The organism is Streptomyces sp. DI166, assembly GCF_900091315.1.
Taxonomy (GTDB): Bacteria; Actinomycetota; Actinomycetes; order Streptomycetales; family Streptomycetaceae; genus Streptomyces; species Streptomyces fuscus.
On sequence record NZ_FLSP01000038.1, the window covers coordinates 1 to 55170 of the forward strand.

55 protein-coding genes and 1 riboswitch (1 of these 56 only partly in view) are annotated in these 55170 nt (G+C 72.0%); of the genes, 25 read left to right on the plus strand and 30 right to left on the minus strand.

Annotated elements, in window-relative coordinates; all coding sequences use genetic code 11:
* Positions 1-151 precede the first annotated feature (151 nt).
* The 3 genes from GA0115233_RS19595 to GA0115233_RS19605 form a co-directional block, all read right to left on the minus strand.
* Complete coding sequence (locus tag GA0115233_RS19595; RefSeq protein ID WP_093721550.1) at positions 152-1927, minus strand: HEXXH motif domain-containing protein; 1776 nt, start codon at positions 1925-1927, stop codon at positions 152-154.
* A gap of 17 nt (positions 1928-1944) precedes the next feature.
* On the minus strand, positions 1945-2127 hold the full coding sequence (locus GA0115233_RS19600) for a hypothetical protein (RefSeq protein ID WP_141689542.1): 183 nt from the start codon (positions 2125-2127) through the stop codon (positions 1945-1947).
* Positions 2128-2246: 119 nt separating this feature from the next.
* Positions 2247-3236: an effector-associated domain 2-containing protein gene (locus GA0115233_RS19605; protein WP_176711866.1), complete on the minus strand. Its 990-nt coding sequence runs from the start codon at positions 3234-3236 to the stop codon at positions 2247-2249.
* 153 nt (positions 3237-3389) lie between these two features.
* Here GA0115233_RS19605 and GA0115233_RS41105 point away from each other — a divergent pair, with 153 nt between their 5' ends.
* Both GA0115233_RS41105 and GA0115233_RS19610 read left to right on the plus strand, forming a co-directional pair.
* On the plus strand, positions 3390-3563 hold the full coding sequence (locus GA0115233_RS41105) for a hypothetical protein (protein WP_176711867.1): 174 nt from the start codon (positions 3390-3392) through the stop codon (positions 3561-3563).
* A complete protein-coding gene (locus tag GA0115233_RS19610; protein ID WP_093721553.1) occupies positions 3560-5245 on the plus strand; it encodes an HEXXH motif domain-containing protein in 1686 nt (561 codons plus the stop codon). The genes GA0115233_RS41105 and GA0115233_RS19610 overlap by 4 nt, the downstream gene beginning before the upstream one ends.
* On the opposite strand, the gene GA0115233_RS19615 is transcribed toward GA0115233_RS19610, so the two are convergent.
* Positions 5211-5684, minus strand: a complete 474-nt coding sequence (locus GA0115233_RS19615; protein ID WP_093721554.1) for a GNAT family N-acetyltransferase — start codon at positions 5682-5684, stop codon at positions 5211-5213. The two genes, GA0115233_RS19610 and GA0115233_RS19615, sit on opposite strands and share 35 nt — an antisense overlap.
* A gap of 9 nt (positions 5685-5693) precedes the next feature.
* Entirely contained in the window at positions 5694-6536 is an 843-nt protein-coding gene (locus GA0115233_RS19620) for an aminoglycoside phosphotransferase family protein (RefSeq protein WP_250742415.1), read from the minus strand.
* Between the two features lie 96 nt (positions 6537-6632).
* On the opposite strand from GA0115233_RS19620, the gene GA0115233_RS19625 reads away from it, so the two are divergent.
* Positions 6633-8036, plus strand: a complete 1404-nt coding sequence (locus GA0115233_RS19625; RefSeq protein WP_176711868.1) for an NAD(P)/FAD-dependent oxidoreductase — start codon at positions 6633-6635, stop codon at positions 8034-8036.
* 137 nt (positions 8037-8173) lie between these two features.
* Here GA0115233_RS19625 and GA0115233_RS19630 read toward each other — a convergent pair whose 3' ends face one another.
* Together GA0115233_RS19630 and GA0115233_RS19635 are read right to left on the minus strand one after the other, a co-directional pair.
* Entirely contained in the window at positions 8174-9154 is a 981-nt protein-coding gene (locus GA0115233_RS19630; RefSeq protein WP_093721555.1) for a zinc-binding dehydrogenase, read from the minus strand.
* A 62-nt stretch (positions 9155-9216) separates the two neighbouring features.
* Positions 9217-10377: an NAD(P)-binding protein gene (locus GA0115233_RS19635; protein WP_093721556.1), complete on the minus strand. Its 1161-nt coding sequence runs from the start codon at positions 10375-10377 to the stop codon at positions 9217-9219.
* 136 nt (positions 10378-10513) lie between these two features.
* Between GA0115233_RS19635 and GA0115233_RS19640 the strand changes: the two genes are divergently transcribed.
* On the plus strand, positions 10514-11224 hold the full coding sequence (locus GA0115233_RS19640; protein WP_093721557.1) for a pentapeptide repeat-containing protein: 711 nt from the start codon (positions 10514-10516) through the stop codon (positions 11222-11224).
* 40 nt (positions 11225-11264) lie between these two features.
* Here the strand turns inward: GA0115233_RS19640 and GA0115233_RS19645 are convergent, their stop codons facing one another.
* A complete protein-coding gene (locus GA0115233_RS19645; RefSeq protein ID WP_093721558.1) occupies positions 11265-11765 on the minus strand; it encodes a hypothetical protein in 501 nt (166 codons plus the stop codon).
* A 38-nt stretch (positions 11766-11803) separates the two neighbouring features.
* Between GA0115233_RS19645 and GA0115233_RS19650 the strand changes: the two genes are divergently transcribed.
* Positions 11804-13177 carry a M1 family metallopeptidase gene (locus tag GA0115233_RS19650; protein WP_093721559.1) on the plus strand — a complete coding sequence of 458 codons (1374 nt, stop codon included), beginning with the start codon at positions 11804-11806 and terminating at the stop codon, positions 13175-13177.
* A 123-nt stretch (positions 13178-13300) separates the two neighbouring features.
* Here the strand turns inward: GA0115233_RS19650 and GA0115233_RS19655 are convergent, their stop codons facing one another.
* Both GA0115233_RS19655 and GA0115233_RS19660 read right to left on the minus strand, forming a co-directional pair.
* Positions 13301-13843: a GNAT family N-acetyltransferase gene (locus tag GA0115233_RS19655; RefSeq protein WP_093721560.1), complete on the minus strand. Its 543-nt coding sequence runs from the start codon at positions 13841-13843 to the stop codon at positions 13301-13303.
* Between the two features lie 87 nt (positions 13844-13930).
* Positions 13931-14506, minus strand: coding sequence for a TerD family protein (locus tag GA0115233_RS19660; RefSeq protein WP_093721561.1), 576 nt, complete (start codon positions 14504-14506; stop codon positions 13931-13933).
* A 203-nt stretch (positions 14507-14709) separates the two neighbouring features.
* Between GA0115233_RS19660 and arfB the strand changes: the two genes are divergently transcribed.
* Positions 14710-15147, plus strand: coding sequence for an alternative ribosome rescue aminoacyl-tRNA hydrolase ArfB (arfB, locus tag GA0115233_RS19665; RefSeq protein WP_093721562.1), 438 nt, complete (start codon positions 14710-14712; stop codon positions 15145-15147).
* Positions 15148-15158: 11 nt separating this feature from the next.
* Here the strand turns inward: arfB and GA0115233_RS19670 are convergent, their stop codons facing one another.
* Together GA0115233_RS19670 and GA0115233_RS19675 are read right to left on the minus strand one after the other, a co-directional pair.
* A complete protein-coding gene (locus tag GA0115233_RS19670; protein WP_093721563.1) occupies positions 15159-15632 on the minus strand; it encodes a GNAT family N-acetyltransferase in 474 nt (157 codons plus the stop codon).
* A gap of 47 nt (positions 15633-15679) precedes the next feature.
* Complete coding sequence (locus GA0115233_RS19675; protein WP_313895846.1) at positions 15680-16189, minus strand: flavin reductase family protein; 510 nt, start codon at positions 16187-16189, stop codon at positions 15680-15682.
* A 394-nt stretch (positions 16190-16583) separates the two neighbouring features.
* Here GA0115233_RS19675 and cdgB point away from each other — a divergent pair, with 394 nt between their 5' ends.
* Positions 16584-18236 carry a diguanylate cyclase CdgB gene (cdgB, locus tag GA0115233_RS19680; RefSeq protein WP_093721565.1) on the plus strand — a complete coding sequence of 551 codons (1653 nt, stop codon included), beginning with the start codon at positions 16584-16586 and terminating at the stop codon, positions 18234-18236.
* Positions 18237-18353: 117 nt separating this feature from the next.
* The gene (locus tag GA0115233_RS19685; protein ID WP_093721566.1) at positions 18354-19292 is read left to right on the plus strand and encodes a carbohydrate-binding protein; all 939 of its coding nucleotides are present in this window, start codon (positions 18354-18356) and stop codon (positions 19290-19292) included.
* On the opposite strand, the gene GA0115233_RS19690 is transcribed toward GA0115233_RS19685, so the two are convergent.
* The 3 genes from GA0115233_RS19690 to GA0115233_RS19700 all read right to left on the minus strand — a co-directional run bounded on the left by GA0115233_RS19690 (position 19289) and on the right by GA0115233_RS19700 (position 22472).
* Complete coding sequence (locus GA0115233_RS19690; RefSeq protein ID WP_093721567.1) at positions 19289-20221, minus strand: 1-phosphofructokinase family hexose kinase; 933 nt, start codon at positions 20219-20221, stop codon at positions 19289-19291. The genes GA0115233_RS19685 and GA0115233_RS19690 overlap by 4 nt on opposite strands.
* A 116-nt stretch (positions 20222-20337) precedes the next feature.
* Positions 20338-21468, minus strand: a complete 1131-nt coding sequence (gene nagA / locus GA0115233_RS19695) for an N-acetylglucosamine-6-phosphate deacetylase (RefSeq protein ID WP_093721613.1) — start codon at positions 21466-21468, stop codon at positions 20338-20340.
* A gap of 62 nt (positions 21469-21530) precedes the next feature.
* Complete coding sequence (locus GA0115233_RS19700; RefSeq protein ID WP_093721568.1) at positions 21531-22472, minus strand: ROK family protein; 942 nt, start codon at positions 22470-22472, stop codon at positions 21531-21533.
* Between the two features lie 134 nt (positions 22473-22606).
* On the opposite strand from GA0115233_RS19700, the gene GA0115233_RS19705 reads away from it, so the two are divergent.
* Genes GA0115233_RS19705 through otsB form a run of 3 tightly spaced genes read left to right on the plus strand, consistent with a single transcriptional unit; the run spans position 22607 to position 25019 of the window.
* A complete protein-coding gene (locus tag GA0115233_RS19705) occupies positions 22607-23854 on the plus strand; it encodes an extracellular solute-binding protein (RefSeq protein WP_250742424.1) in 1248 nt (415 codons plus the stop codon).
* A gap of 49 nt (positions 23855-23903) precedes the next feature.
* Positions 23904-24137, plus strand: coding sequence for a DUF3263 domain-containing protein (locus GA0115233_RS19710; RefSeq protein WP_093721570.1), 234 nt, complete (start codon positions 23904-23906; stop codon positions 24135-24137).
* Positions 24138-24170: 33 nt separating this feature from the next.
* A complete protein-coding gene (gene otsB / locus GA0115233_RS19715; RefSeq protein ID WP_093721571.1) occupies positions 24171-25019 on the plus strand; it encodes a trehalose-phosphatase in 849 nt (282 codons plus the stop codon).
* A gap of 328 nt (positions 25020-25347) precedes the next feature.
* Here otsB and GA0115233_RS19720 read toward each other — a convergent pair whose 3' ends face one another.
* Positions 25348-26766: an alpha,alpha-trehalose-phosphate synthase (UDP-forming) gene (locus GA0115233_RS19720; protein WP_176711869.1), complete on the minus strand. Its 1419-nt coding sequence runs from the start codon at positions 26764-26766 to the stop codon at positions 25348-25350.
* Between the two features lie 73 nt (positions 26767-26839).
* On the minus strand, positions 26840-27784 hold the full coding sequence (locus GA0115233_RS19725) for a glucosyl-3-phosphoglycerate synthase (protein ID WP_093721573.1): 945 nt from the start codon (positions 27782-27784) through the stop codon (positions 26840-26842).
* A 173-nt stretch (positions 27785-27957) separates the two neighbouring features.
* Positions 27958-28097: riboswitch (SAM riboswitch) on the plus strand.
* Positions 28098-28115: 18 nt separating this feature from the next.
* Here GA0115233_RS19725 and thrC point away from each other — a divergent pair.
* From thrC to GA0115233_RS19755, 6 genes are all read left to right on the plus strand, one after another.
* On the plus strand, positions 28116-29402 hold the full coding sequence (thrC, locus tag GA0115233_RS19730) for a threonine synthase (RefSeq protein ID WP_093721574.1): 1287 nt from the start codon (positions 28116-28118) through the stop codon (positions 29400-29402).
* Positions 29399-29674: a MoaD/ThiS family protein gene (locus tag GA0115233_RS19735; protein ID WP_093721575.1), complete on the plus strand. Its 276-nt coding sequence runs from the start codon at positions 29399-29401 to the stop codon at positions 29672-29674. Before thrC ends, GA0115233_RS19735 begins: the two co-directional genes overlap by 4 nt.
* 430 nt (positions 29675-30104) lie before the next feature.
* Positions 30105-30308, plus strand: coding sequence for a cold-shock protein (locus tag GA0115233_RS19740; protein ID WP_004986573.1), 204 nt, complete (start codon positions 30105-30107; stop codon positions 30306-30308).
* 332 nt (positions 30309-30640) lie between these two features.
* Positions 30641-32263, plus strand: coding sequence for a chaperonin GroEL (gene groL / locus GA0115233_RS19745; RefSeq protein ID WP_093721576.1), 1623 nt, complete (start codon positions 30641-30643; stop codon positions 32261-32263).
* 201 nt (positions 32264-32464) lie between these two features.
* Entirely contained in the window at positions 32465-33595 is a 1131-nt protein-coding gene (locus tag GA0115233_RS19750) for an NADH:flavin oxidoreductase (protein WP_093721577.1), read from the plus strand.
* Positions 33596-33738: 143 nt separating this feature from the next.
* Complete coding sequence (locus GA0115233_RS19755) at positions 33739-35184, plus strand: MFS transporter (protein WP_093721578.1); 1446 nt, start codon at positions 33739-33741, stop codon at positions 35182-35184.
* Positions 35185-35207: 23 nt separating this feature from the next.
* Here GA0115233_RS19755 and GA0115233_RS19760 read toward each other — a convergent pair whose 3' ends face one another.
* Genes GA0115233_RS19760 through GA0115233_RS19770 form a run of 3 tightly spaced genes read right to left on the minus strand, consistent with a single transcriptional unit; the run spans position 35208 to position 38500 of the window.
* Positions 35208-36593, minus strand: coding sequence for a PTS transporter subunit EIIC (locus GA0115233_RS19760; RefSeq protein ID WP_093721579.1), 1386 nt, complete (start codon positions 36591-36593; stop codon positions 35208-35210).
* A 16-nt stretch (positions 36594-36609) separates the two neighbouring features.
* On the minus strand, positions 36610-37545 hold the full coding sequence (gene murQ, locus GA0115233_RS19765; protein ID WP_093721580.1) for an N-acetylmuramic acid 6-phosphate etherase: 936 nt from the start codon (positions 37543-37545) through the stop codon (positions 36610-36612).
* A 40-nt stretch (positions 37546-37585) separates the two neighbouring features.
* Positions 37586-38500, minus strand: coding sequence for a MurR/RpiR family transcriptional regulator (locus tag GA0115233_RS19770; RefSeq protein WP_093721581.1), 915 nt, complete (start codon positions 38498-38500; stop codon positions 37586-37588).
* Positions 38501-38557: 57 nt separating this feature from the next.
* Here GA0115233_RS19770 and GA0115233_RS19775 point away from each other — a divergent pair, with 57 nt between their 5' ends.
* Positions 38558-38986 (plus strand): hypothetical protein, encoded by a 429-nt coding sequence (locus tag GA0115233_RS19775; RefSeq protein WP_093721582.1) that lies wholly within the window; start codon positions 38558-38560, stop codon positions 38984-38986.
* A 73-nt stretch (positions 38987-39059) separates the two neighbouring features.
* The gene (locus GA0115233_RS19780; RefSeq protein WP_093721583.1) at positions 39060-39323 is read left to right on the plus strand and encodes a DUF4031 domain-containing protein; all 264 of its coding nucleotides are present in this window, start codon (positions 39060-39062) and stop codon (positions 39321-39323) included.
* 21 nt (positions 39324-39344) lie between these two features.
* On the opposite strand, the gene GA0115233_RS19785 is transcribed toward GA0115233_RS19780, so the two are convergent.
* Together GA0115233_RS19785 and GA0115233_RS19790 are read right to left on the minus strand one after the other, a co-directional pair.
* Positions 39345-40445: a GNAT family N-acetyltransferase gene (locus GA0115233_RS19785; RefSeq protein WP_093721584.1), complete on the minus strand. Its 1101-nt coding sequence runs from the start codon at positions 40443-40445 to the stop codon at positions 39345-39347.
* Between the two features lie 9 nt (positions 40446-40454).
* A complete protein-coding gene (locus GA0115233_RS19790) occupies positions 40455-41117 on the minus strand; it encodes an HD domain-containing protein (protein WP_093721614.1) in 663 nt (220 codons plus the stop codon).
* A gap of 54 nt (positions 41118-41171) precedes the next feature.
* Between GA0115233_RS19790 and GA0115233_RS19795 the strand changes: the two genes are divergently transcribed.
* Both GA0115233_RS19795 and GA0115233_RS19800 read left to right on the plus strand, forming a co-directional pair.
* Positions 41172-41834 carry a maleylpyruvate isomerase family mycothiol-dependent enzyme gene (locus tag GA0115233_RS19795; RefSeq protein ID WP_093721585.1) on the plus strand — a complete coding sequence of 221 codons (663 nt, stop codon included), beginning with the start codon at positions 41172-41174 and terminating at the stop codon, positions 41832-41834.
* A gap of 123 nt (positions 41835-41957) precedes the next feature.
* Positions 41958-42653 (plus strand): copper homeostasis protein CutC, encoded by a 696-nt coding sequence (locus tag GA0115233_RS19800; RefSeq protein WP_093721586.1) that lies wholly within the window; start codon positions 41958-41960, stop codon positions 42651-42653.
* A 20-nt stretch (positions 42654-42673) separates the two neighbouring features.
* On the opposite strand, the gene GA0115233_RS19805 is transcribed toward GA0115233_RS19800, so the two are convergent.
* Complete coding sequence (locus GA0115233_RS19805; protein WP_255310269.1) at positions 42674-44641, minus strand: HelD family protein; 1968 nt, start codon at positions 44639-44641, stop codon at positions 42674-42676.
* Positions 44642-45016: 375 nt separating this feature from the next.
* Between GA0115233_RS19805 and GA0115233_RS19810 the strand changes: the two genes are divergently transcribed.
* Positions 45017-45202 (plus strand): hypothetical protein, encoded by a 186-nt coding sequence (locus GA0115233_RS19810; protein ID WP_093721588.1) that lies wholly within the window; start codon positions 45017-45019, stop codon positions 45200-45202.
* Positions 45203-45224: 22 nt separating this feature from the next.
* On the opposite strand, the gene GA0115233_RS19815 is transcribed toward GA0115233_RS19810, so the two are convergent.
* The 5 genes from GA0115233_RS19815 to GA0115233_RS19835 form a co-directional block, all read right to left on the minus strand.
* Positions 45225-45509 (minus strand): hypothetical protein, encoded by a 285-nt coding sequence (locus GA0115233_RS19815; RefSeq protein ID WP_093721589.1) that lies wholly within the window; start codon positions 45507-45509, stop codon positions 45225-45227.
* A gap of 75 nt (positions 45510-45584) precedes the next feature.
* Positions 45585-47228: a DNA repair helicase XPB gene (locus GA0115233_RS19820; RefSeq protein WP_093721590.1), complete on the minus strand. Its 1644-nt coding sequence runs from the start codon at positions 47226-47228 to the stop codon at positions 45585-45587.
* A 60-nt stretch (positions 47229-47288) separates the two neighbouring features.
* Entirely contained in the window at positions 47289-49817 is a 2529-nt protein-coding gene (locus GA0115233_RS19825; protein WP_093721591.1) for a helicase C-terminal domain-containing protein, read from the minus strand.
* Between the two features lie 213 nt (positions 49818-50030).
* A complete protein-coding gene (locus GA0115233_RS19830; RefSeq protein WP_176711870.1) occupies positions 50031-51164 on the minus strand; it encodes an IS630 family transposase in 1134 nt (377 codons plus the stop codon).
* Positions 51165-51331: 167 nt separating this feature from the next.
* On the minus strand, positions 51332-51934 hold the full coding sequence (locus GA0115233_RS19835) for a hypothetical protein (RefSeq protein ID WP_141689544.1): 603 nt from the start codon (positions 51932-51934) through the stop codon (positions 51332-51334).
* Between the two features lie 804 nt (positions 51935-52738).
* On the opposite strand from GA0115233_RS19835, the gene GA0115233_RS41805 reads away from it, so the two are divergent.
* A complete protein-coding gene (locus GA0115233_RS41805) occupies positions 52739-53083 on the plus strand; it encodes a hypothetical protein (protein ID WP_255310268.1) in 345 nt (114 codons plus the stop codon).
* Positions 53084-53124: 41 nt separating this feature from the next.
* Positions 53125-53763, plus strand: coding sequence for an HAD family hydrolase (locus GA0115233_RS19845; RefSeq protein ID WP_093721594.1), 639 nt, complete (start codon positions 53125-53127; stop codon positions 53761-53763).
* Here the strand turns inward: GA0115233_RS19845 and GA0115233_RS19850 are convergent.
* Positions 53742-53990, minus strand: coding sequence for a hypothetical protein (locus tag GA0115233_RS19850; RefSeq protein ID WP_093721595.1), 249 nt, complete (start codon positions 53988-53990; stop codon positions 53742-53744). The two genes, GA0115233_RS19845 and GA0115233_RS19850, sit on opposite strands and share 22 nt — an antisense overlap.
* A 268-nt stretch (positions 53991-54258) precedes the next feature.
* Here GA0115233_RS19850 and GA0115233_RS42225 point away from each other — a divergent pair, with 268 nt between their 5' ends.
* Positions 54259-54642: a cold-shock protein gene (locus GA0115233_RS42225; RefSeq protein ID WP_093721596.1), complete on the plus strand. Its 384-nt coding sequence runs from the start codon at positions 54259-54261 to the stop codon at positions 54640-54642.
* Between the two features lie 12 nt (positions 54643-54654).
* Here GA0115233_RS42225 and GA0115233_RS19860 read toward each other — a convergent pair whose 3' ends face one another.
* Positions 54655-55170, minus strand: partial view of a 1,4-dihydroxy-6-naphthoate synthase gene (locus tag GA0115233_RS19860; protein ID WP_093721597.1) — the 3' portion only. 324 nt of this gene lie beyond the right edge of the window; only the last 516 of its 840 coding nucleotides appear in the window; its start codon lies off the right edge, out of view; it ends in the stop codon at positions 54655-54657.

The window sequence follows — 55170 nt, forward strand, 5'->3', positions numbered from 1 at the left end:
TTTCGCTTGCCCGCGCTTGCGGGTGCCGCCGCGCCCACCCGTGCCGCCCTGCGGCACGACTGCCCGCAGCTAGGCGGGTACAGCGGCTTCGACTGCCCGCAGCTAGGCGGGTACAGCGGCTTCGACTGCCCGCAGCTGCGGAGCTGGGCTCCTAGTTCGCCAGCCACGTCGCCAGGGCTATGGGGTCCGGTGGGGTTCCCGTCGCCTCGGCTATCGCGGTGTGGACCGCTCGTGCCCGTTCCGGGTGGTGACGCAGGAAGTGGGCCGCCGTGGGGGCCGTCCGGGTCTGGGCGAGGCAGTGGGACAGGCCCGACCAGGCCGTGGGGTGGTCCGGGGTGGTCGACAGGTGGGTGAGGTAGGCCGCCTGTGCCGCCTCCGCCTCGCCGGACGCCAGGAGCACGTCCGCCGGGGTCGCCCCGGTCACTGCCGCCTTCTCCGGGTCCTCGCCCGAGAGCCGGTGGCGGGTCAGGACCGCCAGGGTGTCCAGCCAGCGGGCCGAGTCGTCGGTGACCACGTCGGGGGGTGCCGCGAGGGAGCGGGGCGGGGCCGGGGTGTTCGCCAGCCAGGCCCGGGCCGCCTCCTCCACGGCCCCGCGCGGCGGGCGCAGATGGTGGGCGCGCCAGCGGGTGGTGTGGTCGGCGGCGCAGGCGCGGGCCAGGGCCAGCGGGGTCTCGGGCACCGGTTCGTCCAGCCAGCGGGTGCACAGGGCGTACAGGCGGTCCAGGAGCTGGGCGCCGACGGGGGTGAGGCGTTCGTGGCGGTGCACCTGGCGCAGGGCCGTGGTGACGTGGGTCCGCCACAGGGCGAACTCGAAGTGGGCGGTGGGTGTCGCGGCACCGGATGCCAGGCGGTGGGTGCGCCAGAAGCGGGCGATGCCGACGAAGGCGTAGATGCCCTGCAGCAGGCCGTCCAGCGGGCGTGGGTCGTCCCGCCAGGGGGCGTACCAGAGTTCGGGTGTCTCGGAGGTCTCCTCGGTCAGCAGCGGCGTCAGGTGCAGCAGGCCGCCCAGCTTGGTGTGCTGGAACTCGTGCACCAGGGTCACCGCCAGTTGCACCGCGTCGTCCGGCTCCGAGGACTCGATACCGCCGAAGGCGTCCCCCGCGGTCACACTGCGTGGCCGAAACCTTTCCCTCGCCGGGCCCGGGGTCAGTGACAACAGCCCCCGGCGCATCGCCTCGGCGGTACGAGGCTGTTCGTCCAGCAGGACCGTCCAGGCCCGCTCCAGCAACCGCCGCCACTGCTCGGCCGCCTCCTCGGAGAGCGGGTCCGGCTCGGTGGGCGTGGGGTAGGTCCGGTACGGGTCGATGTCGTCCAGGGCCAGGGTGAGGCGGTGGGTCGCGGGGCCCAGCGACAGCAGCCGCAGGGGGCGCCAGCCCGGTGCCGGGGTGTCCGGCGGGCTCGGCACGGTGACCGTGGCACCCGGTGCCGTGAGGGTCGTACGGCCCGCCTGCGCGCGTAGCGTCGCCGTGGACCACGGCTCTGTCGTGGGGAGTTCGGCGCAGCCCAGGGTCGGCAGGGGCACCCGACCGTGCCGCACCGGGACCTCGATGGCGAAGTCCAGCTCCGCGCGCAGCGCGGCGACGGCGGCCAGACAGGAGAGGTGGCCCAGCACCACCGACAGCGGTGGCTCGTCCTGCGGGAGGCTGCCGCGCAGTCGGCGCAGCGCCGTGGCCAGCCACATCCCGGTCTGCGGATACATCAGCAGCTCGTCGACGACGTCCGGTGCGCGCAGTTGTGCCGCGCTCAGCAGGTCCCAGGCGGGGCCGAGATCGGTGGCGTCGTCGAGCATCCGTAACAGCAGCAGCCGTCTGCTGCGTTCGGCCGCGAGCAGCAGGTCGACGGTGGCCGGACCGCCCTCGCCGCAGCTCAGTTCCTCCAGGCCGGACGACGGCAGACGGTGATGGGGGAGCGTGTGCTCAGCACGCATGGGCGGCCCCGGCCCCCTCAGTCGAACCGCTCCGCGCTGGGGTTGAAGTCGCTGACGCTCGCCTGCGCGAGGTCGATGCGCTGCCGCAGCTCTTCCAGGGAACCGGCGAGAACCCGACCGTCCATGGAGCGCAGCGTTTCAAGAGACACCCCCGCGAGATCGACTAGGTTGGACTCGACGGCGGCCACAGACGGCTCCATGACGCCCAAACCCCTTCCCCCCGGCTGTCGTTGCAAGGCGGGTTGCTCACATCCCCCTGATAGATGGCCCGCCCTTCAGGGGATGAAACACCGCACCCGTGCCGCGCCGCGATATCAGGTCAGCAATGGCGCCGGGACAACTCCACCGCCTCCTGGTCCATTCGGGCGACCCCGACGGATTCGCCCTCCACCAACCGTATCGCGTCCAGGAGTTGGTCCAAGGTCCCCGGATAACGCAGGCAGGTGCGCACGATTCCGAAGATGTCCGGGCGCAGGGCGGGGGAGCGGGGGCTCATGGCGGCGACCACCGGATCGACGCCTTCCAGGATCAGGGTCAGGCTGTTGCGGTCGCTGACGGAGGGGATGGCGGTCAGGGCGGTGACCAGGCCGTCGAGTTCGCGGGGCGGGAGGTTGGCGGGGAGGCGGGCCAGGCCGGTGGGGCCCGTGGCCGTCGGCGGGGACGGGGCCGGGCGGGTCAGACCGGCGGGGGTGGCCGGGAATCCGGCGTGTTCGTGCAGCAGGGCCAGTTGGGGGCCGGTCAGCAGGTCGTGCCAGCGGTCGGCGCGGGCCGCGGTCAGGCGGGACGGGTCCGAGACCCGCTCCTGGCCGCCGACCAGACCGACCAGCGCGCCCTCGCACCAGACCGCGGCGCCGGACATGCCCTCCCAGGGGGAGTGGGTCGCGGCGGGTGGGGAGACGGTGAGTTCGAGGGCGGTGCGGCGCGGGCGGAGCCGTCCCGCGCGAACGACCGCGCCGGGGGCGGCCAGCGGGAACCCCGCCGTCGTGAACGGCACACCGGCGTCCGTCTCCGGGACGGTCCCGTAGACCGGCAGCGGCGCCTCCCCGGACGGCTCCAGCAGCTCCAGCAGGGCGGCACCGGCGGCCTCGGAGCAGAACAGCACCCGTGCCGCCCGGCGCGTACCGCCGTCCAGCACGCCCGCGTGGAGGGCGCCGCGCACCGGATGCGCGGCCGTGAGGACGTACCGCTCGCCCACCCGGTAGCCCGAGCCCCGGCGCTCGCCGGAGTCCGACGGTGCCCACACCTCCGTCACCCGCGCAGGGTCCGGTCCGCCGTGCAACTCCTCGACCGATTCCCCGAGTTCCCTCACGACCCGGTCTCTACCCGTACGCCCACTTTTCACTCGACCGGGCTTAATTCCGGGGCGTGAATCTGTGAGGTGCCTGTGAGGGGTGCGGCGATGCACTAGGGTCGCCGCTGGAAAACCCGTAAAACACCTGAAATAGCAGAAATGGACGGGGTCATGGACAAGTCCGGAGTCGAGTCCGAGCTGATTGACCTCAGCGGTGTTCCGCTGGACGCCTGGCCCTCCCATCCGCTTCCTTCCGCGGACGGCTCCATGCGGCGGCTGCTCAGCCGCATCGACGACCCGGCGGGCAGCCTCGGCGGCTACAACCCGCAGCGCGACGAAGCGTGAGCGGGGCGCACGTCCTTCCGGCCGAGGCCTTCGACCAACTGCTCGGCGGCGGGGGCGATCCCGCCGCCGTCGCCGGACTGCGGGCCAGTGAGCGCAGCTGGCGGCTGCTGGTCGTACGGGCCCTGCTGGACGCCTCCGACGAAGTCCCCGAGGACGCCTGGCGGCTGCTGATGCGGGCCCGTGCCGCGGACGGGGCCGCCTTCGAGGAACTGCTCGCCTATCCGGCGGTCGGTGTGTGGGCGGCGCACACCCTGCGGCGGCTGCGCGGTTCCGTCGCCGGGGACACCCCTCCCGACACCGGCTATCTGCACGCCGTCGCGGCGAGCGCGGCGATCCGCGCCGGGCTGGACTTTTGGATCGGCATCCCCGTACGCGAGGGATGGGCCGTACTGCCCGCCCTCGGGGCCATGCGGGTCGCCGCCGGGCAGGAGACCGTGGAGGTGTCCGCCTGCGCCGGGCGGGTCGAGGTCGGCGGGCGGGCGCTCGACGGGCCCGACTGGCATCCGCTGGCCCGGCTGCGCGCAGACGGGTGCGGGCTGCTCCTGGACGACACCGACCCCTACCGCACCCTGCGCACCCCCACCCGCACCGAGCCGGTCGCCGCCGAGGACTGGCAGGAGCTGTTCACCGAGGCCTGGGACATCCTGCGCGGTCTCGACGAGGACGCGGCCCGCGCGCTCGCCGACGGACTGGTCACCCTCGTACCCCGGCCGCGCGCCGAGCGGTTCCGGCCGCACAGCGCCTCCTCCGGGGACGCCTTCGGCGCGGCCCTCGCCTCCCTCCCGGACGACGGCGAACAACTCGCCTCGACACTGGTGCACGAGTTCCAGCACAACAAACTCAGCGCCTTCATGCACCTGTTCACGCTCTACGAGGACCAGAGCGGCTCCCGAAGGCTGCACTACGCGCCCTGGCGGGACGACCCGAGGCCGCTCGGCGGGCTGTTGCAGGGCGTGTACGCCTTCTTCGGGGTCACCGGGTTCTGGCGGCGGCGCCAACACCCGCTCGGGCGCTTCGAGTTCGCGCTGTGGCGGGAGCAGACGGCGTACGCCCTGCGCGGGATCGGTGACCCCGAGGGGCTGACCGATCTGGGGCGGCGGCTCGTGGCCGAACTTCAGGGGCGGCTCGCGCCGTGGCTCGCGGAACCGGTGGCGGAACCCGCCCGGACCGCCGCGGAGCTGGCCGTGGCGGATCACCGGGCGACCTGGCGTGCGTATCACCTGCGCCCCGACCCGCGGGTGGTACGCGCACACGCGGAGGGACGGCCGGGGGAGACCGGCGAGCCGGAACTCGTCCCCGGCACCCCGGCGCGCGGCTTCGACACCCGGGCGGTGCTGCTGCGCTGGCTGCTGGCCGACCCGGCGGGCTTCGACGCCCTGCGCGCGGACCCCGGCGCCACCGTGGAGGGCGCCAGGCCCGAGGACGTCGCCCTGGTCACGGGGGATGCGAAGACCGCGCTCGGGCTGTGCCGGGAGCGGATCGTGCGCGGGGACGGCGACCCGGAGAGCTGGGTCGGCCTCGGACTCGCCGCCCGCGCCGCCGGGGACCCGGCGGGCGAGGCCCTGCTCGCCCGGCCCGAGCTGGTGATGGCCGTGCACACCGAACGCGGCGGCGCCGCCGACCCCCTGGACGTGGCGCGGTCCCTGCTCAGCTGCCCAGCTCGACCAGCGCCTCGTCGGTGAGCCGGTACACCGTCCACTCGTCCTGCGGGCGGGCGCCCAGCGACTCGTAGAACGCGATGGACGGGGTGTTCCAGTTCAGCACGGACCACTCCAGGCGCTGGTAGCCGCGCTCCACGCAGATCCGGGCCAACTCGGTGAGCAGGGCCTTGCCGTGGCCGGCGCCGCGGGCGGTGGGGCGGACGTAGAGGTCCTCCAGGTAGATGCCGTGGACGCCGCGCCAGGTGGAGAAGTTCAGGAACCACAGCGCGAAGCCGACCGGTGCGCCGGTGGTGTCGTCGACGGCGAGATGGGCGTAGGCGGCGGGACGCTCACCGAAGAGCGCCTCGCGCAACTGCTCCTCGGTGGCCTTCGCCTCCTCCAGGGCCTTCTCGTACTCGGCCAGCTCCCGGACGAGGGCGTGGATGACGGGGATGTCGGCGGGGGTCGCGGTGCGGATCATGCGGGGAGGCTAACCGCTGCGGGCGAGGAGCCGCGCCGCGATTTCCAGGTGCTCGGGCAGGGGCGGGTGGCCGTCCTCGATCCGCCACAGCGAGCCTCCCAGGACCCGGGCCAGGGTCCAGGCGCGGGCCCGGTCCCGGTCGAGGCCCATCACGTCCGTCATCGCGTCGAAGCGCCACCGGACCTCGTCGGCGTCGAAGCGATTCCACAGGGCGGGGAAGAGTTCGAAGCCGGGGTCGCCCGCCAGGGGTTTGGGGTCGATGGCCAGCCAGGGGGCGCGGTCGGCGGCCAGGACGTTCTCGAAGTGCAGGTCCCAGTGCAGGAGGCGGTCGCCCGGGTCGGCCACGACCTCACGGACGGCTGCGGCGCAGTTCTTCAGGAGGGTGGGGTCGTCGAGCCGGGGGAGGAGGGTCGCGGCCTCGTCGAGGAGGCGGGGGGCGAGGTCGGCCAGGCGGCGCAGGGCTGGTGGGGCGGGGGTGGCGGTGAGGTGGGCCAGGAGACCGGCCACGACGAGGGTGGCCTGTCGGGTGTCGGGGAGGTGGTGCAGGGTGCGGGTGGGGTCGAGGCGTTCGAGGAGGAGGGTGCCGGTGCCGTCCTCCGCTTCGGCCAGGAGGCGTACGGCGCCGTCGCCGTTCCAGGTGCGCAGGGCGAGCGGTTCGCCGACCGTTTCGTCGTCGACGTCCTGGAGCTTCAGCACCGCGGGGGTGCCGTCCGCGCGGCGGACGGGGAGGACCAGGGCACACCGGCCGCTCATGGGCGGGCCGTCACGGCGGAGGTCCCACGTCCGGAGGAAAGTCTCGGCGCGCTGGGCGAGGTCGGCGCGGTCGGCCGGATCTGCCGGGGGGTCGGTCACAGGGTGACGGTAGCCGGGGCGCTGGGGCTCTCACCACGCGATATCGACGGAATCCGAAGGAGACAGCGGTCGGCGGGGCGGGTTAACGTCCCGGCCATGAGCAGCTCGGTCAGTGATGTCGTGAACGGCGGCATCTCCTACTGGTACGCGGACGACGGTCTCCCTGCGGTGCGGGAGCCGCTGCCCGGGGACGCCTCGGCCGACGTGGTGATCGTCGGCGGCGGATACACGGGACTGTGGACGGCGTACTACCTGAAGAAGGCGGCGCCCTTCCTGCGTATTACCGTCCTTGAGCAGAAGTTCTGCGGCTACGGCGCCTCCGGGCGCAACGGCGGCTGGCTGTACAACGGCATCGCGGGCCGCGACCGGTACGCGAAGCTGCACGGCCAGGAGGCCGCGGTCCGGTTGCAGCGGGCCATGAACGACACCGTCGACGAGGTCGTCGCCGTCGCGGCGGCGGAGGGCATCGAGGCGGACGTGCACAAGGGCGGGGTGCTCGAAGTCGCGCGTACGCCCGCGCAGTTGGCCCGGTTGAAGGCCTTCCACGAGGCCGAGGCCGCGTTCGGGGAGAAGGACCGGGAACTGTACGGGGCCCGGGAGACCGCCGAGCGGATCCGGATCGCGGACGCGGTGGGGGCCTCCTGGACGCCGCACGGGGCGCGGGTGCACCCGGTGAAGCTGGTGAAGGGGCTGGCGGCGGCGGTCGAGGCGCTGGGCGTGGTCATTCACGAGCAGACGCCCGTCACTGAGATCCGGCCCAAGCACGCGGTGACGCCGTACGGGACGGTGCGGGCGCCCTATGTGCTGCGGTGCACGGAGGGGTTCACGGCGGCGTTGAAGGGTGAGCGGCGGACGTGGCTGCCTATGAACTCCTCGATGATCGTCACCGAGCCGCTGAGCGACGAGCAGTGGGAGTCCGTCGGGTGGGACGGACGGGAGACGCTCGGGGACATGGCGCACGCCTATATGTACGCCCAGCGGACCGCGGACGGGCGGATCGCGCTGGGCGGGCGCGGGGTGCCGTACCGCTTCGGGTCGGCGACGGACAACGACGGGCGGACGCAGGAGGCTACGGTCGCGGCGCTGCGGGAGATTCTGCTCGCGTTCTTCCCGCAGTTGGCGGGGGTGCGGGTGGCGCATGCCTGGTCGGGGGTGCTGGGGGTGCCTCGGGACTGGTGCGCGACGGTGACGCTGGATCGGTCGACCGGGCTGGGCTGGGCCGGGGGGTATGTGGGGTCCGGTGTGGCTACGGCGAATCTGGCGGCGCGTACCTTGCGGGATCTTGTGCAGGTGGACTCCGGGCAGGGTGGGCGGACCGAGCTGACGGAGTTGCCTTGGGTGGGGCACGAGGTGCGGAAGTGGGAGCCGGAGCCGTTGCGGTGGATCGGGGTGCGGGGGATGTACGCGGTGTATCGGGCTGCGGATCGGCGGGAGGCGGTGACGGGGGCGGCGGTGTCCTCGCCGCTGGCTCGGGTGGCGGATTGGGTGGCTGGGCGGTAGTGGGGTAGGCGGGGCTGTGGGTTGCGGTGGGGGCGGGTGCGCTCGCCCGCGCTTGCGGGGTGCCTCCCCCAGAGGGGGACCCCCGCCCACCCGTGCCGCCCCAGCGGCACGACTGCCCGCAGCTACGTAGATATGGCTTACGGCTCCAGTACCACCTTTCCCACCGTCCCCCTCGTTTCCAAGGCGTGGTGGGCCTTGGGGGCCTGGGGCAGGGGGTAGCGCTGGACTGCGGGTTTCAGGTGGCCTGCTGCGGCTTCTGTCAGGGCCCGGAGTTCCAGGGTGCGGACAGGGTTGGGGCCGCCGGCCTTCTGCATCATCGCCGGGCCCAGGACCTGTTCCGAGACGCCCTCCACCACGTACGGCTCGCCTCCCTGGATGCCCTCCGCCGACCAGCCGAAGACGACGTGCTTGCCGCCCGGGCCGAGAAGGGAGACGGCGTGGCGGGCCGCGTCGCCGCCGACGCCGTCGAAGACGACCGTGGCCGTGCGGCCGCCCAGCCAGGCGCGGACCTTCTCCGGCCAGTCGGGCTCCTTGTAGTCGACGGCGAGGTCCGCGCCGTTGGCCTGGACGCGGGCGACCTTCTCCGGACCGCCGGCCAGCCCGATGACGGTGGCGCCGGCGTTCTTGGCGTACTGGACGAGCAGGGTGCCGATGCCGCCCGCCGCCGCGGGGATCACGGCCACGGAGTCGGGGCCCAGCTCGGCGAACTGGAGGATCCCCATCGCCGTACGCCCCGTGCCGATCATGGCGACCGCCTCGGCGAAGTCCAGGTTCTCCGGGATCTCGTGCAGCCGTTCGACCTCGGTGACGGCGAGTTCCGCGTACCCGCCGGGCGCGAAGCCGATGTGGGCCACCACGCGCCTGCCGAGCCAGATGCCGGACACGCCCTCGCCCAGTGACTCGACCACGCCCGCGATCTCCCGGCCCGGGATCGTCGGCAACTGCGTCGGGGCCGGGGCGGGGCCCTGCCGGCCCTCGCGCAGCGCGGTGTCGAGGAGGTGGACCCCGGCCGCCCGGACGGCGACCCGGACCTGGCCGGGGCCGGGAACGGGGTCCTCCACCTCCTCGTACGTGAGGTTCTCGGCAGGGCCGAACGCGTGCAGGCGGATGGCGTGCATGAGGTCCCCCAGAGGAGTGGTTCGCGGTCGTTGTTTTCGCTTCCGGGGGCTACTTTTCAACCTCAAGCATGCTTGAGGTCAAGGGCCTTCTCGCCCAGCGCCAGCGACACCGCGGTCAGGGCGCTGTTGAAGGACACCTCCGACAGCACCCCGGGCGCCGCCACCTGGTCGCCCGCCAGGTACACGCCGTCCCCGCGGTCGATCGCCGGGCGGTCCCGCCAGCTCGTGCCGGGCAGGTCCACCGCGCCGGTACGGCCGCCCGCGAGCGCCTCCCGCCGCCAGGTGACCCGGTCCCGCCAGCCCTCGAAGGCGAGGTCGAGCAGTTCCTCCGCGCGGGCGATGCCGTCCGCCTTCGACTCGCCGGGGCCGATCGGGATCTGCCCCTGGATCAGGGACTCACCGGCCGGGGCGAGGGTCCTGTCCTGCGCCGTGAACCGTTCGATCCACCCCGCCCGGTCCAGGTCGGACACCGCGAAGGCGTCCCCGCGCCGGGTGTGTACCGCCAGGTCGATCAGCGCCGTACGGCCGCTCGTCCAGGTCAGGCTGTCGTCCTTCAGCAGCCGCCGCGCCGAGTCCAGCGAGGTGGCGACGACCACCGGGGTGTCGGTGGGCAGGGTGTCGACGCGGGACAGGGTCTCCATCCGTACGCCGAGGTTCCAGGCGTGGTCGGCCATCCGCCCGATCACGCTGCCCCAGCCGCCGCGCGGGTAGTGCGCCTCCGGGGGCAGCTTCGTGGCGCGGCGCAGTCGCTCCTGCACGAACGCGGCGGACAGTGCGCCCGGGTCGTGGTGGAAGAGGGCCACGGCGGAGTAGTGGGCCGCGGCCCGCGCGCCCTCCTCGCCCGCGATACCGGTCGCCCAGGTCAGGAAGTCCACGTCGACCGGCGCCTGCGGCAGACCGCGGCGCAGCAGCTTGAGCATCCCGAAGGGCGGGGTGCGGCGCAGGGAGCCCTTGTGCCGCAGCCGCAGCCGGGCCGCCTCCAGGGGCGGGAGCTGGGCGAGCGGGCCGATGAGATCGCGCTGCTTGAGCCAGGCCCAGTGGGGTCCGCCGTTGTAGAGGGCATGGGGTCCCTCGTTGGTCCGGTACGGCCCCTCGGCGGTCCGCGCCCGTCCGCCCAGGGTGTGGTGGGCCTCGTACACGGTCACGTGGGCGCCCGCCTCGGCGGCGGTGATGGCCGCGGTGAGTCCGGCGAAGCCGCCGCCCACGACGGTGATGCGGTGCATTAGGGGTCTCCCTCTGCTCGGTGGCCGTTCTGCCTATACGACGAGGCGACCGCCTCGAAATGTGACATCGGCCGTGTCTTCGCAGGTCAGCGGCTTTGGCAGGGGCTTTGTCAGTGGGGCGGTGCAGCATGGGGGCATGGTGCGTGCGGGCAGGGGCAGCGGTGGCGGTGGCGATGGCGGTGGCGATGGCCGTACGAGGGTGAAGGCGGCTCGGCGGCCGGAGGTGCGGTTGCCGGGGCTGGCGGAGTTCGAGGGCGGGGAGCTGGAGCCGGACGGCGACTACGACGGTCTGGAGTTCCGGGAGGCGGATCTCGGCGGGCAGGACGGGAGCGGGGCGCGCTTCATGGACTGCGCGCTGAAGGGGTGCGTGCTCGACGGGGCGGGGCTCGGTCACGCCCGCTTCCTGGACTCGGTGCTGAGCGCGCCGCGCGGTGTCGGTACGGATCTGTCCGAGGCGACCCTGAGGGACGTGGAACTGCACGACGCCCGGCTCGGCGGGGTCCAGCTGCACGGTGCCGCCCTGGAACGGGTCCTGGTCCGCGGCGGCAAGATCGACTACCTGAATCTGCGCGGGGCCCGTCTCAGGGACGTCGTCTTCGAGAACTGCGTCCTGGTGGAGCCGGACTTCGGCGGCGCCACCCTGGAGCGGGTCGCCTTTCCGGGCTGTGTGCTCAAGGGGGCCGACCTGACCGGGGCCACGCTCACCGACGTCGACCTGAGAGAGGCGGCGGCCCTGGACATCGCGCGGGGCGTGGACCGGCTCGCGGGGGCGGTGATCGGCACGGGGCAACTGCTGGATCTGGCACCGGTGCTGGCGGGGGCGCTGGGGATCAGGGTGGAGGACTGAGGTCCACGGCGGAAAACACCCGCGGGTCGCAGGTCGGGGGTCAGGGCACTCGTGGAAACCGCGCCTGGAGGGTCCAGATCGCCGGGTTCTCCGCCAGGTCCTCGTGCAGGTCGCACAGGTCGGCGATCAGGTCGTGCAGGAAGTCGCGGGCCTCGCGGCGGAGTTCGGTGTGCGAGAAGGTCAGCGGGGGCTCCTCGGCCGGCATCCAGTCCGCCTCGACGTCGACCCAGCCGAAGCGGCGCTCGAAGAGCATCCGGTCGGTGGACTCGGTGAAGTCCAGTTCCGCGTACTGCGGGCGGGACGCGCGGGAGCCCGCCGGGTCCTGGTCGATGCGCTCCACGATGTCGCACAGCGCCCAGGCGAAGTCCAGCACCGGCACCCATCCCCAGGCTGTGGACAGCTCCCGGTCCTCCTTGGTGTCCGCGAGATAGACGTCACCGCAGAACAGGTCGTGGCGCAGGGCGTGGACGTCCGCGCGGCGGTAGTCGGTCTGCGGCGGGTCAGGGAAGCGGTTGGAGAGGGCGTAGCCGATGTCGAGCACGTAGGTGATGGTGTCACGGCCCTCGTAGGATCACGGACGTGTCCCGGTTCGTACGGCTGTGCCTGGTTCCCGCCCTGCTCGCGCTGGCGTCCTGCGGAGGTGGCGGCCAGGGTTCCCCCGGTGCGCCCGGGGTGGGCGACCCGTACTTCCCGAAGGCCGGGAACGGTGGCTACGACGTGAGCCACTACGCCCTGGACCTGCGCTACGCCCCGGAGACCCGCCGGCTCACCGGTACGGCCACCCTCACCGCCCGCGCCACCCAGGACCTGTCCTCCTTCCACCTGGACCTCGCGGGGCTCACGGTCGACGACGTCACCGTCGAGGGGGAGGAGGCGGGGTGGGAGCGGGCGGGACAGGAGCTGATCGTCCGCCCGGCCGGCGTCCTCGACGACGGGGAGACCTTCGCGGTGCGGATCCGCTACTCCGGTACGCCGAGGACGATCACCGACCCGGACGGCTCCGAGGAGGGCTGGCTGCGCACCCACGGCGGCGCGGGCGCCCTCGCGCTCGGCGAGCCGAACGGCTCGATGACCTGGTTCCCCGGCAACCACCACCCCTCCGACAAGGCCTCCTACACACTCTCGATCACCGTCCCGAAGGGCGTCGCGGCGGTCTCCAACGGGGAGCTGACCGGCGAACGGACCGGCCACGGCCGTACGACGTACCACTGGCGCACCGCCGAACCCATGGCGAGCTACCTGGCCACGCTCGCCATCGGCGCCTATGACGTCCGTCGCGCCACGGCCGGGGACATGCCCGCGCACTCGGCCGTCGCCCGCGGGGAGTCCGGGCGGCAGGCCATGTCCGAACTGCCCGGCGTGCTGGACTGGGCGGAGAAGAGCTTCGGCCCCTACCCCTTCTCCTCCACCGGCGTGATCATCGCCCCGGCCGACGCCACCGACTACGCCCTGGAGACCCAGAACCGCCCCGTCTTCCCGGGCGCCCCCGACACCTTGCTGCTCGTCCACGAGCTGGCCCACCAGTGGTTCGGCAACTCGGTGACGCCGAAGAGCTGGCAGGACATGTGGCTCAACGAGGGCTTCGCCACCTACGCGGAGTGGCTGTGGGAGGAGCAGCACGGCGGTGACAGCGCGGAGACGACGTTCCGAGGGCTGTACGCGAGTGACGACGCCGATCTGTGGGCCTTCCCGCCCGCCGAACCGCCCGGCGCCGAGCACATCTCCGACCGGCCGGTCTACGAGCGGGGCGCGATGGTCGTCCACAAGATCCGCCAGGCCGTCGGCGACGCGGCCTTCGGCGAGCTGGTGCGGGGCTGGACGGCCGAGCACCGGCACGGCAACGCGGACACCGAGGACTTCACCGCGTACGTCGAACAGCAGGCGCCCGAGCACGACTTCGGGCCCCTGTGGGCGGACTGGCTGTACGGGGAGGGCAAGCCGGAACGTCCGTGACGGCCGGTCAGGCGGGCGTGCCCAGATCCCGGCGCATCGCCGCACGCGCCGCCCAGACCGCCTCGGCGTGCTGGAGCCGCGCCGAGGGCGGTGGCGGCCAAGGGGGTCCAGTCCATGGCGGGTTCAGACCTCGTCGGGGTGGTCGGCGGGCGGGGTGAGCCGTTTGCGCAGCACCGTGCAGGGGCGGGCCTGTTCCCGGTCCGTACGGCGGTCCACGATCCCGTAGCCGAGGGCGGTCCAGAAGGCGAGGGCGCCGGAGTTGTTGTCGAGGACGGCGAGGCGTACGGCAGTGCGGCCCCCGGCGCGGAAGCGGTCCTCCACGAGGGAGGCGAGCCGCCGTCCGTGGCCCTTGCCGTGCAGGCCCGCGTCCACCATCAGCAGGCCGATCCACGGGTCGGGGTCGGCCGGATCGGGGTGCCGGGCCAGGATGACGGCCAGGCCGACGAGCCGGCCCTCGCTGCGGGCGAGCAGCACCTCGGCGCTCGGCTGCGCCAACTCCTCGGCCAGTGCCGCCGCCACCTGTTCCGGCCGGACGTCGTCCGGGTCGGGGAGGTCCCCGCTCAGGGCGAGGTACGCGCGGTTGGAGGCGTAGAGCGCGGTGAGTTCGGTGAGGAGGGGGCCCGGGAGGGCGTGGTCGGGGGAGTGCGGGAGGGGTTCGAGAAGCATGCCGGGGACGCTACTGCCCCGTGCCGCGGGTGCCCCGGTCGAACCCCCGGCCGGAGCCGGGGGTTCGGGGTGCGTCGGTGTCCTGGATCAGACGTTGACGCCGAAGTCCTGGGCGATGCCCACCAGACCCGAGGCGTAGCCCTGGCCGACGGCGCGGAACTTCCACTCGGCGCCGTTGCGGTACAGCTCGCCGAAGACCATGGCGGTCTCGGTGGCCGCGTCCTCGGACAGGTCGTAGCGGGCGATCTCGGCGCCGCCGGCCTGGTTGACGATGCGGATGTAGGCGTTGCGGACCTGGCCGAAGTTCTGCGAGCGGTTCTCGGCGTCGTAGATCGAGACCGGGAAGACGATCTTGTCGACGTCGGCGGGAAGGCCGGCCAGGTTGACGTTGATGGCCTCGTCGTCGCCCGCGCCCTCACCGGTGCGGTTGTCACCGGTGTGGACGATGGTCTGGTCCGGGGTCTGCTTGTTGTTGAAGAAGACGAAGTGGGCGTCGGAGTAGACCTTGCCCTGCGTGTTGACCGCGATGGCGGAGGCGTCGAGGTCGAAGTCCGTGCCGGTGGTGGTGCGGACGTCCCAGCCGAGGCCCACGGTGACGGCGGTCAGGCCCGGAGCCTCCTTGGTGAGCGAGACGTTGCCACCCTTGGACAGGCTTACAGCCATTGTTGGGAGTCCCTTCCCTCGTTTGCGTACGGCAGTACGGCCTTGAAGCTACAGCTACCCCTATGAACGCGGAGAGGGGTGGCGAAGGTTCCAGGTGTCTTTACTTTCTTTACCAACCGCCATGCGAACGGCGGTAACGGCGCGGCACCCGCTCGGCACCCGCGCGGATATTGGGGTGACGTGGACCGGACAGACCGGGGAACATGGACCCCATGTCCGGTCCTCACGTCATCCGCGGCTCCGTCTCGCTGCCCGAGGCCGAGCTCATGTGGCGTTTCTCGCGTTCCTCGGGGCCCGGCGGTCAGCACGTCAACACCAGTGACTCCCAGGTCGAACTCCGCTTCGACCTCGCGCGCACCGAGGCGCTGCCCGAGGTGTGGAAGCGGCGCGCCCTGGAACGCCTCGCGGGCCGCCTCGTCGACGGCGTCCTCACCGTCCGCTCCTCCGAGCACCGCTCCCAGTGGCGCAACCGCGAAACAGCCGCCGTACGCCTGGCGTCCCTGCTGGCGGAGGCGACCGCCCCACCGCCCAAGCCGCGCAAGCCGACCCGTATCCCCCGAGGCATCAACGAGCGCCGCCTGCGCGAGAAGAAGCAGCGCTCGGACACCAAGCGGGGCCGCTCGGGGCGGGACTGGACGTAGGGGCTTCGAGGCTACGAGAGCCTCAGCACCCCCACCGTCTCCCCTTCGCTCTTCTCCCCGTTCGGTTCGAAGCCGAGGCCCAGGTAGAAGTCCGCGGGGCCGTCCGGGCCCTCGTGCCAGGTGACGTACATTTCCCTGCCGCCCCGGTCGCGGATTTCGTTCGCCACCGATTCGACCGCGAACCGGCCGTATCCGCGCCGCTGTTCCCCGGCGGATATGTTCAGCCGCCACAGGCCGGAGCGGATGACGCTGCCGTCGCCGCGCCAGTCGATGTCGAGGAAGGCCATCACGAAGCCGACCGCGCGGTCGCCGTCGACGATCAGCCGGGGCCAGGCCACGCCGGGCCAGACATAGGCCTCGGCCAGGGACTTGGCCACCGGGTCCACGGCGAACTCCTGCTCGGGGCGGACCCGGACGGCGAGGGCGGCCTCGATATTCGCGGGAGTCAGGACATCGAGGCGCGGTTGTGCGGCGGCGGTCGTCATGGCCGCACCTTAGGGCGGCGCTTCACGCTCCGTCATTTGAATTCCGCTCAGCCCAATTGGCGATAGCGACCGCGGAAATACAGCAGCGGTCCCCCCTCCGCGCTCGGTACGCGCGCGGTCAGGACGCGGCCGATGACGAGCGTGTGGTCGCCCGCCTCCACCCGCTGCTCGGTCCGGCACTCCAACTGCGCCAGCGCGCCGCCCACCAGTGGCGCGCCGGTCGCCTCGCCGCGGACGTAGGGGATGTCCTCGAACAGCAGCCGGTCGCTGATCCGGCCCTTCATCGCGAAGCGGCCGGCGATGTGCCGCTGGCTCTCGGACAGCACCGAGACCGCCCACAGCGGCTGCTCGTCGAGCAGGTCGTCCATACGGGCCCCGGTACGCAGGCTGACCAGCACCAGGGGCGGGTCCAGGGAGACCGAGAGGAAGGCCGTGGCCGTCATGCCCACGTCCTCGCCCTTGGGGCCGTCCGGGGCCAGCGGGGGCTCGAACGCGGTCACCAGGACCACGCCCGCGGCCAGCCGGGACATGGCGGCGCGGAACTCGTCGTTGCTCACCCCCTCAGCATGCCCGGCGAGGGCGGACGCGGTGATCGGGGGAAGTGCGGCTGGGGGAGTCTTCGGCACGCTGGAGACGCTAGTGTGCGCCACGCGGGCGTCGCATCGGGCGGGGGGCCGAGACGGGACCTAGGACCAGCGGAGGACCTCATCGACCTCAACGGCAGCCTCTTCGGCCGGGCGAACACTTTGTGTTCAGTAAACGCACCGGGAAAACACAGAAATCCCACTCAATTGTTCATCTTTTGCTGTGACTTGAGTCACAAGAGCCATTAATTGTTGACCCTGTGTACCGAGTGGGCAGCGCGCTGTGATTCAGTGGCTGGGAAGCTGCCACAACGATACGCCGATGAGAACCCTTGATTCGCTGCGAGGTCTCGGGGGGAGGGCGAGCATGGAGACCGAGTCGGAGCCGTACGTCCGTCTTGCGACCCTGCGACAACTGCACCAGGTCATGGCGGACATGAACACCGCGCGCAGCCTGGCGGACACACTGCAGACCGTTGCCGACGGCGTGGTCACCGGCCTCGGCTACGAGCTGGCCTGCGTCAATCTGGTCCGGCAGGACGGCGACCTGGTCGTGGCCGCCCTCGCCGGCAACCCCGCGGCCGAGGCGCTGATCACCGGCCGCACCGGCTCCCGCGAGTCCTGGGAGCGGCGGCTGAGCATGGGCGAGCGCTGGGGCGACCTGGTCTTCATCCCGCACACCGAGGGCTGGGTCCTCGACGACGACGACGTCCCGCAGTGGTACACCGACGGCCCCGCGCCGCGCTTCGAGGACGAGTGGCACCCCTCCGACCGCCTTTTCGCGCCCATGTACACCCCCGGGGTGCACGGCGGCGGCAGCGGCGAGCTGATCGGCGTGCTCTCCGTGGACCGCCCGCGCAACGGCCGGCTGCCCGGCGCCTGGGGGCGCGAGGCCCTGCAGATGTACGCGTTCCAGGCCGCCATCGCGATCAGCAACGCGCGTCTACGTGCGAATATGCAGCGGGCACTGGTCAGGCTTGAGCGCGAGCAGCAGGCCCTGCGGGCCAGCGAGGAAAGCTTCCGGCAGGCCTTCGAGTACGCCCCCTCCGGCATGGCCATCGCCGAGATGGGCGGCGACCAGCACGGCCGCATCCTGCGCACCAACGACGCCCTGTGCCGTCTGCTCGGCCGCCCGGCCTCCGCGATGCGCCGCTACTCCTTCTCCGACCTGGTCCACCCCGAGGACATAGGCACCCTGCTGCGCACCTCCGCCGAGGGCGGCCGGGCGGAGCTGCGGCTGGCCCGCCGGGACGGCACCTACGTCTGGGTGTCCCTGCGCAACAGCGTGGTCGCCGACGCCGCCGACGGGCCGCGCTTCCTGCTCACCCACGTCGAGGACATAGAGGAGCGCAAGCGCCGCGAGCTCCAGCTCGCCCACCGCGCCTCCCACGACTCGCTGACCGGCCTGCCGAACTCCGCCGAGCTGCGCGCCCGGCTCTCCGCCCGGCTCTGCCGGCGCCCCGCGCACGCCGGCGCGCTGGAGTCCCTGGACGCCGCCTACGGCCACCCCGGGTACGACGTCAACGTCCAGGGCTTCGACGACTTCCCCGGCACCGACGTCCTCGACGGCTACGACCACCATGTGCACACCGTCGCCCCCGAGAGCGAGCGCGACGACGGCACCAAGGGGCTCGCGGTGCTCTTCTGCGACCTCGACGGCTTCAAGTCGATCAACGACCGGTTCGGGCACAACGCGGGTGACGCGGTTCTCATCGAGGTCGCCCGGCGGCTGTCGCGGGGCGTGCGCGACGGTGACACCGTGGCCCGGCTCGGCGGCGACGAGTTCGTGATCCTCGCCGACGGGCTCGGCAAGGCCGACGCCCAGGACCTCGCCGTACGGCTGCGCAACGAGATCATCCAGCCGATCCGCGCCGAGGGCCGGGCGGTGCGGGTGGGCGCCAGCTTCGGCATCGGGTGGGCGCACTGCGGGATGACGGCGGACGAAGTGCTGAAGTCCGCCGACGAACGGATGTACGTAGAGAAACGATCTCGTCCCAAACAGCACAGACGCGCGGGTTGATCCCCAGGTCAGCGAGCTGATGAGGTCCGAGTCACCCGTTTGGGTCAGCTGGAGCGGGTAGGCTCGCCCTTCGTCACACGTACCGAATCCGCCCGCACCTGGTGAGGAGACCTAGGGATGACGTCCGGCAACAACGGCGCCGATACGCCCGAGGACGACGACCCGTTCGGCTACCTCTACGCCGACGGGCAGGCCAACGGGGCCCAGCCGCCGTCCGGGGGCTATGGCTACCCGAACTCGGTCAACCGGGTGCGCTCGGTCGGCCAGCGGCAGTACGGCCAGCAGGCGGCGCCGACGGCCGCGTACGGCCAGGTTCCGCAGCAGCAGGGTGCCTACGGCCAGCCGAACGCCCACTACGCGGCCCCGGAGACCCTGCCCGGCGGCGCTCCGACCACCCAGCAGGCCCCGGCGTACAGCGGCGGCAGCGGCCGCGGCGGCGGGCCCAACACCAAGGGCCTGCTGATCGGCGCCATCGCTGTCGTCGCGGCGGTGGTCATCGGCATCGCGGTGGCCATGGCGGGCGGCGACGACGAGCCCGACGACAACAACCAGGCCGGCGGCTCCACCCCGACCCAGCAGGAGACCAAGGAGTCGACTCCCTCCAAGGAGGCCAAGGAGGAGAAGCCGAAGGACCTGCCGGAGATCGACGCCAAGGCGCTGCGGCTTTCGCCCGGTGTGACCACGGCGTCGGACGTGCAGGGTGCCAACGCGGGCACGTATGTCACGGGCCTCAACCAGCCCGGCGCCTCGGTCACCTGGACGGTCGACGACATCCCCGAGGACGGCCCCTACACGCTGTTCACGCGGTTCAGCGTGCCCGGCAAGGACCAGTCGATGACGCTCACCGTCAACGGCAAGGTCTTCCCGACCAAGGTCAACTTCTCCAACTTCGCGCACGCACCCGAGGGCGACTACGAGAAGGGCTGGGCCGACACCTTCTCGTATCCGGCACTCAACAAGGGCACCAACACCCTCACCCTGTCCTGTGAGAACGGCGACAAGTGCGACGTCCTGCTGGACCAGATGTGGATCAAGGCGGGGAACGTCAAGAACTAGGCCGCGCTGACCTCCCCGGTCACCTTCACCCGCCCCAGCAGTTCCTCGTACGTCCCCCGGTCGAACTCCCCGGCCACCGGGGACAGGACGCTCGCCGCTGACAGGGCTGCCGCGCGGGTCAGGCGGTCCGGCCAGGGGAGGTTCTCCACCAGGGCCGAGAGCAGGCCCGCCATTGCCGCGTCGCCCGCGCCCGTCGGGTTGCCGTGCAGGGAGGCCGGGGGCGTGGCGCGCCAGCGGCCCTCCGGGGTGTGGGCCAGCAGGCCCTCCGCGCCGAGGGAGGCGACCACCGCGTGGGCGCCCCGACGGCGGGCGTCCTGGACGGCGCCCAACGGCTCGTGGGAGCCGGTGAGTTCGGCCAGTTCGTCGGCGTTGGGCTTGACGATGTCGGGGCGGGCGGCGACCGCGCGGCGCAGGGGCTCGCCGCTGGTGTCCAGCAGCACTGGGACGCCCGCCGCACGGGCGGTGCGGATCAGACCCGCGTACGCGTTCACCGGGACGCCCGGCGGGAGGCTGCCGCACAGGGCGACCGCGTCGGCGGACGGCAGCAGGTCGTCGTAGCGGCGCTGGAAGGCGGCCCATTCGGTGGGGGTGACGGCCGGGCCCGGTTCGTTGAGCTGGGTGGTGTCGCCGGTCACGTCGTCCACGACGGCTATGGTGCGGCGCGTGGCGCCGGTGCCGAGCGGGACGAGGGCGTCGTGCAACCCCTCGGTGGCGGCGAGCAGTTCGCGTACGACGTCGCCCGTGGCCCCGCCGGCGAAGCCGGTCGCCGTCACCTCGTGGCCGAGGGCCGCCAGGACCCGTGCCACGTTCAGGCCCTTGCCGCCGGGGCGTTCGAGGACCCCGGTGACCCGGTGGGAGGCGTGCGGCTTGAGCCCCCGTACGCGATAGGTGATGTCGAGAGCGGTGTTCAGCGTGACCGTGAGGATCACCCCGGACCGACCTCCCCCCGAAAAGCGGTGCTGACTCTTCCGATCCTGATCATGCCAAACAGACGGCGGCCGTCCCAGCCCTCGGGACGGCCGCCGCCTGTCTGTTACCGGACGGATCACACCAGGTGGGGTTCGACCACCCAAACCCCCCGGCGCAGCACGCCCTTCACGTCGAAGGAGGCGTCCAGGAGTACCAGGTCGGCGTACTTGCCGGGCTCCAGGGAGCCGATCGAGTCGGACATGCCGAGCAGCCGGGCGGGGGTGGTGGACAGGGCGGTGACCGCGTCCTCGACGGAGAGCCCGTCCAGGGTCACCGCGCGCTTGAAGGCGCGGTCCAGGGTGAGGGTGGAGCCCGCGATCGAGCCGCCCTCCACCAGCCGGGCCACACCGTCGGCGACCTCGACCTCCAGCGGGCCGAGCATGTAGCGGCCGTCGCCGAAGCCGGCCGCGTCCATGGCGTCGGTGATGAACGCGACCCGGTCGGGGCCCGCGTGATGGAACGCCAGCTGGAGGGAGGCGGGGTGCAGATGCGTGCCGTCGTTGATCAGCTCGACGGTGATCCGCTCGTCCTCCAGCAGCGCCGCGATCGGTCCCGGGGCCCGGTGACCCAGCGCGGGCATGGCGTTAAACAGGTGCGTCGCCACGGTGGCGCCCGCGTCGATCGCCTCCACGGTCTGCTCGTACGTGGCGTCCGTGTGCCCGATCGCCGCGATGACCCCGTGCTCGGCGAGCAGCCGCACCGAGTCGACGCCGCCGGGGAGTTCGGTGGCGAGGGTGACCATCCGGGCCTGGCCGCGGGCGGCGTCGATCAGCTTGCGCACCTCGGCCGGGTCGGGGTCGCGCAGCAGTTCCTCGGAGTGCGCGCCCTTGCGGCACGGGGAGATGAACGGCCCCTCGAAGTGGATGCCGGCCAGGTCGCCCTGCTCGGCCAGCTCGGACAGCAGCCCGGCGCGCTGGGCGAGGAAGTCCATGTCGCCGGTGACGGTGGAGGCGACCAGGGTGGTCGTGCCGTGCCTGCGGTGGGTGTCGATGCCGGTCAGCACGTCCTCGACGGTGCCGGAGGTGAAGCTGGCACCGCCGCCGCCGTGGTTGTGGATGTCGACGAAGCCGGGCACCACGTAGTGGCCGGTGACGTCGATGACCTGGGCGTTCTCCTGAGCGTTCGCGGCGATCCGGTCGCCCTCGACGACCACCTCGCCGTTGTCGACGACCCCGCCGGGCAGTGCCACCCGGGCACCCTTGAGGATCGTCTGCGCTCCGGTGCGGAGCCGCGTGTCGGCGCCGCTCCGCGCCCCTGGGGGAGTTGCCATCAGGTCGTTACCTCCGTGCCGTCAGTAGTGTCGAGGAGATCCCAGGCCAGTAGCCCGGCGCCGAGGCATCCCGCCGCGTCCCCCAAGGCCGCCGGGACGATCGTCGGAAGCTTCTGGAACGTGACCCGCTGCCGGACGGCGTCCCGCAGCGGTGTGAACAAGGTTTCCCCCGCCTCGGCGAGGCCGCCACCGATGATCAGTGTGCGCGGGTCCAGCAGGGTGAGCGCCGTGACCAGGCCGTCGGCGAGCGCGTCCACGGCCTGCTGCCAGACCCGTACGGCATTCGGGTCGCCGGACGCGACGGCCTTCGCGCAGTCCGCGGCGTCCGCGTCCGGGTCGCCGCTGGCCGCCGCCCACGCCTCGGAGACCGCCGAGGCGGAGGCGAGCCGCTCCAGGCAGCCGCGCTGGCCGCAGGGGCACTCGGGGCCGCCGGGGCGTACGACGACATGGCCGATCTCGCCCGCGAAGCCGTGCGCCCCGGCCTCCACGCGCCCGTCCACGCCGATCGCGCCCGCGATGCCGGTGCCCAGCGCCACGAACAGGAACCGGTCCGCGCCCTTGCCCGCGCCGATCCGGCCCTCGGCGAGGCCGCCGGTGCGCACGTCGTGGCCGAGGGCGACCGGGACGCCGAGCATGGAGGTGAGCAGGCGGCGCAGGGGAACGTCGCGCCAGCCCAGGTTGGCGGCGTAGGCGGCGACACCGGCCGCCTCGTCGACGATGCCGGGGACGGCGACGCCGGCCGCGGCGGGGGGCTCGCCGAGGGTCTCGGCGCCGTGGGCGCGCAGTTCGGCGGCGAAGTCGAGGATGTTCGCGACGACCGCGTCGGGGCCGCGTTCGCGCCCGGTCGGGCGGCGCGCCTCGTACAGCAGCGCGCCGTCCGCCCCGACCAGGGCGGCTTTCATCCCGGTGCCGCCCACGTCGAGGGCGATGACATGTCTCACGGGGGACAGTGTGACCCTTGTACCGGTAAGAGGTCTAGTCCACTACGTGGTGTAGACCTTATGGTTTGCTTCGAAATTTTTCGCGACGGGCTGGTTTGGGGCTGAGGTATTACATGCGGCGTCGGAGCACAGGGATGGTCGCGGTGCTGTCCGCGCTGGGCGTGACGGCGGTCCTGGGCGGCTGCGGGGTGACCGGTGGATCGGACCCGGTCACACTGAGGCTGGTCGCCGCGGACTACGGCGACAGTGCGGGGAACAGTTCCAAGAAGTACTGGGACGCGCTGGTCGAGGCGTACGAGAAGGACCACCCCGATGTGCGGGTCGAGGTCAGCGTGTACTCCTGGACGGACGTCGACCGCAAGGTCAAGGAGATGGTCGACGCGGACAAGGCGCCCGACCTGGCGCAGATCGGCGCGTACGCCGACTACGCCAAGGCGGACAAGCTCTACACCGCCAGCGAGCTGCTCTCCATCACCACCCAGGCCAACTTCCTGCCGCAGCTCGCCTCCGCGGGGGCGGTGAAGGGGGAGCAGTACGGGATGCCGTTCGCCTCCTCCACCCGGCTGCTCTTCTACAACAAGGACCTGTTCGCCCAGGCCGGCCTCCAGCCGCCGAAGACCTGGGCGGAGCTGAAGGCGGCCGCCGCGGCGCTGAAGGCGGACGGCGTGAAGTTCCCCTACGCGCTGCCGCTCGGGCCCGAGGAGGCGCAGGCCGAGACCATGCAGTGGCTGCTCAGCGGCGGGGGCGGCTACACCGACACCAACGCGGGCATCTACAGCATCGACGACCCGGAGAACGTCAAGACGTTCGACTGGCTGAAGTCCGAGCTGGTCGGCGAGGACCTGGTCGGGCCGGTCGCGCCCCGGTCGCTCAACCGCGCGGACGCCTTCGAGGCGTTCACCGAGGGCGATGTCGGCATGCTCAACGGGCATCCCACGCTGATGAAGGCCGCGGAGGACAAGGGCGTGAAGTTCGGCATGGTGCCGATGCCCGGCGAGGACGGGCCGACCCGGATCTCCATGGGCGTCGCCGACTGGATGATGGCCTTCAAGCAGAACGGGCACGCGGAGGAGGCCGGGGACTTCCTGGACTTCGTCTACGAGGACGAGAACGTGCTGGAGTTCTCCCGCCGGTACGACCTGCTGCCGGTGACGATGCCGGTGTGGGACGTCATGAGCGAGGCGAAGGAGGACGCGCACCTCAAGCCGTTCCTGGAGGCGCTGCCGACCTCCGAGCTGTACCCGGTGGGCCGTACGTCCTGGGCGGCGGTGAACGCGGAGATCAAGAAGAAGATAGGCGGCGCGGTCGCCTACGGCGGTGACCCGGCCACCGTCCTGGGCGAACTCCAGGCGAGGGCGTCGAAGGAGGAGACGGCGGAGTAGGGCCGGGTGTGAGGGCCGGGTGTCAGTGGCGCCGGTTACGGTTCGTCCCGTGAACCAGGAACCACTGAACCCGAGGGAACAGTCCGTCCTGGCCCTGGAGCGCCGCGGTTTCCCGACGCCCGGCGCGAAGGAACGAGCGATACGCGAGGAACTGGACCTGTCCCCGGTGCGCTACTACCAGCTCCTCAACGCCCTGCTGGACGACCCGCGCGCGCTGGCCCACGACCCGGTGACGGTGAACCGGCTGCGCCGGGTGCGGGAGGCGCGGCGGGCGGAGCGATGATTCGCGGGGCGCTGGGTGGATAGGGTCCCTCGTATGGGCAGCCACACGGATTCGACCGCCTTGCCGGAGCCCGCGACGCCCGCTGGACGGGCCGGGCTCGACGCGATTCTCGCCGATCCGGGGCGGGCGGTGATCGCGCTCGACTTCGACGGGACCCTCGCGCCGATCGTGCCGGACCCCGAGCAGGCCCGGGCCCACCCCGACGCGGTGCCCGCGCTCGCCGCGCTCGCGCCGAAGGTGGCCTCCGTGGTGGTGGTCACCGGCCGCCCGGCGGGCGTCGCGGTCCGCTACGGCGGGTTCGCGGGCGTTGCCGGCCTGGACCATCTGGTGGTCCTCGGCCACTACGGCGCCGAGCGCTGGGACGCCGTCACCGGTACGGTCACCGCCCCCGCGCCCGACCCCGGCGTCGCCGCCGCCCGCGCCGAACTGCCCGGGGTCCTCGACGGCGTCGGCGCCTGGCAGGGCACCTGGATCGAGGAGAAGGGCCGCGCGGTCGCCGTGCACACCCGGCGCGCCGCCGACCCGCAGGCCGCCTTCGAGGCCCTGCGCAAGCCGCTCGACGACCTCGCCGCCCGCCACGGCCTGATCGTCGAGCCGGGCCGCATGGTCCTGGAACTCCGCCCCCCGGGCATGGACAAGGGCGTGGCCCTCCTCGACTACGCCCGCGAGGCCGACGCCGGCTCGATCCTCTACGCCGGCGACGACCTGGGCGACCTCCCGGCCTACGCCGCGGTCGAACAACTCCGCTCGGAGGGCACCCCCGGCCTGCTGATCTGCAGCGGCAGCGAGGAGGTCCCGGACCTGGCGAAGAAGGCAGACGTGGTGGTACCGGGGCCGGAGGCGGTGGCGGGGTTGCTACGGGCCCTGGCGGAGGCCCTGTAGGGCGTCGCCCACGAGGCACCGGGGCCGACCCGACGGCTTCACCGGGCGCCGTGGTGGCGTGGCGCCGGGCCGCGGCTTGGCGGGCGGGCTTGAGGGACCCGCGGTGCCTTGGGCCAGTGGCAGCCGGGGGCTCGCGGCTGAAGGCGGGCACCACGGTGGCCTGGCGGTCGCCGACGGGCCGGGGGTGCCGTGCGCTCCCGACTGCGGGCTCTGGCCCGGCGGCGGGGTCGGGAGGGGGACCTCCGGGCGGGTGCTTGTGGCGTGCCGCTCGTCGTGACCGTGCGGGGCTTCGGGCCGTGCACGTGGCCCGGTAAGTCCCCGGTGTTCCTCAGGCCGTCAGTGCGTTCAGTTGGTCCAGGAACCACTGTTTGGGGGGCAGGGCCGTGGCCGCCGCCGACAGGCGCTTGCTGCGTTCCGCGCGTTCGGGCTGGGGCATGAGCAGGGCCGTGTGGAGGGCTTGCGCGGTGTCGAGGATGTCGTACGGGTTGACCACCAGGGCGTCCTCGGCGAGTTCCTCGTGGGCGCCCGCCTCGCGGGAGAGGACCAGGGCGCAGCCCTCGTCCGAGACGATCGGGACCTCCTTGGCGACCAGGTTCATGCCGTCGCGCACCGGGTTGACCAGGGCCACGTCGGCGATGCGGTAGGCCGCCAGGGAGCGGGCGAAGTCGTCCTTGACGTGGAGCACCACCGGGGTCCACGTCGGGGTGCCGTACTCGGCGTTGATCCCGTCGGCCACCCGCTGGACCTCCGCCGTGTAGTCGCGGTAGACCGCGAGGTCCTGGCGGGAGGGGTAGGCGAAGGCCACATGGGCCACGCGCTCGTGCCACTCGGGGTGGTCGGCGAGCAGTTGGCGGTACGCCAGGAGGCCCCGGACGATGTTCTTCGACAGCTCCGTACGGTCCACCCGGACGATCGTGCGGCGCGGTTCGCCGGACGGTGCCGGGCCGATCTCCGCGCGCAGGGCCTCGATGCGCTCCTCGACGTCCGGCTCGTGGGACCTCGCCCGCAGGAACTCCGCGTCCGCGCCCAGGCCGTGCACGCCGACCTGCGTACCGCCCAGACCGCCCGCCAGCTTCGTGGCGCACGCCGTGAAGGCGTCCGCCCAGCGCCGGGTGAGGAAGCCGAGCCGGTCCGCGCCGAGCATGCCCTCAAGGACCTCCGTCGCCACCCGGTCGGGCAGCATCCGGAAGTAGTCCACCGGCGCCCAGGGGGTGTGCGAGAAGTGGCCGATGCGCAGGTCGGGCCGGAGCTTGCGGAGCAGACCCGGCACCAGCGTGAGGTGGTAGTCCTGCACCAGGACCGCCGCGCCCTCGGCCGCCTCGTCGGCCAGCGCCTCGGCGAAGGCCCGGTTGTAGCGGCCGTAGTTCTCCCACTGCCGCCAGAAACCGGCGTCGAAGACCGGCTCCAGCGGGGTCTGGTACAGCATGTGGTGCACGAACCACAGCACCGAGTTCGCGACCCCGTTGTACGCGTCCGCGTGCACCTCGGCCGGGATCGGCAGCATCCGCACGCCGTCCTCGCCGACCCCGCGGGCCACCGCCTCCCGGTCGCCGTCGGACAGCGCCGAGCACACCCACAGCGCACCCGCGTCCGGCCCGATGGCCGACAGACCCGAGACCAGCCCGCCGCCGCCCCGTTTGGCGCGCAGCGAACCGTCCTCCTGGACGGCGTAGGAGACCGGCCCGCGGTTCGACGCGACCAGCACCTGGGCGGCTCCTCGGGCGGAAGTCACATGCGTGGAAGCCATGTGCTCCAACCTAGCCCGTGCCGTAAACGCTCAAACGTACGAGCCGCCGGACGGGACGAGCATCACGCCGCCCTCACGCCACTTTTCGTGACGCGTACTCCGCGATCTCCACCATCGGCGGGCGCTCCTCGGTGTCCACCGAGTACGTCCGCGGCTCGAACCCGTCCTCGCCGCGCTCGAACTGGATCAGCGAGGGCCGCACCAGGTGCCCGCGGGCCAGCCTGAGCTGCGCCGTGCGGTAGATCGCCGCCGACATCCGGCCGAGCGCCTGCCCGTCCTGGTGCCGGTGCTTGCGCACGCCCACGTCCACCTGGGCCAGCGCGTCCAGCCCCACCAGGTGCAGCGCGTCCACCAGCATGCCCAGCTCCACGCCGTAGCCGACCGGGAACGGCAGCTGCTCCAGCAGGGTGCGCCGGGCCGCGTACTCCCCGCCCAGCGGCTGCACGAACCCCGCGAGCTGCGGCCAGTGCATGTTCAGCAGCGGGCGTGCCATCAGCTCGGTGACCCGGCCGCCCTGCCCGGCGGCGCCGCCCAGCGGACGGTCGTACATCGCCTTGACCAGGTCCACCCCGGGGTCGGTGAGCAGCGGGCCGACGATCCCGGAGACGAAGTCCGAGGAGAACTCCTTCAGGTCCGCGTCGATGAAGCAGACGATGTCGCCCCGGGTGACCAGCAGCGACCGCCACAGCACCTCGCCCTTGCCGGGCACGGTCGGGATGCGCGGCAGGATCTCGTCCCGGTGCACCACTGTCGCGCCGGCCGCCGCCGCGACCTCGGAGGTGCGGTCGGTCGAACCGGAGTCGACGACCACGATCTCGTCGACCAGCGGCACCTGCTGCATCAGGTCGTGCCTGATCACGGCGACGATGTCGCCGACCGTCTCCTCCTCGTTGAGCGCGGGCAGGACCACACTGACCGTCTGGCCGGTGCGCTGCTTGGCCGCCAGAATCCGGTGGAGCGGTCGATCGGTCACCGACCAGGAGCGCTCGGTCAGCCAGCGCTCGACTTCGTTCAGCACAGTGCGCGGCTCCTTCGGGCCGGCCGCGGATGCGGCTTGTGGATGGGGCTTGTGGATGGGTTCGTCTCGCGGTTCGGACGACTATCTCAACTGTCCAGGTCGTCGGTTACAGTCTTGAACAACGCGGATGACCATCGCATGTCCGGGATGGCCCGACGTTCACAACTTCATACCGCTCATCCAGAGGGGCAGAGGGATACGGCCCGATGAAGCCCCGGCAACCCTCCAGTCGGCTCTCGTTCACGCGAGGCTCCCGGCTAGGGAAGGTGCCAAATCCGTCTCACGGCGAGATGCGTCGTGAGGAAGATGAGGAGAAAGGGCCTCGCCTCACATGGCTGTGCAGACTGTCGCAAGCACCGGCAATACCACCGTCGACCTCGGACCCGCCGCCGCCCTGAGCTGCCGCGAATGCGGTCACCGCGTCCCCCTCGGCCCGGTCTTCGCGTGCGAGGAGTGTTTCGGCCCGCTGGAGATCGCCTACGACTTCTCGTCCTACGACACCGAGGAGCTCCGCAAGCGCATCGAGGCGGGACCCGCGAACATCTGGCGCTACGCGCCGCTGCTGCCCGTCCCCGCGGACGTGGCCGACAAGCCGAACCTCAACCCCGGCTGGACCAAGCTCGTCAAGGCCGACAACCTGGCCCGCACGCTCGGCGTGACCGGCGGTTTGTATGTGAAGGACGACTCCGGTAACCCGACGCACTCCTTCAAGGACCGCGTCGTCGCCCAGGCCCTGGAGGCCGCCCGCGCCTTCGGCTTCACCACCCTGTCCTGCTCCTCCACCGGCAACCTGGCCGGCGCCGTCGGCGCCGCCGCGGCCCGCGCCGGCCTCCGCTCCTGCGTGTTCATCCCGCACGACCTGGAGCAGGGCAAGGTCGTCATGGCCGCCGTCTACGGCGGCGAGCTGGTCGGCATCGAGGGCAACTACGACGATGTGAACCGCTTCTGCTCCGAGCTGATCGGCGACCCGGCCGGCGAGGGCTGGGGCTTCGTCAACGTCAACCTGCGGCCGTACTACGCGGAAGGCTCCAAGACCCTCGCGTACGAGATCTGCGAGCAGCTCGGCTGGCGGCTCCCGGACCAGATCGTGGTGCCGATCGCCTCCGGTTCGCAGCTGACGAAGATCGACAAGGGTCTGCAGGAGCTGATCAAGCTCGGGCTGGTCGAGGACAGGCCGTACAAGATCTTCGGTGCGCAGGCCGAGGGCTGCTCCCCGGTGTCGGTGGCCTTCAAGGCGGGCCATGACGTGGTCCGTCCGCAGAAGCCGAACACCATCGCCAAGTCGCTGGCCATCGGCAACCCGGCGGACGGCCCGTACGTGCTGGACATCGCCCGCCGCACCGGCGGCGCGGTGGAGGACGTGACCGACGAGCAGGTCGTGGACGCCATCAAGATCCTGGCCCGGACCGAGGGTATCTTCGCCGAGACCGCGGGCGGGGTGACCGTCGGCGTCACCAAGAAGCTCATCGAGAACGGCGTCCTCGACCCCACCAAGACGACCGTCGTGCTCAACACCGGCGACGGACTGAAGACCCTGGACGCGGTGGCCGGCACCGGCCTGACCGCGACCATCCGCCCGAACCTCGACTCCTTCCGAGAGGCTGGCCTCGCATCATGAGCGTCAACGTCCGCATCCCCACGATCCTGCGCACCTACACCGGTGGCGCCGCCGAGGTGACGGCCGAGGGCGCGACCCTCGCCGAGGTCATCGCCGACCTGGAGAAGAACCACACCGGCATCGCCGCGCGCGTCCTGGACGACCAGGGCAAGCTGCGCCGCTTCGTCAACGTGTACGTCAACGACGACGACGTCCGCTTCGAGCAGGGCCTGGAGACGGCGACCCCCGACGGCGCCGGGATCTCCATCATTCCCGCGGTCGCCGGCGGCTGATCGTTACCGTCGGTAAGGTGCGTCACAGAGAGTTCACCGAATTGCCCTCTCCGTAAGAGAAACGGAGGGGGCAATTCTGCATGGTTAGACGCGATAGAGTTGGGGAACGTGCCTGCTCTTTGCATGCCGGACGCATATGAACGCGCACTCCGCATGCGCAAGAAGTAGCCAAAGTGTGCGTGCCTTTTGCGTCATTCGCGCCTTTTGTTGGGCCCGACTTGCCCTGAATTCGGGCGAATTCTCACTACATTCCGGACCGGGTGCGTCCAGAATTCTCGTCCGATTGACCTGTTGCAGACGGCAGTTGGACAGATACATTCAGCCGCGGTCGACGCGTTCCGGCGCACGCCCCCAACGACTGGGGGGTGAGGTCTGACCCGGGTCCGCGAAGTGTGGATCTGTGCAAGGGCCAGTAATAGGGGAGTTAGGCATGGCTCAGGGCACCGTCAAGTGGTTCAACGCGGAGAAGGGGTACGGCTTCATCGCGGTCGACGGTGGTGCGGATGTTTTCGTCCACTACAGCGCGATCCAGATGGACGGGTACCGCACCCTGGAAGAGGGCCAGCGGGTCGAGTTCGAGATCTCGCAGGGCCAGAAGGGCCCGCAGGCCGACATGGTTCGCGTCACTGCCTGAACGCGCGACCAACGAACCGCAAGCGAGTCTTCTGCAGAAGGGCCCGTGCCCAGGGGACCCAACTCCCCGGGTGCGGGCCCTTCCGCATGCCCTCCGGGCTGCCGGAACACCCTCGGCACACCCCGCCCGATCCCTGGGAGCCGCTTGCACTCGCAGGGGCCGAGTGCTAATCATTGGCGTTAGCACTCTGAAGGTGAGAGTGACAAAGAAGGACCGGGTCGGTGAGGCCGCAGGCCGGGTGGGGCAAGGAACCACGAGGCAGGCAGGCCGTCCGTCGCGGGCGCGGGCGCGGTCCGAAGGAATCACCCCCAGTCCTGGAGGGACCACTTCACATGGCCAAGATCATCGCGTTCGACGAGGAGGCGCGGCGCGGCCTCGAGCGCGGCATGAACCAGCTCGCGGACGCCGTGAAGGTGACGCTCGGCCCCAAGGGCCGCAACGTCGTCCTCGAGAAGAAGTGGGGCGCCCCCACGATCACCAACGATGGTGTCTCCATCGCCAAGGAGATCGAGCTCGAGGACCCGTACGAGAAGATCGGCGCCGAGCTGGTCAAGGAAGTCGCCAAGAAGACGGACGACGTCGCCGGTGACGGTACGACCACCGCGACCGTTCTCGCCCAGGCACTGGTCCGCGAGGGTCTGCGCAACGTCGCCGCCGGTGCCAACCCGATGGCTCTGAAGCGCGGCATCGAGAAGGCCGTCGAGGCCGTCTCCGCCGCCCTGCTGGAGCAGGCCAAGGATGTCGAGACCAAGGAGCAGATCGCTTCCACGGCCTCCATCTCCGCCGCCGACACCCAGATCGGCGAGCTGATCGCCGAGGCCATGGACAAGGTCGGCAAGGAAGGCGTCATCACCGTCGAGGAGTCCCAGACCTTCGGTCTGGAGCTGGAGCTCACCGAGGGTATGCGCTTCGACAAGGGCTACATCTCGGCGTACTTCGCCACCGACATGGAGCGTATGGAGGCCGTCCTCGACGACCCGTACATCCTGATCGCCAACTCCAAGATCTCCGCGGTCAAGGACCTGCTCCCGCTGCTGGAGAAGGTCATGCAGTCGGGCAAGCCGCTGCTGATCATCGCCGAGGACGTCGAGGGCGAGGCCCTGTCGACCCTGGTCGTCAACAAGATCCGCGGCACCTTCAAGTCCGTCGCCGTCAAGGCCCCGGGCTTCGGTGACCGCCGCAAGGCGATGCTGAACGACATCGCCATCCTCACCGGCGGCGAGGTCATCTCCGAGGAGGTCGGTCTCAAGCTGGAGAACACGACCCTCGACCTCCTGGGCAAGGCCCGCAAGGTCGTCATCACCAAGGACGAGACCACCATCGTCGACGGTGCCGGCTCCTCCGAGCAGGTCCAGGGCCGGGTCAACCAGATCCGCGCCGAGATCGAGAACAGCGACTCCGACTACGACCGCGAGAAGCTCCAGGAGCGCCTGGCCAAGCTCGCGGGCGGCGTGGCCGTCATCAAGGCCGGTGCCGCCACCGAGGTGGAGCTCAAGGAGCGCAAGCACCGCATCGAGGACGCGGTGCGCAACGCCAAGGCCGCCGTCGAGGAGGGCATCGTCGCCGGTGGTGGCGTGGCCCTGCTGCAGGCCTCGCAGGTCTTCGAGAAGCTGGAGCTGGAGGGTGACGAGGCGACCGGCGCCAACGCCGTGAAGCTCGCCCTGGAGGCCCCGCTGAAGCAGATCGCCGTCAACGGTGGTCTTGAGGGCGGCGTCGTCGTGGAGAAGGTCCGCGGTCTGCAGGTCGGCCACGGTCTGAACGCCGCGACCGGCGAGTACGTCGACATGATCGCCGAGGGCATCATCGACCCGGCGAAGGTGACCCGTTCCGCGCTGCAGAACGCCGCCTCCATCGCCGCGCTGTTCCTCACCACCGAGGCCGTCATCGCCGACAAGCCGGAGAAGGCCGCCGCGGCCGCTCCGGGCGGCATGCCGGGCGGTGACATGGACTTCTGATCAACCCCTGGTTGATCCACGTCCTTGCCGAGGGCGGCACTCCCTGTTCCGTACAGGGGGTGCCGCCCTCGGGCGTGTCCGGGGTCACATCAGGGGCCGGGGGAGAGGGGGAATGGGCCGCGGGGCCCGGCGGGTTGACGCTGAACAGCATTCCATGCACACGCACATACCAGCCGGCACCCCCTCCCAAGGAGCCCCCACGTGACCGTCACCGCGTCCGAGGTCGCCACGCGCGCCGCCGAGATCCTCTCCCGCCCGGCCTCGATCAACGGCCTGACCGTCCCCAACCGCATCGTGATGGCGCCGATGACCCGCATGTTCTCCCCGGGCGGCATCCCGGGTGAGGACGTGGTGTCGTACTACGCCCGCCGGGCCGCGGCCGGGGTCGGCCTGATCGTCACCGAGGGCACGTACGTCGGACACGACTCCGCCGGGCAGAGCGACCGGGTGCCCCGGTTCCACGGGGCGGAGCAGCTCGCCGGGTGGACGAAGGTCGCGGACGCGGTGCACGCGGCGGGCGGCACGATCGTCCCGCAGCTGTGGCACATCGGCATGGTGCGCGAGCAGGGCCAGCCGCCGTTCCCCGAGGCCCCCGCCGTCGGCCCGTCCGGGCTGCGCGTCGGCGCCGACGAGCCGACCGGGAAGGCGATGACCCGGCAGGACCTGGACGACGTCATCGGCGCGTTCGCCGAGGCGGCGGCCGCCGCGGAGCGCATCGGCTTCGACGGCGTGGAGCTGCACGGCGCCCACGGTTACCTCATCGACCAGTTCCTGTGGGCGGGCACCAACCGCCGTACCGACGCCTACGGCGGCGACCCGGTCGCCCGTACCCGGTTCGCCGCGGAGATCGTGGCGGCCGTCCGTGCCTCCGTCTCGTCCGACTTCCCGGTGATCTTCCGCTATTCGCAGTGGAAGCAGGAGGTCTACGACGCCCGGCTCGCCGAGACCCCCGAGGAGCTGGAGGTGATCCTGACCCCGCTCGCCGAGGCCGGGGTGGACGCCTTCCACGCCTCCACCCGCCGCTACTGGCTCCCTGAGTTCGACGGCTCCGACCTCAACCTCGCGGGCTGGACGAAGAAGCTGACCGGCAGGCCCGCCGTCACCGTCGGCTCGGTCGGGCTGAACGGCGACTTCCTCAAGGCGTTCCAGGGCGAGGGCGCCGAGCTGGGCTCCCTCGACAACCTGCTGGAACGGCTGGAGCGCGACGAGTTCGACCTGGTCGCCGTGGGCCGGGCGCTGCTCCAGGACCCGAACTGGGCGCAGAGGGTCCTCTCCGGGCGGCTCTCCGAACTGGCCCCGTACGACCCGGCGTCGCTGACCAGGCTGACCTGACCGCAGCACGTCGACACCGACCAGGGGCCCGGTCCTGACCCGGGCCCCTGCTTCCGGCTTTGGAGTAAGTCAGTCAACTGACTTAAAGTTGCCCGAGTCAAGCTCTCTCGCGCATCCCCCTCTCGGCCGACGGAGGCCCCTTCATGTCCGACACGCCCGCACCGCCGCGGCCGAATGCCGTGGTGGCGGTGCTCGCCCTCGCCGGCATCGTCGTCTCGCTGATGCAGACCCTGGTCATCCCGATCGTCCCCGAGCTGCCGAGGCTGCTGGACGCCCCGGCCTCGGACACCGCCTGGGCGGTCACCGCCACCCTGCTCGCCGCCGCCGTGGCGACGCCGGTCGTCGGGCGGCTCGGCGACATGGTCGGCAAGCGGCGGATGCTGCTGGTCAGCGCCGTGCTGCTGGTCGCGGGCTCGCTGGTGTGCGCGCTCAGCGAGTCGCTGGTCCCGATGATCATCGGACGGGTGCTGCAGGGCCTTGCCTCCGGTGTGATCCCGCTCGGCATCAGCATCATGCGGGACGTGCTGCCCGCCGAGCGGCTGGCCTCGGCCACCGCGCTGATGAGCGCCTCCCTCGGCATCGGCGGCGCCCTCGGCCTGCCGGCCGCCGCGCTGATCGCCGACAACTTCGACTGGCACACCCTGTTCTGGACCTCGGCCGTCCTCGGCGCCGCCGCCACCGTGCTGGTGGTGCTGTTCGTCCCGGAGTCGAAGGTGCGCACGGGCGGCCGCTTCGACCTGCTCGGAGCCGCAGGCATGGCCGCCGGCCTGATCTGTCTCCTGCTGGCCATCTCCAAGGGCGCCGACTGGGGCTGGACCAGCGCCACCACGCTCGGCCTGTTCGCCGCGACCGCGCTGATCCTCCCCGCCTGGGGCTGGTGGGAGCTGCGGACCTCGCAGCCGCTGGTCGACCTGCGCACCACGGCCCGCCGTCAGGTGCTGGTCACCAACCTGGCCTCGATAGCCGTCGGCTTCGCCATGTTCGCGATGTCCCTGGTCCTGCCCCAGCTCCTCCAGCTCCCCGAGCAGACCGGCTACGGCCTCGGCCGTTCGATGCTGGTCGCGGGCCTGGTCATGGCCCCCTCCGGCCTGGTCATGATGGCCACGGCCCCCGTCTCGGCCGCCGTCTCCCGGGCCCGCGGCCCGAAGGTCACCCTCATGATCGGCGCCCTGATCGTGGCCGCCGGGTACGGCCTGAACATCCTGCTGATGTCCGAGGTCTGGCACTTCGTGCTGGTGTCCTGCGTCATCGGCGCCGGTATCGGCTTCACCTACGGCTCGATGCCCGCGCTCATCATGGCCGCCGTGCCCGCCTCCGAGACGGCCGCCGCGAACAGCCTCAACACCCTGATGCGCTCCATCGGCACCTCCACGGCCAGCGCCATCGCGGGCGTCATCCTCGCCCAGATGACCACGAACTTCGGCGGCTACGCCCTCCCCTCGGAGAACGGCTTCAAGGTGGTCCTCGCGGTCGGCGCCGGAGCGGCCCTGCTCGCCTTCGCGGTCGCGTCCTTCATCCCCCGCCAGGGCGTCCCACCGACACCGGCCACGGAACCGAAGACCCCGGCCGAGGCAGCGGCCAAGTCCTGAACTCGAAGGCGGTCGGGCGGCCGTCACCCGGCCCCCCGACCGCCTTCCGCTGCCCGCTGCAGCCCCCCGAACAGATACGTCGCCCCGAACCCGACCACGTACCCGGTGATCAGTCCGCCCGCGTACACCGTGACCGTCGTTGCCCAGCCGCCGTCGCCGGAGAGCAGGGGGAACAGGGCCCAGCCTGAGGGGCCGATGGCGGTGGAGCCGACGTGGTCGCCGAGCATGGCGAAGGTGCCGATGAAGGCGCCGCCCGCGGCTCCGCCGACGCAGGCCGTGAGGAAGGGGCGGCCGAGGGGGAGGGAGACGCCGTAGATGAGGGGTTCGCCGACGCCCAACAAGCCTGCTGGGAGGGCGGACTTGATGGTGGTGCGGAGGGAAGTGTCGTGGTGGAGGCGGACGTAGACCGCGAGCGCCGCGCCTACCTGGCCCGCGCCCGCCATCGCCAGGATGGGGAGCAGGACGGTGTGGCCCTGCTGTTCGATGAGCGTGGTGTGGATGGGGATCAGGGCCTGGTGCAGGCCCAGCATGACCAGGGGGAGGAACAGGCCGCCCAGGACCAGGCCCGCGAAGGCGCCCGTGGTCGACAGCAGCCAGTTCGCCGCCGTGCCGATGGCGGTGGAGATCTCACCGGCCGCGTACATGAGGCCGTAGAGCGTGCCGAGGCCCGCGACCAGGACCGTCACCGTGGGAGTCAGCAGCACGTCGAGCGCGCCCGGCACCCGGCCCCGGCACCGCTTCTCCACGTACGTGCCCAGCAGTGCCGCCGCCAGGGCGCCGAGGACTCCGCCCTGGCCGGGAGCGAGGGTCACCCCGAAGGCGGTCACCTTCGCGACCCCGGGGTAGACCACGACCGCCGCGACCGCGCCGCCCAGGACGGGGGTGCCGCCGAACTCCTTGGCCGTGTTGTGGCCGACGAACACCGCGATCAGCGACATGAAGGCGGCCGGGAGCACGGACAGCGCCGCCGTCACGCCGGGCAGCCACCCCAGGTTCACCAGCAGGCCGTTGACCCCGGCGAGGATGCCGCAGCCGATCAGCGCCGGGATCAGCGGGACGAAGATGTTCGCCAGGCGGCGCAGAAGGAGTTTGCCGGGGGTCGCGTTGCGGGCCTTGGCCTCCGCCTTCAACGCCTCGCCCTTCGCGGCCAGTTGGCCCGCGGAGGTGAGCAGCGCCTCGAACTCCGCCGTCACCCGCGCCACCACCCCCGGCCCCAGCACGATCTGGTACGTGTCGTCCTCGACCACCCCCAGCACCCCGGGCACCGCCCGCAGCGCCTCCTCGTCCACCAGGGAGCGGTCGGCCAGGCCCAGGCGCAGCCGGGTCATGCAGTGGGCGACGGAGGTGATGTTCGCGGGGCCGCCGACCAGGGGGAGGAGGGCGGCGGCGGTGTCGTACGAGGTGGTCACCCCCCGAGCGTGCGGTTCAGCTGCCCGCCGCCGCCAGCGCGGCACGCAGATGGCCGCCGGACTCCTCCAGAAGGCGGGCGGCGGTTGGGCCGTCCACGCCGGTGACGATGGCCAGGATGGCGTTCTTCACCTCGCCGTCGGTGGCGGCCAGCGCCCGCTCGATCTCCTCGTCGTCCGCGCCGGTCGCCAGCGCCACGATCCGCCGCGAGCGGGCCCGCAACTTGTCGTTGGAGGCGCGCACGTCGACCATCAGGTTCCCGTAGGTCTTGCCCAGCCGGATCATCGTGATCGTCGAGATCATGTTGAGGACCAGCTTCTGCGCCGTGCCGGACTTCAGCCGGGTGGAGCCGGTGAGGAACTCCGGCCCGACCACGATCTCGACGCCGTGCTCGGCGGCGGCCGCGAGCGCGCTGCCCGCGTTGCAGGACAGGCCGATCGTCAACGCGCCCAGCGCGCGGGCGTGTTCCACGGCGCCGATGGCGTAGGGCGTGCGGCCGGAGGCGGAGATGCCGACCACCGTGTCCAGGGGGGTCAGGGTGAGCGCGTCGAGGTCGGCGTGGGCCAGCTCCTTGGAGTCCTCGGCGCCCTCGACCGGGCTCACCATGGCCGTCGGACCGCCCGCGATCAGGCCGACGACCTGGCCGGGCTCGGTGTTGAAGGTGGGCGGGCACTCGGAGGCGTCGAGCACGCCGAGCCGTCCGGCGGTGCCCGCCCCGGCGTAGACCAGGCGTCCGCCGCGGGCCATGCGCTCGGCGACGGCGTCGATGGCGGCGGCGATCTCCGGCAGCCGCTCGGCGACGGCGGCGGGTACGGAGGTGTCCTCGCCGTTCATCAGGCGGGCCAGTTCGAGGGTGGGCAGCCGGTCGATGTCGGCGCGGTCGGGGCGGAACGCCTCGGTGGTCAGCGTCTCCAGCTCGGCGCGCAGCCGGCGGGTGTCGGACGTGGAGGTCATGGGCTCTTTCCGGGTGCGGGTGCGGCCTGGCCGTCGGTGCTCACCGTCGGTGCCGGTGGGCCAGGGCCTCGTAGGACGCCGACAGGGCGGGCGCCGCGGCCTCGTAGGTCCGCTGGGCGACACCGATGAACAGGCAGTCCACGACGAGCAGTTGACTGGTGCGGGAGGACATGGCCGCGGGGCGCAGCTCGCTCTCGCGGGCGGTGGAGGTGGTCAGCACGTGGTCCGCGTACTGGGCGACGGGCCCGTCCGGCCGTCCGGTGACGGCGACCGTGGTCGCGCCGTGCTCGAAGGCGACCCGAAGCGGTTCGATCACGTCCCCGGTGGAGCCGGAGTGGGTGAACGCGACGGCCACGTCGCCGCCGCGCAGTTGCACGGCGTTGGTGACGGCGAGGTGCGGGTCGCTGTGCGCGTGGGCTATGAGACCTATGCGCAGCAGTTTCTGCATGAGGTCCTGGGCGACCAGGGCGGAGGCGCCGACGCCGTAGACATCGATCCGGCGGGCGCCGGCCAGCGCGGTGACGGCGGCGCCGAGCTGGGCGGTGTCGAGTCCGGCCGCGGTGTCGGCGAGGGTCTGCTGCTCGTCGTAGGCGAGTTTGGCGACCACGTCGGCGATGGGGTCGTCCACCGCGATGTCGGTGGTGAGGGCGGGCGCGCGGCCGGACTGCTGCTGGGCGGCGAGTCCGGCGAGGGCCAGGCGAAGATCGCGGTAGCCGGGGTAGCCGAGCAGCCGGGCGGTGCGTACGACGGTGGCCTCGCTGGTGCCGGTCAGCTCCGCGAGTCCGGTGACGGTGAGCGCGGCGCAGCCCGCGGGGTCACCGGCGACGGCCTCGGCGACCCGCTGCATGGAGCGGGTCATGGACGGCGCCAAGGTGCGCACCTTGGCCGCGAGGGCGGCGGGCGCGGGCGGGGGACCGCTGGGCTTTTCGAAAGTTTCCTTCACGCGCTGGGTCACGATATGAAAGATATTTTCGCTTCGGTGTCGCGGTCAAGAGTGCGCACAATAGGGGGCATGGTTCCCTTCGGCAGCCCCTCCGACAACCCTTCCGACCCTTCCGGCAACCCCGTCGGTCACCTGGAACAGGCGTTGCACGCGGCGCGTGCGCTCGTCCTCGCCGATCTGGTCGCGGGCCGGGTCGCCGAGGCGGACGTGGTGTCGCTGGTGGAGGAGTCCGTCACGGAGCGGCGCTGGTGGGTGCAGCAGTGGCCGGAGGGCGCCGGGTTCGTCGCCGGTCTGGTCGCCCAGGACGTCCAGGACGCCCTGCTGGAGCGGTACGGCCGCTGGCCGCTGTGCCCGGTCTGCGCGACCGGCGACCCGCACGCGCTGGACGTGGAGCCCGAGCTGGGCCCCGACCCGCACTGGGTGTGCCACAAGGCGGGCGTGAAGGTCGCCTCGGTCGGCAACCTGGGCAGCGCGACGGGCGGGGCGGGCGCCACGTGAGCCTCGCGAGCCACGTGGGTCCCGCGCAGCTCGCGAGCCCCATGAGTCCTGTGCACCCCGTGGGGCGTCCCTCGTGACGGTGTACATCGACCCTCCCACCTGGCCCGGCCACGGCCGGATGTGGTCCCACCTGGTCTCGGACGTCTCCTACGCCGAACTCCACGCCTTCGCCGCCGCCCTGGACGTACCCCGGCGCGCCTTCGAACGGGACCACTACGACCTGCCCTCCCACCGCTACGCCGACGCGGTGGCCGCGGGCGCGGTGGAGGTCAGCAGCCGGGAGGTCGTGCGCCTGTTGTACGGCGCGGGACTCAGACGCCGCAAGCACAGCGCGTAACCCGTTCCGCGGGTACGGCCCTCAGGCCGTCCGCAGATACACATGGAGCGGCCCGTCCGACTCCCGGCTCTCGCTCATCGCCCGCTCCTCCTCCAGCGTGGCCCGCACGAACCCGGCCCGCTTGACGACCGCCTGCGACGGCCAGTTGGCGTGCTCCACGGTGGCCATCAGGGTGCGTACGTCGTCCCTGGCCAGCGCCCACGCGGACAGCGCCTGGAGCGCCTCGGTGGCATAGCCGTTGCCGCGCGCCGGTGCCGCGAGGTCGTAGCCGATCTCCACCCGGCCCTCCTCGTCCGGGGCGCCGTGGAAGCCCAGGCCGCCCACCGCGCGGTCGTCCTCCCTCCGGACCAGCACGAACACCCCGAACTCCGGCCGGTGCACGCCCGCCTCGTACGCCTTGACCAGCATCCCGGAGGCCTCCCGGGTGCCCTCGTACGGGCCGCCCTCGACCCAGTCGAAACCGCCGTCGCCGCCCGCGGCGAGGTCCGCGGCCGCCGCCGGGGTGAGGCCTTCGAGGGTGAGCCGGTCGGCGGGCAGGACGAGGTTGTTCTGCCAGCGCCACTCGGTGACCGGCGCACGGCCGGGCAGTTCACCGCGCCCGGTGGCCCACAGCAGGGTGCGCCAGGGGTCGGGGTCCGGCCGGACCTCCGGGAAGATCGTGGTGAGCACGTACTCGGCCGACGCGGCGGGCGGTTCGTACGCCAGCCCCAGCCCCTCGGCGATGTCCCGTGTGTGCAGCAGTACCTCCGCGACGCCCATCGCGGCGAAGCCGTCGCGGTTGGCGGAGCGGAACGGGTAGGGGTGGTAGGCGCGCACCGCGCGCGGGGCGGTGCGCACGGCGGCCACCAGCAGGGCGCCCATGGTCTCGATGACCTGCAGTACGCCCTCGTTGCCGGCGCCGTCGTCGACGGTGAGGTCGAAGGGGACGGAACTGTCGGCCCGCGCGGCAAGCCGCCCCGCGTACGCGATCAGGTCGTCGGCGATGTGCTCGGCCGTGCGCCGGCAGCTCCACTCCAGCCCCCCGGCGCGCACCGCCTCCCAGTCCCGGTCCACCGCCGTCCGCAGCAGGGCCACCGAGCCCGCCACCGCCTGCCGCACGTGTTCCCCGCCCGTGTGTCCCATACGGGCACACTAAGCGGGCGGCTCGGCGGGCAGCGACAGCATTTCCAGCTCCGCGTTCAGGTTGTACCGGGCCGTGGCCTCCCATTTCTCCGCCCCGTACGGCGTCCGGTACAGCCGGGGCAGCTCCAGGAGTTGACGCAGAATCGCCGCCCGTCCGGCGCGGAAGGCGTCGCTCGGCACGAAGTGGTACTCCTCGCGGACGGCGGCCGTGTACGCGGCGTACGCGGTGGGCGGCGCCGCCAGCACGGCGAGGTCGGCGTCGCACAGCACCTGGCCGTCACGGTCGTCGTCGGCCGGGTCGTGCGTCACGGTCAGCCGCACCAGCCGGGCCACCTCGGCGGTCCTCTCCTCCGGCAGCCCCGCCTCGGCCAGCGCCCGCTCGGCGAGCCGCGCCGACCGCTCCTCGTTCTCCGACCGGTCCGGCAGATAGACGGCGTCGTGGAACCAGGCCGCGAGCCGCACCACGTCCGGATCGTCGGCGTACTCCTCCAGCACGTCGATCCGGTCCAGCACCTCGGTCAGATGCGCCACCGTGTGGTACTTCCGCTGCGGCTCCCCCCACCGCTCCAGCAACCGGTCGGCATACACCCCCGCGTCGGGCCCGCCACCGGGACCGCGGGCGGCTTCGAGAGCGCGGACGAAACGGGAACGCAACGCGTCGAGATCGGCCATGCGCCCCATTGTTCCCTCCCGCGCGGGCGCGGGCGCACGCCTTAGCGTGGGGTGATGACTGACACATGGGTACGGGATCCGGAGCTGCCGGGGCGGCTGCTCACCGTCGAACGGGACGCGTTGGTGCCGGTGCTGCGGGCGCGCGACGAGGCGGACTTCGCGGCGCCGGTGCGGGCGTGTCCGGGGTGGTCGGTACGGGATGTGCTGGCGCACTGCTCGGCCGCGCTGACGCGGGTGACGGAGGGACGGTTCGAGGAGGGGGTCTTCTCCCCCGAGGCCAACGAACGGGACATCGCCGAGCGGGCCGAGTGGCCGGCCGGGCGGATCGTGGACGAGCTGGAACGCGGGATGACGGAGTCCGGGCCGGTGCTGGCCAAGGCGGGCGGGGTGTTGGACGCGCTGGCGCTGGGGGAGTGGGTGCACGCCGGGGACGTACGGGAGGCGTGGGGCGAGCCGGAGGCGTACGCCGGGCCCGGGCTGGCGTACGCGCTCCCGCTGCTCGCCGCCGTGACCCGGGCCCGGGGTCATCTCGCGCTCCAGGCCGACCTGGACGACGTCGACGACCCGCTGCGGCTCGGTGCCGACGCCGGTGACCGCACGCCCGCCCGTTTCATCGGTGACGCGGCCACGCTCGTACGGCTGTACTCCGGGCGGCGCCCGGCGGCGCCCTACGAGCTGGCCGGGGCGGAGGAAGGGGAGCTGAAGATCTTCCGGTGACCGGGACGTGGGGTACGCCTCGTGATCGGGCGGTGTAGCAGGCGTAGTCTTGGAGCAGGATTGGACTAGACCTGTAAATCCGCCGAGCTGTAGTCGACCTCTGGTCGCCGACGAAGGGGCCCCATGAGCAAGCGTGCAGTCCTGGAGGTGATCGCCCTCGACGCCGAGGACGCCATCGCCGCCCAGGCCGGAGGCGCGGACCGCCTCGAACTGGTCACCGAGATGGCGGCCGACGGGCTCACCCCGCCGGCAGCGACCGTCGCCGCGATCCTGAAGGCGGTGGACATCCCGGTGCGCGTCATGCTGCGCCTGGCGGACGGGTTCGCCGCGGGGGACGTCGACCGGCTGGTGGCGGTCGCCCGGGAGATGCGGGAGACCGGGGCACGGGAGTTCGTCCTCGGGTTCCTCGACGCGGACGGCACGGTGGACCTGGACGCGGTGGAGCGGGTGGTGGCGGCGCTCGGCGGCTGCCGCTGGACCTTCCACCGGGCCATCGACAACGCGGCCGACCGGGACGCCCTGCGCAAGGCCCTCGACGGGCTGCCCGGCCTCGACACCTACCTCACGGCGGGTGCCTCGACCGGTGTGGACGAGGGCCTGCCCACCCTCCTCGCCGAGGCCGCCCGCGACGGCGAGCCCGGCTACGACCAGCAGGTCCTGGTGGGCGGCGGCCTCCGCCTCGACCACGTCCCCCATCTCCTCGCCGCCGGCATCACCGCCTTCCACATCGGCGGCGCCGCCCGCCCCGGCGGCTGGACCGAGCCGGTCTCCGAGGCGGCGGTGGCCCAGTGGCGCCGCGCGGTGGACGCGGCGGCCTGACGCACCCCAGGGGGGCCGCTCTACCCCGCCAACTGTTCCGGCAGTGGCCCCCCGTGCGTCACGATCAACCCCGACACCGCTCGGGTCAGCGTCACGTACAGGCGGCGCAGGCCGGTGCGCTCGTCGGGCTCCGCGTCAACGACCGCCTGGGGTTCGTCCAGGACCACGTAGTCGTACTCCAGGCCCTTGGCCAGGGAGGCCGGGACCAGGGTGAGACGGGTGCCGGCGGTGGTCTCCTCGCCGGGGGAGAGGTGGCTCAGGCCCGCCTCGGCCAGGGCCGCCGCCAGCTCGGGGATCCTGGCGTCCGCCGCGATCAGGCCCGTCGAGCCCTCGTTGCGCAGCAGTTCCTCGCAGGCGCGCACCACGTCCGCCGGGCCCGACACCTGCCGTACCTCGAACATGCCCGGGTTCTCCCGGACCGAGGCCACCGGGGTCAGCCCCGGCGCGATGTGCGGGAGCAGGCGGGAGGCGTACGTGATCACGTCCGTCGGGACGCGGAAACCCGCCGTCAGCTCCTCCACCACCCCGTCCGGCTTGCCGAGGTGGGTCAGCGCCTCCGACCAGCTCCGCGTCGCCCACGGCGTGGTGCCCTGCGCCAGATCGCCCAGCACCGTCGCCGACCCCGTCGTACAGCGCCGCCCCACCGCCCGGTACTGCATCGGCGACAGATCCTGCGCCTCGTCCAGCACCACGTGCCCGAGCGAGTGCGTGCGCTGGATCAGGTCCGCCGCCTCGTCGATCAGCACCGCGTCCGCCGCCGACCACTTCGCCGACTTCACCGACCGCACGGGCCGTGCCCACAGAATCGTCTTCCGCTCCTCCTCGCTCAGCACACCGTCCGCGTGCGCGGCGAGGAACTCGGCGTCCGTCAGCAGCCGCAGCACCAGCTTCGCCGGGTCCACCGGCGGCCAGATCGCCTTCACCGCCGCCTTCACCGCCGCGTTGCGCGCCACCGCGTCCTGCACCCGGTCGTCCGGCGCCTCACCGGACCGCTCCATCTGCACCAGCACCGCGTGCGCGATCCGCTGGGGCAGCGCCTCCCGGGCGGCGCCGTAGCGGATGTCCCGGTCCAGCAACTCACGGACGATGTCTTCGAGTTCGTACGCCGGCACGCGCCACCGGCGCGACCCGCGCACCACCACGACGGCCTCCGTCGGCATGGTCACGTGCGCGTACAGCGCCCGCCGCAGCACCTCCGCCATCCGGGCGTCGCCCTTCACGATCGCCGCCGCCGCGTCGTCGCCGCCGCGCACCTCCACCTGCCCGACCAGGTCGTCCACGGTGGCCTGGCGCACCGACAACTCGCCCAGTGCCGGGAGCACTTGCTCGATGTAGTGCAGGAAGGACCGGTTCGGCCCGATCACCAGCGTCCCGGTCCGGGCCAGCCGCTCGCGGTGCGCGTACAGCAGATACGCCACCCGGTGCAGACCCACGGCCGTCTTCCCGGTCCCGGGGCCTCCCTGCACACACACCGTGCCGCCGAGCCCGGACCGTACGATCTCGTCCTGCTCGGGCTGGATGGTGGCGACGATGTCCCGCATCGGGCCCACACGCGGCCGTTCGATCTCCTGCTGGAGCAGCCTGCTGGTGCGCGCGATCTCCGCCGGGTCGGACAGATGCTCGTCCTCGTACGCGGTCAGCTCGCCGCCCGTGTACCCGAAGCGGCGGCGCAGCCCGACGTCCATCGGGTCCTTCTTGGACGCCCGGTAGAACGGCTGCGACACCGGGGCGCGCCAGTCGATCACCATCGGATCACCGGCGGCGTCGTGCACATGCCGCCGCCCGATGTAGAAGAGTTCGCCCTCCGCGCCCTCGGCCATCTCCACGCCCGGCGCGTGCAGATAGTCGAGGCGGCCGAAGAACAGCGGGGTGTCGCTCAGATCGGCGAGCGCCTTGATCCGCTCGTCGATCTGGTGGGCCAGCACGGCGGCGTTGACCCAGTTCGCGGTGACGTCGGTGATGTCGAGCGCCTCCACCTCCTTGCGCATGGCGCGCAGCGCGGCGCGGGAGGCGGCGAGGTGGGAACGCTCACGGGAGAGGGGGTCGTCGGCGGACGTGGACAAGGGGGTGCCTCCGGTCGGACCTACGGGTACGGGCGCGCACACGGGCGCGACGAGATGCCGTCCGGTACCGGCCGGACGGCGGCACTCCATGGAGGGAGGCGGGCAAGAGCGGAGATTCTAGGCGAGCGGACAACACGGGCGCCAACGAATTACGCGGCCCCCGGCCCGTGGGTCATCCCCTAGGGGACGCCCCCCTCCTCCCCGAGGGGTACCCGTCGCCCCACAGACGTACGGCGGCCCCCCGGCGATTCGCCCGAGGGACCGATGCCCTCCTTACCCCCCGCGAGCAACCATGGAGACATGAGCGCAGCAACCATCAACCCAGTCCACGGCCGCCATCCGGCCACCGGTGCCACCCCGGTCCTCGGCAGCCACCACCACCGCCTCGGCGACGCCCTGCGAGCCGTGAAGGTCTTCGCCCGCGCCGCCCTCGACGTGATCGTCCTCGGCGAATACGCCGAACAGGCGGGCGTCCGCCGCAAGTGACGCCCGCTCCCGCGGGCGCGCCTCAGTCGGCCTCCGGCAGCAGGATGTCCGCGTCGTCGAAGATCCGCAGCATGACCAGCAGCAGTCGGCCGCGGGAGACCATGTACTCCGCGACGATCTGGGACGTGAGCCGGATTTCTCGGTCCTGGTCGCCCACTCCTATGGGGCGGGACAGCTCCGTGTACGGGTCCCGAGCGAGAATCTCCACCGCTTTGTCGAACGAGGCCCTGCGTACAGGGTCCAGGCGGTCCCGGTCGCGAGCTGCCGGCTCGGTGTACAGCACCTCGTAGACGTCCTCGTGGGGCATGCTGCCCTCCCCTGCAGTGGCTTGCGCAATCACCTCAGCGTACCGACCCGCGTCAGCCAAGAGGGAGCCGTTTCCTCAGCCCTCCGCGAGGATCTCGTCCGCGTCCACGATCCGGTACGCGTAGCCCTGTTCCGCCAGGAAGCGCTGGCGGTGGGCGGCGAAGTCCTGGTCGATGGTGTCGCGGGCGACCACCGAGTAGAAGTGCGCCTGGTGGCCGTCGGACTTGGGGCGCAGCACGCGGCCGAGGCGCTGGGCCTCCTCCTGGCGGGAGCCGAAGGTGCCCGAGACCTGGATGGCGACCGTCGCCTCCGGCAGGTCGATGGAGAAGTTGGCCACCTTCGAGACGACCAGCACGCTGATCTCGCCCTCCCGGAAGGCGTCGAAGAGCTTCTCGCGCTGCGCGTTGGACGTCTCGCCCTTGATCACCGGGGCGTTGAGATGCTCCCCCAGCTCGTCGAGCTGGTCGATGTACTGCCCGATCACCAGGATCTGCTGCCCCGCGAACCGCCGGACCAGCGCCTCCGTGACCTTCCGCTTGGTCGCGGTCGTCGCGCAGAAGCGGTACTTCTCCTCCTGCTCGGCGGTCGCGTAGGCGAGCCGCTCGGAGTCGGTGAGGTTCACCCGGACCTCGACGCAGTCGGCGGGCGCGATGTACCCCTGCGCCTCGATCTCCTTCCACGGCGCGTCGAACCGCTTCGGGCCGATGAGGGAGAACACGTCCGACTCGCGGCCGTCCTCGCGCACGAGGGTCGCGGTCAGGCCGAGGCGCCGCCGCGCCTGGAGGTCGGCGGTGAACTTGAACACCGGCGCGGGCAGCAGGTGCACCTCGTCGTAGACGATCAGGCCCCAGTCCCGGGAGTCGAACAGCTCCAGGTGCGGATAGACGCCCTTCCGCCGGGTCGTCAGCACCTGGTACGTGGCGATCGTGACGGGCCGGATCTCCTTCTTCGTCCCGCTGTACTCGCCGATCTCGTCCTCGGTCAGCGAGGTCCGCTTCACCAGCTCGTGCTTCCACTGCCGGGCCGAGACCGTGTTCGTCACCAGGATCAGCGTCGTCGACTTGGCCTGCGCCATCGACCCCGCCCCGACCAGCGTCTTGCCCGCGCCGCAGGGCAGGACCACGACCCCGCTCCCGCCGTGCCAGAAGTTCTCCACGGCCTGCTTCTGGTACGGCCGCAGCGCCCAGCCGTCCTCCGCCAGCTCGATCGGATGCGCCTCGCCGTCCACATACCCGGCGAGGTCCTCGGCCGGCCAGCCCAGCTTCAGCAGCGTCTGCTTGATCTGCCCCCGCTCGGAGGGGTGGACGACGACCGTGTCCGGGTCGATCCGGGCACCGACCAGCGGCGCGATGCGCTTGGAGCGCAGCACCTCCTCCAGCACCGGACGGTCGGTGGTGGTCAGCACCAGCCCGTGCGCGGGGTGCTTGCTCAGCGTCAGCCTGCCGTAGCGGTCCATGGTCTCGGCGACATCGACGAGCAGCGCGTGCGGCACCGGGTACCTGCTGTACTGCACGAGCGCGTCCACGACCTGCTCGGCGTCATGACCGGCGGCGCGGGCGTTCCACAGCCCGAGCGGGGTGACCCGGTAGGTGTGGATGTGCTCCGGCGCCCGCTCCAGCTCGGCGAACGGCGCGATGGCGCGACGGCACGCGTCGGCCTGCTCGTGGTCGACTTCCAACAGCAGGGTCTTGTCGGACTGGACGATCAGCGGTCCGTTCACGTACGCATCCCTCCGGACTGGTCCAAACCTCCAGTGTGCCGCACTCGCGAACGAACGGGCTCAGTCGTCCGCCAGCTCCGCCACCCCGGTGATCCGGTGCAGGGGGTACGTGCGGACCTCGTCCGCGGTGTGGTCGTACGCCGTCACGAAGCCGCCCTCGACCCGGATCGGGGCGATGACGCGCTGGCTGGCGGCGCCCTCGGCGTTGACGTAGCCGATCCACAGCGCCTCGCCGGTCAGCACGGCGGCCTGCATGGTGGCCAGGGTCTCGGCGGAACCGGTGCGCGGCAGCTCACCGCCCGCGAGCGGGGCCGCCTTGCGCGGGGTCGTGGAGGCCATGTCGCCCGCCCGGATCGCCCGGATCGCCGCCGAGAGGAGCGTGGCGTCCGGTACGGGCGGGCCGTCCGGAACCGGCTCCGGCGCGGTGCGCGGCGGGGTGCGGTGGGCGAGGGCCCGGGTGATCAGCACATCGCCCTCGGCGGACTCGGCGGCCGGGGCGAACCCCATCGCGCGCAGCCCCTCCAGCAGCGTCGCCGGGTCGGCCTGCGCGGCGAGCACGGTCGGCGCGAGACGGCGCAGCCGCAGTCCGGCGGCCCGCTTGTCGGCGAGGATCTCGTTGAGCATCGCGTCGTCGTCGCAGCGCACGTACGCCGAGGCCGCGCCCACCCGCAGATGCCCGTGCTTACGGGCCACGTCGTCGATCAGGTACGCCAGCGGCTGCGGCACCGGAGTGCGGGAGTGCGCGGCGAGGAAGGCGTGCAGGTCGGAGGCGGACTGCCCGGCGTCCAGGGCGCGGCGCACCGACCCCGGCGTGAACCGGTACACCGTCGCCCCGCCCTTGGACTCCACGTCCGCGAGGATCCCGAGCATCTCGGCGAGCGGGCGCTGGAGCGGGCCGGGGGCGACGGCGGTGAGGTCCGCCTGGAGCAGCACGTGGTCCAGGGGCTCGGGCAGGAGCGGGGTCAGCAGCCGGGCCGCCGCCGCTGCCGCGGTGGCCTGCTCGGGCGGGGAGAGCGGGGCCAAAGGGGCGGGGCGGTGGTGGTGGACGGGGAGCTTGTCGCCGGGGCCGGTCGGCTCGGGGTGCTCCTCGGCGCGGGCGTGGACGGCGGGCTCCGGCAGGCCGAGCAGGGCGCGGCCGTGCGCGGAGAGGGCGCCGCGTCCGGTGACGCCGAGCCGTTCGGCCTCCGCGAGCGTCCACTCGGCGAGCTGCCTGCGTGGGTCCTCGTCCTTGTGCTGCCCGCGCAGCGGACGCTCCCAGCCCAGCCGGGCCAGCACCGACTCCGGGCTCGCGGCGGCGCCCTCCGGCAGGCCCGCCAGCAGGGCCAGCACCCGGTGCCGTACCTCGGGGGCGGCGGAACGGTCCAGGCCGGGGCCGAGCGCGTTCAGCGGGCGGTCCTTGGCGTCCCGGCCGCCGACCACGCCCGCGACCCGGGTGGCGGCCAGCCACGCCTGCGTCAGCCGGGCCCAGCGCTGCGCCGGGGGCTCCTCCAGCCACTCGTCGTAGGCGGGGGTCGCCGCGTACCGCTCGTCCGCCTCGCCGTCGGAGGCGAGCAGTCCGGCGGCGTAGGCGAGTTCGACCCAGAACGCGGCCTCCGGCTCGGAGACGTCCAGGGCGACGGCGGTGCGCTTGAGGTCACGGACGCTGAGCCCGCCCGCGCGCAGGACCGCCGGGCCGCCCTCGTCCCAGTCCTTCAGCAGCTCCTCCACGGTCGCCAGCGCGGTGAACGCCTGCCCGGCCGCGGTGCTGTCCACAACCTGTGGACGGTACGTCGCCGCGGCCTCCACGGCGGGCGGCAGCGGCTCGGTCGTGCGGTGGGCGCGGCCCTCGCGCAGGTGCAGGGCGACCTCGCGCGGGAGCACGACGGTCCCGGGCGAGGTCGGCAGCAGCAGGCCGCGGTCGAGAAGCCAGCGCAGGCGGGGGGCCGGGTCGGCGGTGACCTGGCCGTAGGGCGGGCCCCAGACCAGGCGGTGCAGTACGTCCAGGGAGTCCGCCGAGGCCTGGGCGAGCAGGGCGGCCATCCGGGTCCGGTCCGTGAACAGGTCGGTGAGCGCGGCGACGGCGGAGACGGAGTCGTGCGTGGACGGCAGTCCGGCGGTGGTGACGATCTCCTGGATACGGCCCGGGGACATGCCCGCCGTCGCCTCCCGCACGGTCGGGCCGAGGCCGGTGGGGGAGGGGTGCTGGGGGCTGGGGGTGAGCAGCTCGCGGGCGGTGCGGACGAGTCGTAGGCGGTCGTCGGCGCCCCAGACCAGGGCCTGTTCGCGCAGGAGGGCGACGGCGCGGGGGAGGGCGCCCTCGACGGCCGGGTCGCCCTGGTCGCCCGCCATGAGGGCGAGCAGTTCGTCGTACGAGGCCGGGTCCGCGGCTACGGCCAGGGCCTCGGCGGTCTGGAGTGCGAAGCGGTCCAGGCGCTCCAGGGCGCGTACGACGGAGGCCCTTGTCCCGGCGCGGGTCGCGAGCTGCGTGAGGTCCGTCGGCACCGGGGTGATGAGGTCGGGGCGGCTGCGCAGGAGTACGGCCAGGGAGGCGTCGTCCCGCCCGCGGAGCGCTTCCGCGAGGGACCTGGGCGAGGGTGCCGGATCGCTCATCCGGTCCACGGTAGCGGGTGGGCGGGGGTCTGGGGTTGCTGTGCGTCACACGACGCCGTGTCCTGGGGGCCGGGTTCGCTCGGGCTCGGCCCGCTGTGGCTCGCGTGGGGGGTGGGTCCGCTTGCCCGCGCGTGCAGGGTGCCTCCCCCAGAGGGGGGACCCCCAGCCCACCCGTGCCGCCCTGCGGCACGACTGCCCGCAACTAGTGCCGCATCAGGCAACGTTCGCCCTGTCGACCACGTCGCGTAGGCGTTGGTCGGCGGCGTGCTTGTTCCGCCAGATGATGTAGCGGCGGATCATGCTGCCCTGCTCTTTGTGGCTGGCGTGGTCGGTGCCGTCCAGTGCGAAGTAGCGCAGGGCGGTGAACTGGGCCTCGATACCGTTCAGCCAGGAGCTGTTGGTCGGCGTGTAGGCGAACTCGACGTTGTTGGCCGCAGCCCAGTCGCCAACCCGGCTGTCCTTCTTCGTGGTCAGATGCGGGGAGAAGTTGTCGAGCACGATCGCGATCCGGATGTCCGGCGGGTAGAGGCTGCGCAGGTAGCGGCAGAACTCCAGGAACCTGGTGCGGTTCTTCTTCGGCTTGATGTGGCCGTAGAGCTTGTCTTTGGCCAGGTCGTAGGCGGCGAAGAGGTGGCGGACGCCGTGCGGGCGGGTGTAGGTCGCCCGGCGACGGGGCCGGGGTTCCCGGTCGGGGTCCTTGTGTTTCCCGCCGCGCTCGGTCCACTGCCGCCCGGGGTGGGGCTGGAGGTTGAGCGGGCCGAACTCGTCCAGGCATAAGACGACTTCGGGCTCGTCGGCCTCGGGTATGACCTCGCCGTCGGCGATCGCGTAGAGATGCTCAACGCGGGCCTTCTTGGCCGGGTAGTCGGGATCGCGGGAGGTCTTCCAGGTCTTTATGCGTTGAAAGGACACGCCCTCCTCGCGGAGCAGGACCCGCAGGCCCTCGTGGCTGATGTCGTCGACCACCCCCTCAGCGACCAGGAAGTCGGCCAGCTTGGCCAGGCTCCAGGTCGAGAACGGCAGGCCGTGCTCGGCCGGCCTGGACTTGGCGATCTTCTTGATCTCCCGGCGTTCCGGGAGGGTGAAGGTCTTCGGTCGGCCTCCCTTGTACTTCGGGTAAAGCGCCTCGAAGCTGTCGGCGTTGAAGTTGTGGATCACATCCCGGACCCGGTCCGCACTGGTGAACGTCACCTCGGCGATCTTCGCCACCGGCATGCCCTGCGCGGACAACAACACCATCTGCGCCCGCCGCCAGGTCACCACCGACCCGGTGCCTCTGCGGATGATCCGCAGCAGGCGCTGCCCCTCGTCGTCATCGATCTCACGGACACGTACTCGTTCTGCCACCCGCACAGCCTGACAACACCGCGCGGTCCGGACCACCGTCCGAACGGCATGTCACACCCGGAAATCCCTGCTTGACAGGACGCACGTGGTCACAGAACGCGGAACGGTTCGGCTCACAACGGTCCGACGAGACCTGCCCGCAGCCGACGTGCCGGCCGTCGGACCGCTCAGGCCAACTCCTCCGACACGACATCGGTGGCCCTGCCCCGCGCGTTTGTGGCGGTGATCGAAACAGCGTCGAAGGCGGCGTGCCGGACGACCTCGAACGGGACACGACGACCGTCGACGAGCGTGACCAGGTCGGGATCCTCAGCGTCTACGACCTCTTGGCGCTCAGCCTCCCAGTCGATGTTGTAGCCGACCCAGACCACCAGCTCGAAGGTGTCCTCGCCATCAGCATCGACATACACCTGGTCGGCGCGGCGAGTGCGCAGTCTGTCCTCGTCCCAGCTGTCACAGAACATCGCGTCATGGCCATGCACCGCGCCGTCGAACAGCAGAATCTGCTGTCCCGACTCGGTGACTGCGTACACCAGCGCGGGCAAGTCGTCACCGACGATCAGCCCTTCGAACAGCTCCCCGTAGTAGCGCAGCTGGAATCGAGTCTGGCCGTCCTTGGATCGCAGCCGTGCCGCCCAGCCGACCTCCAGCAGCCCTGCCCAGCGCTTCTCGGTCACATTGCAGGGACGGTCGGCCGGCTCGGTCAGGCCGACCAGGTGAGGCGGCCCAGGGCGCGTTGTCGTCCCAGACACGGACATGCCATTCGTCATGTGTTCAATCATCGGGTATCCGATCCATGCAGGCCGACGGCCACAGGGCGAACGTTGCCTGATGCGGCACTAGGTCGGCGCGACTGCCCGCAGCTATGCGGATGCGGCGGCGCGGCTGGTCGCGGCTGCGTGGATTTGGGGGGTGGCGCGGTATTTTCGTGGCGTGGGGGTTCAATAGGGCCACCCCGGAGGGGACTTCGGTGGGTATTGAGAGTGACCAGGTCGTCTTTGAGTATCTGAGCCGCGTCGGAGACGTGGCGCAGCAGCGGCAGTTGCCGTCGGCGACCCGGATGCGGCTGGTGTCGGAGCTGCGCAACGAGATCGACCGGCGCCGCGCGAAGGTTCCCGTCGACAGTCCCGCCGCCGTGCGCCGGATCATCGACCGGCTCGGCACCCCGGACGAGGTCGTCGCCGCCGCCGGGGGCACCCCGGGTGCGCCGCAGGCGCCGGCCGCCGCCGTGCCCGCGCAGCCGGACCGGGTGGAGAAGCGGCCCCGGCGGATCGTGCCCCGGCCCCGGCCCGCGGAGGAAGTCCCGGCCGACGCTCCCTCGCCGCCCCATCTGGCCAGTACGCACGAGCTGGGGGACAGCTCCCTCCAGCCCGACTGGTGGCGGGTCGACTCCGGACCCTTCGGGGTGGGGGACGAAGTGCCGGGGTTCGTCGGGGGCGTGGAGATTCCGGAGCTGCTCAGGCCGCCGCCCGCCAAGCCTCCGGAGGACAAGGCCCCCGCCGTCGTCGAGAAGGCGGAGGAACCGGCCGAGGAGGAGACCCCCCCGGCGCCGCCTCCTCGGGCTCGCCCTCCCCGTGCGCAAGAGCTGGCAGAACCCCCTTCTCCTGCTCGCCGCCGCCGCGTTGGTCGCCGGAGCCGTGCTGGGCAACCTCGTCGTTCTGGCCGTCGGCTGGCTGCTCGCCTACGGCTCCCGCAGGCTCACCGAGGGCGAGAAGAAGGGCGCCGTCATCGTGCTCCCGGGGCTCGCGGTCACCGCCGGGATCGTGTGGCTGTGGGGCCGTACCGAGCGCCGCTGGGGCGAGCCGATCGCCGAGGGGCACATGAGCGACGCCATCGGGGAGACCTGGCCCTGGGTGGTGCGCGGCGCCGCCGTCGCGTCGGCGCTCTACCTGGTCTGGCGGTCGCAGCGGCAGAAATAGGTCACGGTGGACGGGCCCCGCCACCGGGCACAATGGCCCATATGGCCTCCACCGAGAACCCCGCGTCCGCCCCCACCGTCGGCTTCGATCTCGACATGACCCTGATCGACTCCCGCCCCGGCATCCACGCCACCTACACCGCGCTCGCCGAGCGCACCGGGACGTACATCGACGCCGACCTCGCGGTCACCCGGCTCGGGCCGCCGCTGGTGGAGGAGATCGCCAACTGGTTCCCGGCCGAGCGGGTCACCGAGGTCGCCGAGCTGTACCGGGCGATGTACCCGGAGTTCGCCATCGCCGCCACCCCCGCGCTGCCCGGCGCCGCCGAGGCCGTCGCCGCCGTACAGGCCGCCGGTGGCCGGGCGATCGTGGTCACCGCGAAGTACGAGCCCAACGCCAAGCTGCACCTCGCCCACCTCGGCATCGAGCCCGACGCGATCATCGGTGACCTGTGGGCGGAACGGAAGGCGGAGGCGCTGCGCGAGCACGACGCCTCGGTCTACGTCGGCGACCACCTCGGCGACATACGCGGCGCCCGCGCCGCCGGTGCCCTCTCGGTCGCCGTGGCCACCGGCCCGTACGACGCCGATGCCCTGCGCGCGGCCGGCGCCGACGTGGTGCTCGCCGATCTCACGCGCTTCCCGCGGTGGCTGGAGTCCTACCGGCCCGCCCGCGCCTGACGGCGCCCGGCCGAGATCGACTGGAACACCCCGGCGCCCGCGATCAGGAAACCGACGCCCATCAGCATGCTCAGCCCGAACATGTAGGTCGGGAACGGGCTGGTGCCGAGCAGCAGCGGGGCCACCGTGACCACAGTGGCCAAGGCGCCGAGGATGAACACGACCCCTCCGACTCGGATCAGTCGGTCACCGGGCGCGGCGGAATTCGTTTGGGTTTTGTCACGCACCGGACCAGGGTAGTTCCCTGCGCGAGGGAACAACCCGGGGACGTCTTGTCACCCGCCCGAAGACCATTAGCCTGGGTACCGGCGGGTCGTGGTCGACCCGCCCGAGTGCTATCAAGAGCAGTTTTCCGAAGCAGTTTTCCGACGAGTACGAGGACGAGGACAGACGTGCCTACCGGCAAGGTCAAGTGATTGAGCTAGGCACACACTGTTTTCCGCCGTCTCCCCACGAGCCGTCTGGCTCCGACACACCGAGGACGAGGTTCACCCCATGCCGACGGGCAAGGTCAAATGGTTCAACAGTGAGAAGGGCTTCGGCTTTCTCTCCCGTGACGACGGCGGCGACGTCTTCGTCCATTCCTCGGTCCTCCCCGCCGGAGTCGAGACGCTCAAGCCGGGCCAGCGGGTGGAGTTCGGTGTTGTCGCCGGTCAGCGTGGTGACCAGGCCCTGTCCGTCACCGTACTCGACCCCACCCCCTCGGTCGCGGCGGCGCAGCGCAAGAAGCCGGACGAGCTGGCCTCGATCGTGCAGGATTTGACGACCCTGCTGGAGAACATCACCCCGAACCTGGAGCGGGGCCGTTACCCGGACAAGAACTCCGGCAAGAAGATCGCGGGTCTGCTCCGGGCGGTCGCCGACCAGCTCGACGTATAACCGCCGTCCCGGTTACGGGAATTCGAGCGCGTCCGGGCCGAGGGGCGGCAGCAGTCCCTCGGCCGCCGCACGTGTGAGCAGCCCGCGCACGGCCGCGTAGCCGTCCTCGCCGAGGTCGGCGGTGAACTCGTTGACGTACAGCCCGATGTGCTGGTCGGCGACGGCCGGGTCCATCTCCTGGGCGTGCTCCATGACATACGGGCGGGAGACCTCGGGGTCGTCCCAGGCGGCCCGCACCGAGGCCCGTACCGACTCGGCGAGCCGGGTCAGCACCTCGGTGCCCAGGGAGCGCCTGGCGATGATCGCGCCGAGCGGGATGGGCAGCCCGGTGGTGTGCTCCCAGTGCTCGCCCATGTCGGCGAGCTTGTGCAGCCCGTAGTTCTGATACGTGAACCGCGCCTCGTGGATGACGAGTCCGGCGTCCACCTTGCCGTCCCGCACGGCTGGCATGATCTCGTGGAACGGCAGCACCACGATCTCCCCGACCCCGCCGTCCAGGGTGTCCGCGGCCCACAGCCGGAACAGCAG

What these genes read in the sequence shown, in the direction of transcription:
- GA0115233_RS19595 (WP_093721550.1), bottom strand. Translation starts at nt 1,927, where the DNA reads ATGCGTGCTGAGCACACGCTCCCCCATCACCGTCTGCCGTCGTCCGGC.
- GA0115233_RS19600 (WP_141689542.1), bottom strand. Translation starts at nt 2,127, where the DNA reads ATGGAGCCGTCTGTGGCCGCCGTCGAGTCCAACCTAGTCGATCTCGCG.
- GA0115233_RS41105 (WP_176711867.1), top strand. Translation starts at nt 3,390, where the DNA reads ATGGACAAGTCCGGAGTCGAGTCCGAGCTGATTGACCTCAGCGGTGTT.
- GA0115233_RS19615 (WP_093721554.1), bottom strand. Translation starts at nt 5,684, where the DNA reads ATGATCCGCACCGCGACCCCCGCCGACATCCCCGTCATCCACGCCCTC.
- GA0115233_RS19625 (WP_176711868.1), top strand. Translation starts at nt 6,633, where the DNA reads ATGAGCAGCTCGGTCAGTGATGTCGTGAACGGCGGCATCTCCTACTGG.
- GA0115233_RS19630 (WP_093721555.1), bottom strand. Translation starts at nt 9,154, where the DNA reads ATGCACGCCATCCGCCTGCACGCGTTCGGCCCTGCCGAGAACCTCACG.
- GA0115233_RS19635 (WP_093721556.1), bottom strand. Translation starts at nt 10,377, where the DNA reads ATGCACCGCATCACCGTCGTGGGCGGCGGCTTCGCCGGACTCACCGCG.
- GA0115233_RS19640 (WP_093721557.1), top strand. Translation starts at nt 10,514, where the DNA reads ATGGTGCGTGCGGGCAGGGGCAGCGGTGGCGGTGGCGATGGCGGTGGC.
- GA0115233_RS19655 (WP_093721560.1), bottom strand. Translation starts at nt 13,843, where the DNA reads ATGCTTCTCGAACCCCTCCCGCACTCCCCCGACCACGCCCTCCCGGGC.
- GA0115233_RS19660 (WP_093721561.1), bottom strand. Translation starts at nt 14,506, where the DNA reads ATGGCTGTAAGCCTGTCCAAGGGTGGCAACGTCTCGCTCACCAAGGAG.
- arfB (WP_093721562.1), top strand. Translation starts at nt 14,710, where the DNA reads ATGGACCCCATGTCCGGTCCTCACGTCATCCGCGGCTCCGTCTCGCTG.
- GA0115233_RS19670 (WP_093721563.1), bottom strand. Translation starts at nt 15,632, where the DNA reads ATGACGACCGCCGCCGCACAACCGCGCCTCGATGTCCTGACTCCCGCG.
- cdgB (WP_093721565.1), top strand. Translation starts at nt 16,584, where the DNA reads ATGGAGACCGAGTCGGAGCCGTACGTCCGTCTTGCGACCCTGCGACAA.
- GA0115233_RS19685 (WP_093721566.1), top strand. Translation starts at nt 18,354, where the DNA reads ATGACGTCCGGCAACAACGGCGCCGATACGCCCGAGGACGACGACCCG.
- GA0115233_RS19705 (WP_250742424.1), top strand. Translation starts at nt 22,607, where the DNA reads ATGGTCGCGGTGCTGTCCGCGCTGGGCGTGACGGCGGTCCTGGGCGGC.
- otsB (WP_093721571.1), top strand. Translation starts at nt 24,171, where the DNA reads ATGGGCAGCCACACGGATTCGACCGCCTTGCCGGAGCCCGCGACGCCC.
- GA0115233_RS19720 (WP_176711869.1), bottom strand. Translation starts at nt 26,766, where the DNA reads ATGGCTTCCACGCATGTGACTTCCGCCCGAGGAGCCGCCCAGGTGCTG.
- thrC (WP_093721574.1), top strand. Translation starts at nt 28,116, where the DNA reads ATGGCTGTGCAGACTGTCGCAAGCACCGGCAATACCACCGTCGACCTC.
- GA0115233_RS19735 (WP_093721575.1), top strand. Translation starts at nt 29,399, where the DNA reads ATGAGCGTCAACGTCCGCATCCCCACGATCCTGCGCACCTACACCGGT.
- GA0115233_RS19740 (WP_004986573.1), top strand. Translation starts at nt 30,105, where the DNA reads ATGGCTCAGGGCACCGTCAAGTGGTTCAACGCGGAGAAGGGGTACGGC.
- groL (WP_093721576.1), top strand. Translation starts at nt 30,641, where the DNA reads ATGGCCAAGATCATCGCGTTCGACGAGGAGGCGCGGCGCGGCCTCGAG.
- GA0115233_RS19755 (WP_093721578.1), top strand. Translation starts at nt 33,739, where the DNA reads ATGTCCGACACGCCCGCACCGCCGCGGCCGAATGCCGTGGTGGCGGTG.
- murQ (WP_093721580.1), bottom strand. Translation starts at nt 37,545, where the DNA reads ATGACCTCCACGTCCGACACCCGCCGGCTGCGCGCCGAGCTGGAGACG.
- GA0115233_RS19775 (WP_093721582.1), top strand. Translation starts at nt 38,558, where the DNA reads ATGGTTCCCTTCGGCAGCCCCTCCGACAACCCTTCCGACCCTTCCGGC.
- GA0115233_RS19785 (WP_093721584.1), bottom strand. Translation starts at nt 40,445, where the DNA reads ATGGGACACACGGGCGGGGAACACGTGCGGCAGGCGGTGGCGGGCTCG.
- GA0115233_RS19790 (WP_093721614.1), bottom strand. Translation starts at nt 41,117, where the DNA reads ATGGCCGATCTCGACGCGTTGCGTTCCCGTTTCGTCCGCGCTCTCGAA.
- GA0115233_RS19795 (WP_093721585.1), top strand. Translation starts at nt 41,172, where the DNA reads ATGACTGACACATGGGTACGGGATCCGGAGCTGCCGGGGCGGCTGCTC.
- GA0115233_RS19800 (WP_093721586.1), top strand. Translation starts at nt 41,958, where the DNA reads ATGAGCAAGCGTGCAGTCCTGGAGGTGATCGCCCTCGACGCCGAGGAC.
- GA0115233_RS19805 (WP_255310269.1), bottom strand. Translation starts at nt 44,641, where the DNA reads ATGCGCAAGGAGGTGGAGGCGCTCGACATCACCGACGTCACCGCGAAC.
- GA0115233_RS19810 (WP_093721588.1), top strand. Translation starts at nt 45,017, where the DNA reads ATGAGCGCAGCAACCATCAACCCAGTCCACGGCCGCCATCCGGCCACC.
- GA0115233_RS19815 (WP_093721589.1), bottom strand. Translation starts at nt 45,509, where the DNA reads ATGCCCCACGAGGACGTCTACGAGGTGCTGTACACCGAGCCGGCAGCT.
- GA0115233_RS19825 (WP_093721591.1), bottom strand. Translation starts at nt 49,817, where the DNA reads ATGAGCGATCCGGCACCCTCGCCCAGGTCCCTCGCGGAAGCGCTCCGC.
- GA0115233_RS19835 (WP_141689544.1), bottom strand. Translation starts at nt 51,934, where the DNA reads ATGACGAATGGCATGTCCGTGTCTGGGACGACAACGCGCCCTGGGCCG.
- GA0115233_RS19845 (WP_093721594.1), top strand. Translation starts at nt 53,125, where the DNA reads ATGGCCTCCACCGAGAACCCCGCGTCCGCCCCCACCGTCGGCTTCGAT.
- GA0115233_RS42225 (WP_093721596.1), top strand. Translation starts at nt 54,259, where the DNA reads ATGCCGACGGGCAAGGTCAAATGGTTCAACAGTGAGAAGGGCTTCGGC.